General features: G+C 55.5%; 35 protein-coding genes and 4 pseudogenes. 27 read left to right on the top strand and 12 right to left on the bottom strand.

All coding sequences use genetic code 11. The annotated features are described in order from the left end of the window. Positions 1 to 263: 263 nt before the first annotated feature. Complete coding sequence (locus tag HHI26_RS24915; RefSeq protein WP_171149962.1) at positions 264 to 908, top strand: DNA-binding protein; 645 nt, start codon at positions 264 to 266, stop codon at positions 906 to 908. Positions 909 to 945: 37 nt separating this feature from the next. Here the strand turns inward: HHI26_RS24915 and HHI26_RS24910 are convergent, their stop codons facing one another. Both HHI26_RS24910 and HHI26_RS24905 read right to left on the bottom strand, forming a co-directional pair. After that, positions 946 to 1,656 (bottom strand): RES family NAD+ phosphorylase, encoded by a 711-nt coding sequence (locus tag HHI26_RS24910; protein ID WP_171149961.1) that lies wholly within the window; start codon positions 1,654 to 1,656, stop codon positions 946 to 948. 410 nt (positions 1,657 to 2,066) lie between these two features. Next, positions 2,067 to 2,261: pseudogene (locus HHI26_RS24905) on the bottom strand (transposase domain-containing protein); the annotation flags it as partial. Positions 2,262 to 2,520: 259 nt separating this feature from the next. Here HHI26_RS24905 and HHI26_RS24900 point away from each other — a divergent pair. Beyond that, complete coding sequence (locus tag HHI26_RS24900) at positions 2,521 to 3,078, top strand: OsmC family protein (RefSeq protein ID WP_171149960.1); 558 nt, start codon at positions 2,521 to 2,523, stop codon at positions 3,076 to 3,078. A gap of 255 nt (positions 3,079 to 3,333) precedes the next feature. On the opposite strand, the gene HHI26_RS24895 is transcribed toward HHI26_RS24900, so the two are convergent. After that, complete coding sequence (locus HHI26_RS24895) at positions 3,334 to 4,545, bottom strand: aminotransferase class I/II-fold pyridoxal phosphate-dependent enzyme (protein WP_171149959.1); 1,212 nt, start codon at positions 4,543 to 4,545, stop codon at positions 3,334 to 3,336. Positions 4,546 to 4,707: 162 nt separating this feature from the next. Continuing rightward, the gene (locus tag HHI26_RS24890; protein WP_171149958.1) at positions 4,708 to 5,550 is read right to left on the bottom strand and encodes a DMT family transporter; all 843 of its coding nucleotides are present in this window, start codon (positions 5,548 to 5,550) and stop codon (positions 4,708 to 4,710) included. A gap of 199 nt (positions 5,551 to 5,749) precedes the next feature. Between HHI26_RS24890 and HHI26_RS24885 the strand changes: the two genes are divergently transcribed. Both HHI26_RS24885 and HHI26_RS24880 read left to right on the top strand, forming a co-directional pair. Next, complete coding sequence (locus HHI26_RS24885) at positions 5,750 to 6,328, top strand: TetR/AcrR family transcriptional regulator (RefSeq protein WP_171149957.1); 579 nt, start codon at positions 5,750 to 5,752, stop codon at positions 6,326 to 6,328. A gap of 3 nt (positions 6,329 to 6,331) precedes the next feature. After that, positions 6,332 to 6,670 carry a carboxymuconolactone decarboxylase family protein gene (locus tag HHI26_RS24880; RefSeq protein ID WP_171149956.1) on the top strand — a complete coding sequence of 113 codons (339 nt, stop codon included), beginning with the start codon at positions 6,332 to 6,334 and terminating at the stop codon, positions 6,668 to 6,670. Between the two features lie 29 nt (positions 6,671 to 6,699). On the opposite strand, the gene HHI26_RS24875 is transcribed toward HHI26_RS24880, so the two are convergent. Next, positions 6,700 to 7,029, bottom strand: coding sequence for a thioredoxin family protein (locus tag HHI26_RS24875; protein ID WP_171149955.1), 330 nt, complete (start codon positions 7,027 to 7,029; stop codon positions 6,700 to 6,702). 235 nt (positions 7,030 to 7,264) lie between these two features. On the opposite strand from HHI26_RS24875, the gene HHI26_RS24870 reads away from it, so the two are divergent. The 3 genes from HHI26_RS24870 to HHI26_RS24860 all read left to right on the top strand — a co-directional run bounded on the left by HHI26_RS24870 (position 7,265) and on the right by HHI26_RS24860 (position 10,001). Next, entirely contained in the window at positions 7,265 to 8,371 is a 1,107-nt protein-coding gene (locus HHI26_RS24870; RefSeq protein WP_171149954.1) for an alkene reductase, read from the top strand. An 87-nt stretch (positions 8,372 to 8,458) separates the two neighbouring features. Beyond that, positions 8,459 to 9,160 carry a DsbA family oxidoreductase gene (locus tag HHI26_RS24865; RefSeq protein ID WP_171149953.1) on the top strand — a complete coding sequence of 234 codons (702 nt, stop codon included), beginning with the start codon at positions 8,459 to 8,461 and terminating at the stop codon, positions 9,158 to 9,160. Between the two features lie 61 nt (positions 9,161 to 9,221). After that, positions 9,222 to 10,001, top strand: a complete 780-nt coding sequence (locus tag HHI26_RS24860; protein ID WP_171149952.1) for an SDR family oxidoreductase — start codon at positions 9,222 to 9,224, stop codon at positions 9,999 to 10,001. A 449-nt stretch (positions 10,002 to 10,450) separates the two neighbouring features. Here HHI26_RS24860 and HHI26_RS24855 read toward each other — a convergent pair whose 3' ends face one another. After that, positions 10,451 to 11,341: a LysR substrate-binding domain-containing protein gene (locus HHI26_RS24855; protein ID WP_171149951.1), complete on the bottom strand. Its 891-nt coding sequence runs from the start codon at positions 11,339 to 11,341 to the stop codon at positions 10,451 to 10,453. A gap of 161 nt (positions 11,342 to 11,502) precedes the next feature. On the opposite strand from HHI26_RS24855, the gene HHI26_RS24850 reads away from it, so the two are divergent. Then, positions 11,503 to 12,333, top strand: a complete 831-nt coding sequence (locus HHI26_RS24850) for an MBL fold metallo-hydrolase (RefSeq protein ID WP_171149950.1) — start codon at positions 11,503 to 11,505, stop codon at positions 12,331 to 12,333. Positions 12,334 to 12,409: 76 nt separating this feature from the next. On the opposite strand, the pseudogene HHI26_RS24845 reads toward HHI26_RS24850, so the two are convergent. Continuing rightward, positions 12,410 to 12,681 (bottom strand): annotated as a pseudogene (locus HHI26_RS24845) (MFS transporter); the annotation flags it as partial. Positions 12,682 to 12,842: 161 nt separating this feature from the next. Between HHI26_RS24845 and HHI26_RS24840 the strand changes: the two are divergent. Next, the gene (locus HHI26_RS24840) at positions 12,843 to 14,174 is read left to right on the top strand and encodes a condensation domain-containing protein (RefSeq protein ID WP_171149949.1); all 1,332 of its coding nucleotides are present in this window, start codon (positions 12,843 to 12,845) and stop codon (positions 14,172 to 14,174) included. A 92-nt stretch (positions 14,175 to 14,266) separates the two neighbouring features. Here the strand turns inward: HHI26_RS24840 and HHI26_RS24835 are convergent, their stop codons facing one another. Beyond that, complete coding sequence (locus HHI26_RS24835; RefSeq protein WP_171149948.1) at positions 14,267 to 18,625, bottom strand: amino acid adenylation domain-containing protein; 4,359 nt, start codon at positions 18,623 to 18,625, stop codon at positions 14,267 to 14,269. Between the two features lie 101 nt (positions 18,626 to 18,726). After that, positions 18,727 to 20,031, bottom strand: a complete 1,305-nt coding sequence (locus HHI26_RS24830; RefSeq protein WP_171149947.1) for an NtaA/DmoA family FMN-dependent monooxygenase — start codon at positions 20,029 to 20,031, stop codon at positions 18,727 to 18,729. Positions 20,032 to 20,170: 139 nt separating this feature from the next. On the opposite strand from HHI26_RS24830, the gene fepB reads away from it, so the two are divergent. The 5 genes from fepB (at position 20,171) to HHI26_RS24805 (ending at position 27,946) form a co-directional block, all read left to right on the top strand. Beyond that, entirely contained in the window at positions 20,171 to 21,136 is a 966-nt protein-coding gene (gene fepB, locus HHI26_RS24825) for a Fe2+-enterobactin ABC transporter substrate-binding protein (protein WP_171149946.1), read from the top strand. Continuing rightward, positions 21,133 to 22,143, top strand: a complete 1,011-nt coding sequence (locus HHI26_RS24820) for an iron ABC transporter permease (protein ID WP_171149945.1) — start codon at positions 21,133 to 21,135, stop codon at positions 22,141 to 22,143. Before fepB ends, HHI26_RS24820 begins: the two co-directional genes overlap by 4 nt. Beyond that, a complete protein-coding gene (locus HHI26_RS24815) occupies positions 22,140 to 23,189 on the top strand; it encodes an iron chelate uptake ABC transporter family permease subunit (protein ID WP_171149944.1) in 1,050 nt (349 codons plus the stop codon). Before HHI26_RS24820 ends, HHI26_RS24815 begins: the two co-directional genes overlap by 4 nt. Positions 23,190 to 23,543: 354 nt before the next feature. Then, positions 23,544 to 25,631 (top strand): TonB-dependent receptor, encoded by a 2,088-nt coding sequence (locus tag HHI26_RS24810; RefSeq protein WP_171149943.1) that lies wholly within the window; start codon positions 23,544 to 23,546, stop codon positions 25,629 to 25,631. A gap of 71 nt (positions 25,632 to 25,702) precedes the next feature. Beyond that, positions 25,703 to 27,946 carry a condensation domain-containing protein gene (locus HHI26_RS24805; RefSeq protein ID WP_171149942.1) on the top strand — a complete coding sequence of 748 codons (2,244 nt, stop codon included), beginning with the start codon at positions 25,703 to 25,705 and terminating at the stop codon, positions 27,944 to 27,946. Between the two features lie 82 nt (positions 27,947 to 28,028). Here the strand turns inward: HHI26_RS24805 and HHI26_RS24800 are convergent. Beyond that, positions 28,029 to 28,946: pseudogene (locus tag HHI26_RS24800) on the bottom strand (LysR family transcriptional regulator). 103 nt (positions 28,947 to 29,049) lie between these two features. On the opposite strand from HHI26_RS24800, the gene HHI26_RS24795 reads away from it, so the two are divergent. Together HHI26_RS24795 and HHI26_RS24785 are read left to right on the top strand one after the other, a co-directional pair. Next, on the top strand, positions 29,050 to 29,817 hold the full coding sequence (locus HHI26_RS24795) for an MFS transporter (protein WP_346775719.1): 768 nt from the start codon (positions 29,050 to 29,052) through the stop codon (positions 29,815 to 29,817). Next, a pseudogene (locus HHI26_RS24785) lies at positions 29,730 to 30,790 on the top strand (IS3 family transposase); the annotation flags it as partial. The gene HHI26_RS24795 and the pseudogene HHI26_RS24785, both read left to right, overlap by 88 nt. A 50-nt stretch (positions 30,791 to 30,840) precedes the next feature. On the opposite strand, the gene HHI26_RS24780 reads toward HHI26_RS24785, so the two are convergent. Beyond that, positions 30,841 to 31,545 (bottom strand): IS6 family transposase, encoded by a 705-nt coding sequence (locus HHI26_RS24780; protein ID WP_171149940.1) that lies wholly within the window; start codon positions 31,543 to 31,545, stop codon positions 30,841 to 30,843. Between the two features lie 46 nt (positions 31,546 to 31,591). On the opposite strand from HHI26_RS24780, the gene HHI26_RS24775 reads away from it, so the two are divergent. From HHI26_RS24775 to HHI26_RS24730, 10 genes are all read left to right on the top strand, one after another. Continuing rightward, positions 31,592 to 32,008 (top strand): LysR substrate-binding domain-containing protein, encoded by a 417-nt coding sequence (locus HHI26_RS24775; protein ID WP_346775721.1) that lies wholly within the window; start codon positions 31,592 to 31,594, stop codon positions 32,006 to 32,008. 157 nt (positions 32,009 to 32,165) lie between these two features. Further along, positions 32,166 to 32,657, top strand: a complete 492-nt coding sequence (locus tag HHI26_RS24770) for a DUF2946 domain-containing protein (RefSeq protein WP_241008354.1) — start codon at positions 32,166 to 32,168, stop codon at positions 32,655 to 32,657. Between the two features lie 212 nt (positions 32,658 to 32,869). Then, entirely contained in the window at positions 32,870 to 34,915 is a 2,046-nt protein-coding gene (locus tag HHI26_RS24765) for a TonB-dependent copper receptor (protein ID WP_171149937.1), read from the top strand. 78 nt (positions 34,916 to 34,993) lie between these two features. Next, a complete protein-coding gene (locus HHI26_RS24760) occupies positions 34,994 to 36,625 on the top strand; it encodes a TonB-dependent receptor plug domain-containing protein (protein ID WP_346775718.1) in 1,632 nt (543 codons plus the stop codon). Between the two features lie 785 nt (positions 36,626 to 37,410). After that, positions 37,411 to 38,070 (top strand): LuxR C-terminal-related transcriptional regulator, encoded by a 660-nt coding sequence (locus HHI26_RS24755; protein ID WP_171149935.1) that lies wholly within the window; start codon positions 37,411 to 37,413, stop codon positions 38,068 to 38,070. Between the two features lie 106 nt (positions 38,071 to 38,176). Then, positions 38,177 to 38,869, top strand: coding sequence for a DUF1120 domain-containing protein (locus HHI26_RS24750; protein WP_171149934.1), 693 nt, complete (start codon positions 38,177 to 38,179; stop codon positions 38,867 to 38,869). Positions 38,870 to 38,960: 91 nt separating this feature from the next. Further along, positions 38,961 to 39,668 (top strand): fimbria/pilus chaperone family protein, encoded by a 708-nt coding sequence (locus tag HHI26_RS24745; RefSeq protein WP_171149933.1) that lies wholly within the window; start codon positions 38,961 to 38,963, stop codon positions 39,666 to 39,668. A 16-nt stretch (positions 39,669 to 39,684) separates the two neighbouring features. Beyond that, positions 39,685 to 42,120, top strand: a complete 2,436-nt coding sequence (locus tag HHI26_RS24740; protein WP_346775720.1) for a fimbria/pilus outer membrane usher protein — start codon at positions 39,685 to 39,687, stop codon at positions 42,118 to 42,120. A gap of 9 nt (positions 42,121 to 42,129) precedes the next feature. Beyond that, the gene (locus tag HHI26_RS24735) at positions 42,130 to 42,729 is read left to right on the top strand and encodes a fimbrial protein (protein ID WP_171149931.1); all 600 of its coding nucleotides are present in this window, start codon (positions 42,130 to 42,132) and stop codon (positions 42,727 to 42,729) included. A 688-nt stretch (positions 42,730 to 43,417) separates the two neighbouring features. Then, positions 43,418 to 43,948: a hypothetical protein gene (locus HHI26_RS24730; protein ID WP_171149930.1), complete on the top strand. Its 531-nt coding sequence runs from the start codon at positions 43,418 to 43,420 to the stop codon at positions 43,946 to 43,948. A 768-nt stretch (positions 43,949 to 44,716) separates the two neighbouring features. Here the strand turns inward: HHI26_RS24730 and HHI26_RS24725 are convergent. Next, positions 44,717 to 45,208: a DUF2938 domain-containing protein gene (locus tag HHI26_RS24725; RefSeq protein WP_205945788.1), complete on the bottom strand. Its 492-nt coding sequence runs from the start codon at positions 45,206 to 45,208 to the stop codon at positions 44,717 to 44,719. A 66-nt stretch (positions 45,209 to 45,274) separates the two neighbouring features. Between HHI26_RS24725 and HHI26_RS24720 the strand changes: the two genes are divergently transcribed. Next, positions 45,275 to 45,673 (top strand): helix-turn-helix domain-containing protein, encoded by a 399-nt coding sequence (locus HHI26_RS24720; protein ID WP_171149929.1) that lies wholly within the window; start codon positions 45,275 to 45,277, stop codon positions 45,671 to 45,673. Positions 45,674 to 45,809: the final 136 nt, after the last annotated feature.

Genomic DNA, 45,809 nt, shown 5'->3' with positions numbered 1-45,809 from the left:
TCTGTTCTGGCGTGTAGTAAATGCGCGTTCTTCGTTTCATAGCAACGTCCCCCTTGATTAAGGATAGCGTTGCATCGACCCGTTGAACTCACAGCGAACAGCGGACATCCATAATTGTGTGCATGCGGCCATCACGGTGTATGAATCGACCGGGAGCAGGTCAAAGTCTTACGCCTTGCTTGACCATAGATTGTTTGAAAAATACCCTTAATTTGACCATTCCTAAAAAATGAATTATGATAATCGTCAAATGGAGGTGCATAATGATTAAACACACCACAGCAGAAAGAGAAATCAACACTTCGGCTAAGCTGAATGAGTACCAGTTGAACCTTCTGAAAAGGATTAACAACCTCGCTATTTCCCTGATGCCTGAATTTGAAGACAAAAATCAGGCTATGAATGCTATCACGCTGGATGACGGTTCACTGATGCAATTGCTTTACACCGTTCAACTCGAGCAGAACACACGCGTCAACGACTACGAAATGCGTAAAGTGCGCCGTCGTCGCGAAAATCTGGAAAGATTTTATCGTGAGCTTCAGGAGTTGGGCGGTACGCTTAAGGTGAACGACGTGGTCGATATCCTTGGCATCACACGCCAGGCGATCAGCATTCGCGTTAAGAAGAACAAGCTTTTAGCATTCAAACAAAACGGTGATTTTATTTTCCCGAAATTTCAGTTCACTGATAATGGGCTAATTCCCGGCTTTGAAGACGTGATGGCGGCATTCGAAGAGGATACACATCCAATGTTGCGGTTGGGTGTGCTGAAATCACTGATAGAGGTTAATAGCGAAGGCCCGCAAAAGACGCCGATTCAAATCATGCTAGACGGTGCTAAAAAGTGTGAACTTAGTCTGGCCATACGTGCGGCTAAACAGTTCGGAAATCAAGTAGCCAGTTAACGGATTTAAAAGAGGGGCCAGCCAGCCCCTCTTTGATTTACATTGGTTCTGGCGTAATTTCGAATCCAAGCAATTCTTCGAACATCTCTTCACCTGACATCGTTCCTTTGTGCCACCCCTTAGGGAACATGCCTTCGTCAGTTTCGACGTAACTGGCATAAGGCCACATCCCCTGAGGGGTATCGGTAAAGGCTGGTGTACTACCCGGTCGTTCCCAAAAGGCATAACAACGCTTATAGCGCTTATGTCTTGAGGTATAGGCAATCCCGTCATAGTCACGCCCGAAATGCGTATAAAGATGTTCCATTAGCCACTGAGGAAAGGTGTAATCCTCGTTCTCTAAGCTATCCAAAGGGATATGTAACAACTCACAGAGTGCTACAACATCAATCACTTTCACCGTTCTCACGACATCCACAGAGCACATATAATGTTGTGAAAGTACCGATTCAGGATAAGAAATCGTTCCTTTGAGATGGAACAAACGCCCGTATGCTTCCGCTGCCGCCGTTAACGCAGAGTCAGAGGCATACCATACCGCTACACTTCCCCCAAGAGGGTTGTATCGCCCACAGTCGTCTTTCTCAATTGGCGCGCTGAAGTTGATTGCGCTTTTATACAACTTCCTTTGATGACGCTTCAAAAGACCAAGGCCTTGTTGAATGTCAATCGCCGGAATACGTCCAAAATTGTTTTGTGCAGCAATCCCTTGTGCAACAACAGTTTTATCAAATGTCCATTTGAGCATTTTTAATTCTCCTTCTATAAACAGATTAAGCCATAGGCTCGTCTCCATATTGATTGAAAAACAATCCCCGCTGTGCTTGCCCAGCAGGGTTCGCGAGACCACGTGCATCTCAATCTCGATTATACCAAGAAAATTTTCTATGTTTCAGAAATTTAAGAAGTTTTTTTCAAAATAATTCGTATACCTTCTCGATATATTGGTAGGTTTGAAAATAAGAAATAACGCAGAAAGTTTTACCGAAAGGAGGACCATACAGATCCTTATCAAGAGAATTAGAAATACAAACTTCACTGGATACTGTATTTTTCGTGAAGATAGTTTGAGTTTCTCAGTAAGCGTCTAGCGAGAGCCGTATTGGCAGCATTATCCAGAGATTATTCCCCGGGCAGGATGACGCGCCACGGCAGGAGTTATCTTACGCGACTGACCGGCCGGTTGGCGATTACCGACAGTACATGGCGTAGATAATGTTCGGGATCGATGCCGTTCAGGCGGCAGCTCCCGACCAACCCTTACCGCTACGCGCCACGATTGCCGCCGTGATCCGAGCCGAAGAACAGGTAATCTTATCGGCCCAGGCTCACCGTTCACAACGCGTTTTCCGCAGCCGTCGAAGGCATAATACTTCCGCTCCTAGCACGCAGCAGACAAACACCTGACGCTGAAGGTCTGCTGAGAGCGAACAACGGACATTCCATCTTATTACTCATTTGATTGCGGGACGGCCCACGCTCAGAAGTTGCCTGCGGCTACACATTCCTCAGAAAGCTGGACAAATCCAGTTTGTTCATCTAACCTATCTACTAGTAGGTAGTTTAGTGGTTAAGTATTCTACCCTTCGTTAATGAAAACACAGGAGCTCCAATGTCTAATTCAGTCAAACCTCATGCTTCCGCCGAAGATATCAGCAACGTTCGTGAAGCCGTACGCGCAGAGCCCGGTCTGGGCAATATGTCTTTCCAGGTGAAAGCCCATTCCCATGGTGGACTGGCGGTTCGCGTTGAAACCGGATCGTCGTTCCAGGATGGCAAGGAAGATCGCAGCCGCATTGGCAAGTTTTCTAATATCGGTGACGAACCGCCAGGCCTGTTAGGCACCGATTCAGGCATGAGCCCGACTGAGTACATTCTGCAGGCGCTGGCGGGTTGTTATACTGCGACTCTCACCCTGATGGCGGCTGAAAAAGGCGTGGAGCTCGAAAGCATCGATCTCGACCTCTATTTCGACATCGATATGAAGGGATTCCTTGGCCTGGATAAAAACGTACGCAAAGGTGCGAAGAGTATTCGTGTGGACGTTCGTCTGAACAGCAATACCGCCAGCCGTGAGCAGCTCGAAGAGCTGGTTCAGCTGTTGCCGGAAAGCTCACCGATCCATGACACGCTTGCAAACCCGGTGCCGGTTAACACCCGCCTGGTCTAATCATTGCCCAGAGCGTGATATCAGCGTGAAGCAGCCCCTGCATCAGTAAGATGCAGGGGCTGGAAGCCCCCACTGTCGTCCCTCCAAATATCTCTCATGACTGCCTGAACTCTTCGATACGGTATCCGCATTTTCGCTGAGCACGGCGCGCCACATCACCTTTTGCCCCGTTGCTTCTCCGCCAGTAGCAGCTCAAACACAGGCACTCTTCATACTTGCAGCTCCGGACAGCATATTGCACATATCTGAGCCGTTTCAGAAATGCGTGTTGAGCGATCGGGTCAGGCGGCGAAGACCTTCTTCCAGCATTGCGCGGGGGCAGGCAAGATTCAGCCGGATGTGCCCATCGCCGTTGCCAACGAACATTCCCGCATCCTCTACCAGAACTCCCGCCTGTTGAGCGAAGTACAGGGCGGTGTATTCTTTTCCGCTGACGGATGAAAGGGGGCTCAGGTCAAGCCAGGCAAGATAGGTGCCATCCGGAATATCAAAACGTACCTGTGGGTGATGTTCTTCAAGCCATGCGCGAAGAAATACAAAATTGCCGTCAATATATTGCCGGACCTGCGTCAGCCAGTTATCGCACTGTGACCAGGCGGCAAGGTTGGCGACAAGGCTAAGCGGTGAAAGCATGTCATCGTACAGCCTCAGCCACGACGTGCGGATAACCGGATCGGGGATCATGATATGCGCAAGCAGGTTGCCCGCCAGATTGAAGGTCTTACTTGAAGACATGCAGGTGATAATCTTATTACTGTCCGGAAAAAGAGAAGCCGCCGGCGTGTGTTTGATTCCCGTGCGGGATAAATCACAGTGTATTTCATCTGAGATGACCCATACGTCGTTTTGCAGGCAGATCTCTGCCATCCGGTGCAGCTCGTCCCGGCGCCATACGCGACCGGTTGGATTATGAGGATTGCACAGGAAGAAGACCTTTATGCCCAGTTGCGGATCCTTAACAAGCCGCTCCAGGTCGCTAAAGTCCACCGACATTTCTCCAGAGGCATGAACCATAGGACAGCTGACGACCCGGCGTCCGCTGTATTCTCCTGCTTTCTTGAACGACGCATAGGACGGGGTAAGGATCAGTACGCTTTCGTTCTCACGCGTCAGTAAAGGAACCAGGCGGTTGAGTGCCGGGATAATGCCCGGTGAGAGAACGATACTTTCGGGCGCAAAGCGGTATCCATAGTGTCGCTGGCACCAGCCGGCAAAAATCTCCAGATATTCGGGGTTATATGCCCGCGTATAACCGAGGATTTTTTTATTGAGCCGTTCATGAACAGCATCGAGTACGGGCTGGGGGGTGGCGAAAGCCATGTCCGCCACCCACAGGTTTATAAAACCGCCCTCAGGTGCCGATGGTAGGCCCCCGGTATGTCCGCCAAACATATATTCACGCCAGCCCTCAATGGTCAGGCTGTCCGTTCCCGATCTGTCGACAATCTCATCAAAGTCGTATCTCATCCAGGTATCCAGTTAAGTATTTTAACAATCTCGGCCCTGCGCGAGTCCTACGACGAGTAAGTCTGCAGGGGGATGGGCATGAGGTTATGCCCTGCCCTGAGATTGCCTACCTACTAGTTGGATTGTCAAGTCATAATCATTCCTGCGGCTGACGTCCCGGTGTTACCGTTTCCGGCGCGGGGCACCGATCACCAGAACAATACCGGCGAGCACGGCCACCGTGGACAGCAGCATCCTGAGACTCAGGGATTCCCCCAGAAACAACACGCCACCCAGCATGGCAAGACAGGGAACGCTCAGCTGAACCGTGCTGGCCGTTACCGAGTCAAGATGGGGCAAAAGGGAATACCAGAGAACGTAAGCACCGGCAGAGGCGGCCGCACCGGCAACCACGGCGAGGATAACTCCCTGAACGTCAGAATGTAGGCCGCTGCTGATAAACGGGGTGAGGATAAGCGCCAGCGGCACGGCAATAAGAAAATTTCCTGCGGTGGCAACGGCTCCCCCGGACTGGTTTCTTCCAGCAAGGGTGTAAGCCGCCCAGGCCAGTCCTGCAAGGCCCATTATTAACGCGCTGCAGACCGGAGGGGCCTTCGCACCAGGCAACAGAAGCGCACCAATGCCGCCTGCGGCCACGACCAGTCCCGTGGTCCTCAGCATGGTCAATCGTTCTCCTGCGAGTACGCCGTGCACGACCATTGTCAACTGCACCATGCCAAACAGCAGCAGCGCGCCTGTTCCGGTATCAAGGTGAATATAGGCAACCGAAAAGCACATCGCGTACGCCATCAGAAACAGCGCGTTTTTCAGGTTAAGCGAACCGCGTAGCTTCTCTTTATGCCGGATTAACAACGGCAGTAACACCAGCGCACCGCTTGTCAGACGCAGATCGGTGAATGTCACCGGATCGATATGCCCGCCCCTGAGGGCAACGCGGCAAATTATCGAATTCGCCGCAAAGGCGAGCATGGCAGTAACAATCTTGATAACAACGGAAAATCGCATGGTCGTGGGCTCTCAAAAAAGGCAGAGCGTAAACTACCAACTGGTAGGTAGTCAAATTTGACCCGCGAAACTCCCGTCATTCAGCAGAATTTATGCAGGCACGCGGTACCCACAAGGGTGAATGTTATTACTACAAGGCTTGTCACACACCCATGATGATAATATAATCTACCAACTAGTAGATTGAATGGGGTTAATTATGACAACGATGACGCGGGAACGACTCCTCGGCGAGGCCGAGCATCTCATGCGGGAAAAAGGCTATTCTGCCTTCAGCTATGCCGATCTGTCCAAAATTATCGGCATCACCAAGCCCAGCATACACCATCACTTTCCGACGAAAGACCTCCTTGGTGAGCAGGTGGTCAGGCAGGCGTTAGTCGATACCCGGGCAACCTTTGATGAAATCCTGGCGACAAAAAGCTCGCCGGCAGAGCAGATAGCCGCTTACGTGGACCTCTTCGTACAGAGTTACCGGGCCTCACTTCTGCCGCTGTGCTGCGCGCTGTCGGCCGAAACGGCCAACCTTCCCCAGAATATTATTGAGCAGACGTCGCTCTATTTCGATATGCAGATCAGCTGGCTGACAGGCATTGTTGAGCGCGGGATTGCTGCCGGTGAATTTTCTACAGGAATTGGCGCCACGGATGCCGCACTGATGATTATTAACCTCTGTGAGGGGGCGAGCGTCGTGGCACGGGCAACGGGCAGAGCTGAAGTCTTCAGCAACAGCCTCAAACATATACTGATGTTTCTGAATCTAAAAACCGGAGCTTAAAAAATGCAGGACTGGAACAATTACCGCACAGAACTGATGCAGCGCCTTGGCCAGCTTGGCAAGCTTGCCCCTGAGACCATGAAGGGCGTGATGACGCTCGGCAGCGCGGGTAACAAAACCGATCTGCTTGGCGCAAAGGTCCGCGAGCTTATCGCGCTCGCCTGTGCAGTCACCACCCGCTGCGACGGCTGTATTGCGTTTCACGCGGAGGCCGCCATCAAAGCCGGTGCCACCGATGACGAAATCGCAGAGGCGCTGGGCGTGGCCATCAACCTGAATGCCGGCGCGGCCGCAGTCTATTCTGCACGCACGCTGGATGCCGTCAGCCAGATGAGAGGCTGACAGTCGCTCAACGGTCGATAAAAAAGGGCTTACAGCCCTTTTTTTACCTCTTCAATCGCGCTGGCATAATAGGCCGCATGCTTTACGCCGGGTATGCGCCTCACCATCTGCCCCTCTTTGAATATCAGCACCGTTGGCAGGCCCCAGATTTCATATTTGGTCGTCAGCACGGGCGCCTGATCGACATTAACCCTACCCACCTGAACGTCGTCGTCAAGCTGGCGGACCAGGGCGTTAAAAAATACTTCACTGGTCTGACAGGGCGGACACCACGGAGCAGAAAAGCGCACCACTGACACCCCCTCATAGCGTTCAATATCGCGAAAATTATCTTCGTTGTAGCTGGTGATTTCACGCACTCTTTATCTATCCTCATGATTTTAAGTGATATGCCTGTAACGGAGCATCAGCTTTTCCTGAACATGAAAAACAGTATAAATAATTCCTGTTGACCTATCAACTAGTAGGTAGGTATAGTGACCTTCATCAGCTGACCGGCGAATGCTGCATACAGACATCACCAGGAGACTCCTGAACTGTCTGCAACCACTTCCCGATTCTGGCTCTTTCAATCAATGATTTACGAGGTATTCAATGAGCATGTTATTCACGTCATACAGCCTGTCCGGTCTCGAATTAAAAAACCGTGTGGTGATGGCCCCGATGACCCGCACCCGCACGATGAATGACGTTGCGGATGAGGTTATTGCGCTTTATTACGCTCAGCGTGCATCGGCAGGCCTTCTCATTACGGAAGGACTCCCGGTCTCAGAAGAAGCGCGTGGCTACCTTTATACCCCGGGCATTTACACCGACGCGCACGTTGATGGCTGGCGCAAGGTGACGGACGCCGTCCATGCAAAAGGCGGTCGTATTTTCGCCCAGCTGTGGCACGTTGGCCGCATGTCCCACGTTTCCCTGCTGCCGGGCCAGACGGCACCGGTCTCGTCAGGGACCGTGCAGGCAACCAACACCACTGTATTTGCATTTACTGACTCCGGAGAACCGGGTCCCGTAACGCCGAGCGTGCCGCGTGCGCTGGAAACGGATGAAGTCCGTCGCATTACCCAGGACTTCGTTAATTCAGCCCGTCTGGCAGTGGAAGCCGGCTTTGACGGCGTTGAAATCATGGCGGCTAACGGCTTTATTTTTGACCAGTTCCTCAGCAGCGCTCTGAACCAGCGTACGGACGGTTATGGCGGCACCGTTAAAAACCGCCAGCGCTTCCTGCTGGAAACCATCGACGCCGTCTCTTCGGCCGTTGGCAGCACGAAGGTCGCCGTAAGGCTCTCCCCATTCGGGCGTATTTACGATCTCGCGCCTTATGAAGGTGAAGAGGAAACCTGGCGTGAAATGGCAACGGCTCTGGGGCAGCGCGAGCTGGCTTACGTGCATCTTTACTACCAGCCCGTCTATACCCAGGCGCCGGTATCCGCAGGCTTCAAAGCGGCCTTCCGCAAGGCATTTGGCGGGACGCTTATCGCTGCCGGCGGATTCACCCGTGAGATCGCGGAAGACGTGCTGACAGAAAACGAAGCCGACCTGATCGCGTTTGGGGTCCCGTACATCGCTAACCCGGACCTGGTCGAAAGGATGCAGAACGGCTGGCCGCTGGCCGAAAGCGACCGCTCAACTTATTACGGCGTCAGCGGCAATCCGGAAAAAGGTTACACCGACTATCCGGTCTGGGCAGCTGAATAAGGTATGCCTTCCGGCGCGTTACCCGGCGGCATCGCCGGGTAACGGCATCCGGAATGACCAGTTTAACTATTTATCGGGAGTACAAAAATGCAAACCCTCAAGCCTGTTATCACCCTGGATATCTGGTCAGATTTAGTCTGTCCGTGGTGCTGGATCGCCAAAAAACGCTTTGAAAAAGGGCTGGCCGCCTTCGAACATCGCGACAGCGTCGTGATACGCCACCACGCGTTCCGTATTTCAGGCGATCGCCCGGCACTTCCCTTCCGGGAGGCGCTGTATAAAAAATTCGGCGGGCAGCAGGGCGCCGAACTGATGATGAATCAGGTGGCAACGGCCGGTAAGTCAGAAGGCCTTCAGTACAATTTTGACACCATGCTGTTTGGCGATACTGAAGATGCGCTGACGCTGCTGGCTGCTGCACGCCAGGCGGGCGTGGGTGATGCGGTTGCAGAGCGCCTGTACCTGGCCGGCACCACCGAAGGGCGTTCCATTTTTGACCCCTCGGAACTTATCAGACTGGCTGAAGAAGCCGGGATGCAGGCGGATGAAGCGCGCAGTGCGCTGGAGAGCGAGACCTTCCGGTCCTCCGTGGCGGAAGATGAGGCACACGCCCGTTCCATCGGCGTCAGCGGCGTTCCGATGTTCCTGCTGAACGAGAAATATGCCATCAGCGGTGCCCAGTCCGCCGAAAACTTCCTCAGCGCCCTGCGCCAGGTCTGGGATGAAAAACAAGATGAACTGTCCGGAACAGCCGGTCAGACCTGTGGCACCGGTGGCTGCAGTATCTGAGTACCCGACGCCGGCAGTCTGGCTGCCGGCAGAATAAAACCTGTAAACAGTGGAGTCAGAAATGAGCGATTTCTTTAAAGGTAAAAAGCTGCTGGTCGTTGGCGGCACGAGCGGTATGGGTCTGGAAACGGCGCGTATGGTGCTCAACGCCGGCGGCAGCGTGGTGCTGACGGGCAACAGGAAAGACAAAGCAGAAGCGGTAAAAACTGAGTTGAGCCAGTATGGCTCCGGTTCCGTCTCGGTGATTGCCGCAAACCTGATGACTGAAGAAGGCATGAACGCCATCCGTCAGGAAATCAATACGCATCACCGTGACATCAGCCTGATGGTGAACTCTGCGGGCATCTTCATACCCAAGAGCTTTACCGAGCACGATGCAGCAGACTATGACATGTATCTGTCGCTTAACCGCGCCACGTTCTTTATCACTCAGGACGTTGTCAAAAACATGCTGGCCGATAAGCGCGAAGGGGCGATTGTGAACGTGGGCTCCATTGGTGCTCAGGCCGCGCTGGGCGATTCTCCGGCGTCGGCTTACTCGATGGCCAAAGCCGGCCTGCATGCGCTGACCCGCAACCTGGCGACAGAGCTGGCCAGCGCAGGCATACGCGTGAACGCGGTTTCACCGGGGATTGTGCATACTCCAATCTACGAAGGCTTTATGGCCAAGGAAGATATTGCTGATGCCATGAAGGCCATGAACGATTTCCATCCGCTGGGCCGTGTCGGTACGCCGGAAGACGTGGCGAACACGATAGTGTTCCTGCTGTCGGATAAGGCATCCTGGGTGACCGGTGCTATCTGGGATGTGGACGCCGGGATAATGGCGGTACGTCGCTAAAAGGCGCTAAAACTTTCAAACAGCTATCTTAACCGCCCCTCTGCAGGCTAATTTTACAGCGAGCAGAAAGGGCGGTTTTATACCTTCTTCGCAGGATAACCTCCATTCACCGCACCACTGCTAATGAACTCTGGGATAAGGCAGAAGTGGGAGAGTTTATAGTTGAGTTCCAAAATCGTAACATCAACAACGCAGCAATATACGAAGTCGTACCAAAAGTTTATTTGTGATTACTAATCAGCACTTCAGTCACAGAAAGCCGCCTTGATTGGCGGTATTTTCGTACCTGCAGGCGACTCTAAACATAACACCTGAAGCCCCCTCTATCAGCGAACCCCTTATGGCCTGAATGCCTGTTAAACCCTGCCCGTAAGGTCTTGACATGCTACCCGCAGATCAGTACATGCCGGTGTTAGCAACGTCCGCTTTTGGCACAAAGCTGCCCACCATTATGTCATCAGCAATGATTCTGCCTGCAACCAGTGCTCAAAATCGTGCAATGCGGATTCATTGACTGCGGTTTCAACCGATTTGACTAAACAAAATGTCTTACTCAGTTGTTCTGATAGCGGCCAGGGCGCAACCAGCGACCCGCTGTTAAGCTCTTTTTCGATGTAGATGCGAGGCAGCATGGCGACCCCTTGTCCTGCTAATACAGCCGCTATCGCCATTTCATGAAGGTCATAGCGGACACCCTGCGCCGGGTTATCAAGGACGATCCCGCTTTGCCCGGCATAATGAGGCCACGCTTCCGGATTCTGCCGTCGGTGAATACGGGGCAGAGTATTCAACTGACTAAAGATATCCTCGTCTGTTAACAGGCCGGGATGGCACACCGGCACCAGTTTCTCCTCAAAGAGAACGTGCATACGCATGCCTGCCCATGCGGGATGCTCAAAATGAATGGCTGCGTCAAAGCCACTCCCGGTGAGAATGAAGGGATCGGTTCTGGCCGCGATATTCAAGGTGATGTCCGGGTATAAAGACTGGAAGCCACTGAGGCGGGGGATAAGCCAGCGGCTGCAAAACGTCGGCAGGACGGCAATTTCCAGCGTTCTGCTGCCTTCGGGCATTCCCATAACGTACTGAGTATCGCGTTCGAGCCGTTCCAGTATTTGCCGCACGTGATGGGCATAGCGCGTCCCCACTGGATTGATCTTTACCCGGGTTCCCGTACGGTCAAACAGTCTGCAATCAAGCAGAGACTCCAGGCGGGCAATCTGACGGCTGATGGCGCCTTCCGTTAATGACAATTCCTCTGCGGCCCGCGCAAAATTACCGTGCCTGGCGGCAGCCTCAAACGCCTGAAGTGAAGCACTGCTGGGAATTTTTCTGCGCATGAATATGACCTTATTCAAAAAGGGTAATGAGCGGTTAGTGACATAATGTCACTAATGGTTGAGTAAATATCAATTTATTACCGAAATGGCGGCCTGTAGGATGAGTAAAAGTCACTAAGCAGGCTATTGAGTACCTGTTATTTATTCATGCCGAGGTCACTATGAGCAATCCGTCATTACCAGGCCGTCAGATTGGGGATTTTTGGGTGACAGCCCTCAGCGATGGCACGATGTCAGCGAGCCTGGAGTTACTGTCAGGTATTGAGACCGCAGAAGCGGCGGCTATTCAGCATAACGCCCGGATCGCTGAACCCGGCAATATCCATATCAACGGGTATCTTATTCAGGGCAGGGGGCGGACCCTCCTGGTCGATGCTGGTGCGGGAGGTCTGAACAACGTCGGCGGGCAGCTCAAAGAGGCGCTTGCTACTGCTGGCGTCAGCCCGGATGACGTGGATACCGTATTACTGACGCACGGTCATCCTGACCATATTGGGGGGCTGCTGGATGCTGAAGGGCAACCGGTATTTAATCAGGCAGAACTTTATCTCCATCCGCTTGAAGCGAGATACTGGCAGGATGATGAACAACGAAAAATGGCGAATGAACGCGGGCAGCGCAATTTTGATCTGGCCCGCCGAACGTTAGACGCCTATGCCCGTAAAGTGCGCCTGATTGGTAAGGGCGAGGTGGCTGAGGGCATTCTCCCGGAATGGTTGCCGGGTCATACGCCAGGGCATACGGGTTTTCGCATCACTTCAGGCGATGAATGCTTATTGATTTGGGGAGACATCGTCCATTTCCCCCATATCCAGTCAGCACGCCCCGACGTTTCAATTGTCTTTGACTGTGACCCCCTTCAGGCCAGAGAAACACGGGAAAAAATCATGGCTCAGGCGGTAAGAGAAAATCTTCTCATCGCTGGAATGCACTTAGACAGTACAGGGTTTGCCAGGGTGTTTAAGGCGGGTGAGGGATACCGTATTGCCTGACCGGAAAATAAATGGGGGTTGATTTCATCAGTCCGACCGAAAGCCCACCGTAAGCCAGCCCCCAGAAGAGGAGGACACCGCTACCATCAACCACCTGACCCGCGAGGGCGGCGCCCAGCGCAACGCCTACATTCAGCCCGGCCAGCAGCCAGGTCATGCCTTCTGTTAACTGACGTTCAAAAACCTGACATTCAACGAGTGACATGGCCACTATCGGGGTTGGGGCGAAAAAGGGCCCGCTACCAGGACGGCGGCCGCCAGCGCGGTAAGATGGGTGACCAGTATCAGAGGGACAGTGGTTGTGGCAGTGGCCAGCCCGCCCAGCCCCAACAGCCGATGGAGTGGGGTTGCTCGCGGGGGTTAGGCGCGCCGGGATTGTCCGAAACTGCGCCGAATTTTCCGCCAATGCGCGCATTAGTGAGAATAGGTGTTATTATCATTTGGATCTTAAAGTGTAAGAAATATTTATATATCAATACAGTATTAAGGGCTTATTTAAGGGAGGGATTATGTCGCAAAACGCTTTAGCCAGTGACTGGCTGCCGTTGACCCCGGCTCAGCTCGACTTCTGGGAAGAATTTACCTGTCACCGCGACCGTGCGTTATCCACGGTGGCACATTTTGTGGAATTTGGCTGCGGGGTGGATAGCGGCGCGCTGCGCAAGGCCATCGAAGCCACCCTGGCGGAGACCGATGTCTTCGCCCTGCAACTAACGCTGCCTGCCGGGGCCAGCACGCCGTTGCAGCGCGTCGAGCCATCCCGCGTGCCGAAGCTGCAGCGGTTCGATCTGCAGGACTGTGACCATCCGCAGCACGCGGCGCGCCATATCATGCAGGCGGATATCGATAAGCCGCTAGACCTGCTGAACGATGCGCTGGCGGCAGCGTGGCTGATCCAGCTCGCCCCTGAGCGCTATATCTGGTACACCCGCGCCCACCATATGATTATTGACGGCTTCGGCATGGCGCTGATCGAGCATCGCTGCGCGGCGCTGTATCGCCATTTTCTCGGGCTGGCAGAGGCGGGCGAGCCGCTGAACCGCTTCCCGGCTTTCCTTGATGAAGAGATGTCGTGGCAGGCCAGCTCCCGCTACCTCAAAGACCGCCGCTACTGGCGGCAGTGGCTGGACAGCGATCCGCCGCTGGCGGTGTTAAGCGCCGGGCGTGAGGATTACTGTCTGGCGCCGCTGCACGCGGAGCAGGCGCTGACGGGCGCGCTCAACACCCGCCTGCTGCAGGTGGCGCAGCACAGCGAAACTGGCTGGCCGGACCTGCTGCTGGCGCTCTCCGCCGCCTGGCTGTGCTTCACCCTGCCGCTGCGGCGTGACAATCCGTATGCGCCGTTCCCGGTGTGGGTGCCGATGATGAACCGGCGCGGCAGCATTGCCGGTTACGTGCCCGCGCTGGCGGTGAATACGCTGCCGCTGATGATCGACATCAGGCCTGGCGAAACGCTGGCGCAGTTCCTGCCGCGCGTCACGGCGGACGTGCAGCGCCTGCGCAGCCACGGGCGTTACCGCGTTGAACAGCTGGCGGCCGACTATGGACTGTCGAGCGGCGAGCGCTTCTTTTATACGCCGTTGATTAATGTGATGCCGTTTGATCCGCCGGATTTTAGTGGCTGCGACAATACGCGCTATGTGATGGCCAGCGGCAATGTGGACAGTTTTAACGTCAGCTGGCGCGGGCGCAGCGATGGCAGCGAGCTGATACTGGATATCGATGCCGACCCGCAGGTGCATCAGACCGATTTTGCCGGGAAAGTCGCGCAGCTGCAGGCGTTTATGCAGCGCGCGCTGGCGACAGAGCAGTGGCATACGCCGATTGCGCAGTTGATTTAACCCTTCAGGGGCGACCAAAAAAGAAGGCCGCCCCCTACAGCATGGTGTTTGTAGTGGCTGACCCTCTTTTCCGGTCAGCCAGCTTTTTCCCGTTAGCCAGCAGCCAGCAGCGCCACCACCTCTTTCGCCGTGCGGCATTTAATCAGCGTAAACGCAGGAAGCTGCAGCCCGAAGGTCTGATTAATCTGGGTAGCAATCGCCTGCATCTGCGGCAGCTTTAACCCCAGGCTGATAAACACGCTGTCCTCGTCGAGCGGCGTGGCGGCGGCGATATGCTGCTGGTAGATGCTCAACACCTGCTGCAGCGGCGTGTCGCGCCGGGCCGGAGCGGCGGCGATGCACTGCTGGCGGATCAGGTGACGGTCGGTTTTGCCATTGCTCGACAGCGGCAGGGCCTGCGCGTGGATAAAGCGCGTCGGAATATGGCTGGCGGGCAGGTAGCGGCTGGCAAACTCGCGCAGCGCGGTCTGCGTCAGCGGGCGGCCATCATGGGTCAGATACAGCGCCCCCAGGCTGGCCTCGCTGCGCGCCTCGGCCATAAAGTCCACCACCACTATTTCACTGACGGCGCTGTGCTGGCGCAGGGCCTCTTCCACCTCCGGCAGCGAGACGCGGATGCCGCGGATCTTCACATAGCCGTTGACCCGGCTGGCAAACATGATGCTGCCGTCGGCGCGATAATAGCCTTCGTCGCCGGTTTTGAACGCGCGCAGCAGCTCGCCATTAATAGCGCGCAGGCTGACAAAATCGTGCTGCTTCAGCTCGCCCGCCTCCAGATATCCTAGCGCCAGTCCAACCCCGGCGGTGTGAATGCGCCCGGTCACGCCCGGCGGACAGTGCTCGCCCCGCTCGTTGCAGATGAAATACTGCGTGGCGGGCAGCGGGCGACCATACGGCACCTGCTGCACGTCATCGGCGGTAATCTCATGCCAGATGCTCCAGATGGTGGTTTCGGTCGGGCCACCGAGCGAGAACAGGCGCAGGCGTGGCGCCATGGCGCGCAGGGCCTTGACGGTCGCCGGTTTCACGTAGTCGCCCCCTTGCGCTATCAGCCGCAGCGAGCGCAGTCCGTCGGGCGCTTTGCAGGCCAGCAGCATGTCGAGGATCGCCGGGACCGAGCACCACAGGCTGACGCGATGCTGCTCAACCAGCCGGTTCCAGGCGATGGCGTCTTTTTCTTCGTGCGGCGCGGGCAGCACCAGCGTCGCCCCGGCACAGAGCGCGCCGAACAGGTCAAACAGCGACATATCGTGGTGCGGCGGCGTCACCGAAATCAGCACATCCTCGTGCGTCACCTGCCAGCGGCGCAGCGTCTGCCCCAGCACGTTGGCGGTGGCGCGGTTATTCAGCACCACGCACTTCGGCTTGCCGGTGGTGCCAGAAGTGTAGAGGTAATAGGCTGGGTCACTGCTCTGGCTGCGGGCCATCAACTGCTGCGCATCGGCGCAGGCACGGTGGCTGGTGACCGGGGCCAGCAGTTGCTCAGGGGTGACGCAGTGCGCACCGGTCGGCTCGCTGTGGCTGATCAGCAGGGCTGGCTGGCAGTTCTCCAGCAGGTATGCGCGGCGCTCCGGCGGAGAGTGAATGTCGATCGGTACCCACACCGCGCCAAGCAGGGCGCAGGCCAGCTGGCAGATCACCATCTGCGGGCTGCGCGGCAGATGCAGCGCCACCACCTGGCCGGGCTGCACGCCGCGCTGCTGCAGCTGGCTGAGGGTGGTGTGTACCGCCTCGCCCAGCTGTAGATAGCTCAGTTGATGTTCACCGCAGATCAGCGCGGTTTTCTCCCGCAGGCCGCCGAACAGGTTGGCCGCCAACTGCGCCAGGAACGGATAGGGTGCGGCGTCCTGCTCGCGCCCGTTGTGGCGATAGTGGTCATAGCTGAGGTACTGCGTGCTGAGGTCGGCGCTCTCCCCGCTGCACAGCCGCTGTATGCGTCGCTCGATAGCCGCCAGCAGCGTTGCAATCATCTCACCGTCCAGCGCCTGTTCGGCGTAGTCGATGCAGATCAGCAGGTTTTTGTCCTGGTCGAGATTGAGGCGGATATCCAGCGCCACCTGCGGCGTCTGGGTCAGGCCGTCGTGGAAGCGTACCGGCGCGCTGGCCGGCAGATTGGTCCAGCCAAGGCAGTTGGTGAGGATGATCGGCAGCCCGGGCGCGTTGCTCTCTTTATTCAGCAGCAGGCGCGACAGGTCAACGCCGGAGTAGGCCAGGTGGTCCAGCGAGGTCAGCAGATCCTCCTGGAAGCCCTGCGCCAGCGTCAGCAGTGGGGCATCCGCCCGCCGCCACGGGGCGACAATAAACGTCGAGGCGTTACCCAGGTTGCCTGCGGCGGCCGGGAACGCCACCGGGATACCGACGCAGATTTCACCATCCGGGGTCCACAGCGCCAGCGTATCGAGGATCACCGCCGACAGCGTGGCATTGCGGAACAGGTTACTGGCCGAGCCGACTTTGGTCAGCTTTTTCAGCGAGTCGCGGGTAATGCACAGCGTCTGGCGACGATAGCGGGCGCGCGTGATCGACTCCAGCGGCGCCCGCCAGGGCAGGCGTGACGGTGAGCCGATCTGCTGCAGTTTTTGCTGCCAGTAGCGCGCATCATTCTGGCGTTTCTCCGGGGCGACGGGCGTCTGCTCAAGCGCCGCGGCAGAAGCTGGCTGCCCCAGCGGGGCGTCATCAAACAGCCGGGTAATAATGCTGGAGATGCCTTCGCCGTCGAGGATCAGCGCGTCGAAGCTGGTGAAGACCAGCGTATCAAACTCACCGGCTGACAGCTGTATCAGTACGATGCCCCACGGCGGGCTGCTCAGAGAGTGGCGGTTGTGCGAGTGCGTCTCGCGGATGGCGTCAATTTCCTGCATCGCCGCCGCACGCGGCAGCGAACGCAGGTCGATCACCTGCAAAGGGGCGTCGTACTGCGGCAGTACGTACTGGGTCAGGCGTTCGGCGTCAATACAGGTACGCAGCGCCGCGTGGTGCGCCACCAGTTCGTCGAGCCGGGCACGGAAGGGCGCCAGCTCTACGTGCCCGCGATATTCGCGGAAATCGTGCATCGCGACGCCCCCCAGCGGCCACTGTTCGCTGCGGCCCATCAGGTACGCCTGCTGCAGTGGGGTCAGCGGGGTGGTGACGAGCGCAGCACGCTTCAGCCCCGGCAGCAGTTCGGCCAGCGGCTGATGCATGACGTGCGGGCTGGTCGCCAGCTGGCTTAACAGCTGGTGATAGCGGCTGAACATCTGCTCCACTTTTTGCGGCGGGAAGGCGTCACGGCGCAGATCCCAGTTAATCAGAATGCCGCCGTCGCAGTTCGCCACCTGGGCATCCAGCGCCACCTGTGGCCCCTGTGAAATCACCCAGTTCATGCTGCCCAACGTGCGGCTGACCTGCGGCGACCACAGCTCATCGCCGTCGATGCCAAACCCGGCGGTGAATACCACCGGTGAGAACTGCATCCCGCCGTGATGGCGCGACAAATCGCGCATCACGCTGATGCCGGACCACGTGGCATGGCTCAGCAGCTCGGCCAGCTGAACGCTGACCCGCTGGCTGTACTGCACGACGCTTTCATCCGCTTGTGGATCGGCGCTGAACAGCAATAAACGGGTGAAATCGCCGATGATGTCATCATTTTTACGCCCGTGGTCTTCCCGATGGAACAGCGGTACGTTGAGGCGGAACTGTGGCTGGATCCCTTCGGCGATAGTGGCGGCGAAGGTGGCAAGAAACAAGGCGCTGAGGGTGAGGTGGTGCTGGCGCGCCAGCTGCTGCAATGCCTGTTTTTGCTGTGCGTTGAGCTGCACCGCCAGACGATCGCTGTCGCACTCGGCGTTGAGGATCGGGATTTCCGGCGCAGCAGGAATCGACGGCAGGCGTTCCCGCCACCAGTCGCGGTCGCGTTCGCGCTGGGCGTTGAGTAAGGGGTCAGCCTGATGGCTGTCCAGCCAGTGGAAAAAGCGGTTTTCCGTGGCGGCGACGGCAAGCTGTGGTTGATGGTAGAAGCGCGCCAGGTCCTCAACCAGCTGGCGGAAACTCTGCGCATCCCCGGCAATCATATCGAGGTCGACATGCAGGCGATGGCGTCCGTAAGGAAGCTGAGTCAGGCTGATATCACAGGGTTCACCGGCCGCCAGGTCCGGCATGCGCGTGTTGCCCAGCAGGCGGCGCCTGGCAAGAAATGCCTCGCACTGCGCGGCATCCGCCGTGCTCAGGTCGTCGATGCGCAGGCGATCGGCACGCGGTGCGCCGTCGGTATGCTGCTGGCCGTCGGCCGTCACGCGCAGGCGCAGCATCGGGTGAACCTGGTACAGCGCGTCCACCGCCTGACTGAGTCGTTCGGCATCCAGACCGTTGCCGTCAAACTCAGCGTACAGATGGGCGGCGACGCCCCCGAGATGTGATTCAGATTGCCGGCCAACCCAGGAGGCGGCTTGCATGGCAGTCAGCGCTTTCATCAGTTTCCCTCATGATTTAAGTGACGAGACTGCCAGAATATAGGGTAATGCGAACCTAAATGAAAATGATTCCTATTACATAGTAAAAATTAAGCAAAACCTCATTCAATGCCGAGGTGCCCCGCCAGGGTGGTGCTGGTGTACTCCGATCGCAGCAGTCCTTCCTCGCTGAGGCGCGGCATCAGCTGGCCGAGCGTCAGATCCATGCAGCCGGGTGAGCCGCCCGGAATGGCGATAATGCCGTCCAGCGCACCCGCTTCGAAACGTTGACGAATTTCGCTGACCGCATCTTCCACGGTGCCGATCACCTGCCAGTAGGCGGCACCGACCACTTCCGGGCGCGTCATCAGGTCACGCAGCAGCGGGCGCTCACGTTCGATCAGGCGGCGCAGCAGCATGGCGTGGGTCTGGCTGTAAACTTTGCCAACCGGCGGCAGCATTTCCGGGGTGATGCGCGTGTCCGGCGACAGCTCACGCAGGTCAATACCCAGCAGCTCGTTGGCGCGCGCCAGCTTGCGTTCCGGGTCCAGCCCTTCCTGGGTGGCGCGGTACAGCTCCTGCGCTTCGGCGCGGGTCGCGCCCAGATACAGGCTGATGCCCGGCAGCAGGCGGATGTCGTCAGCGCGGCGACCGTGGGCGACGGCGCGACGGCGCAGATCGTTACGCAGCTCGATCCCGGCGGCCGCGTCCGGCGTGGCGGCAAAAATCGCGTCGGCGGTGCGGGCAGCAAAATCGCGCCCGGCGTCGGACGCCCCCGCCTGGAACAGCGGAATGCGCGGGCCATTCCACGCCGGAACATTGAGCGGGCCCTGCACGCTGTAGTGTTCACCCTGGTGGTCGATGGTCAGCACTTTGTCGGTGTCGGCATAGACGCCTGCGGCGCGGTCAATGCGCAGACCGTCGTGCGGGTAGCTGGCCCACAGTTTGCGCACCACCTCGGTGAATTCGCGCGCGCGGGCATAGCGCTGTTCGGAAGGCGGCATCTCGCTGAGGCCGAAGTTCATATTGCCCGCCAGTGAAGTGACGACATTCCATCCGGCGCGGCCCCGGCTAATCTGATTCAGCGATTGGAACTGGCGCGCCACCACAAACGGCGGCATAAACGTGGTGGAGGCGGTAGACACCAGGCCAATGTGGCGGGTCTGGCTGGCAATCGAGGCCATCAGCAGGGTCGGGTCAATGCTGCTGAACGCCGGGGATTCCACCACCGCCTGGCGTGACAGGAACATCGCGTCCGGGCGAAACAGGAAATCGAGCTTCGCCTGTTCCGCACGGCGTGCTAAGTCCAGATAAAATTCGCTTGAGTATATGGCCTCAACGTTGCTGTCTTCACGCCGCCAGCCGTTGCCGGTCAGCCAGGTGACGGCTATCGATAATCCTACGCATAACTGCCTGTTGTTACTCATCGCACTCTCCTTATATCCTTGCATTTATTGATGTTGTTGTGGCGTTGTTCGCGGAATATACTGCCCGTCGTTTGATGATTACGCAATGGAGTAGCGCCTCGTGTGCTGCATGGAATAACCATGGGAAGCGAATGGAAATATGAAGATTACTAATGTTTTAACGCGGATTTTAGTGCCACTGACGCAGCTGCTGCTGGCGTTTAATGGCCATGCAGAGACGGCAAAAAACTGGCCGCGTCAGTTCCACAACGCCGATGGCACCACCACCACGATCCCGGCCCCCCCAAAACGTATCCTCTCTACCTCGGTGACGGTCACCGGCACGCTGCTGGCGCTTGATGCGCCGCTGGCGGGCAGCGCAGTCGGAGTCAACGGCGACTGGTATGCCCAGTGGGCGGACGTGGCCCGCCAGCGCAAGCTGGAGAAACTGTGGTCGGCGGGCAGCGTTGATCTGGAGCAGGCCTATGCCGTCGCGCCGGACCTGATTGTGGTCTCGACCGGTGGCGCGGATTCCGCGAAAGCGCAGCTGGCCGAATTCCGTAAAATTGCCCCGACCATCGTCGTCGACTACGGCGGGCAGACGTGGCAGGCGCTGGCGCGCCAGCTGGGGGAAGCCAGCGGACGGGAAGCCGCAGCGGAGAAACGCATCGCCGAGTTTGACCACAGCGTGCAGCAGGCGCGGGCGCAGATCGCCATCCCCGCAGGGCAGGCGAACATCATCAGCTTCAACGGTCCAGGCATCCCTAACCCGATAGCCACCGAACGCGGGGTGCACAGCCGCCTGCTGGCTTCGCTCGGTTTCCGCATGGAGGACCCGAACCCGGCCTGGCAGACCACCATCAAAGCGCAGAACGATTTTGTCTGGGCGACCTATGAAAATCTTACCCAGCTGACGGCGGCCACCACCTTCCTGCTGCGCGCCCCCGAAGAGCGGGTCACGGCGTTCCTGCACGACCCGATGCTGGCCAACCTGCCGTCGGTAAAAAGCAGCCGCGTTTACAGCCTCGGCATCAACTCGTTCCGCGTTGATTACTACAGCGCCAGTGAGATCGTGCGCGACGTGGTGAAAAACTTTGCGAAAACCCCGGCGGCTGGCGGGCAATGAACCAGCTTTCTCAGCGCGTTTTTCGTCGACAGGGCCTGCTATGGGGGCTGATCCTGCTGCTGTTGCTGGCGGCGAGCAGCGTATTTACCGGCACCCGTACCATTACCCCGGCGACCACCTGGCAGGCGCTGGTGCAGTTCGATGCGCACAACAGCGAGCACCTGCTGGTGCGTTATCTGCGCGTGCCGCGTACCCTGCTAGCGCTGGTCGTCGGCGTGGCGCTGGGGGCGGCGGGTGCGGTGATGCAGGCGCTGACGCGCAATCCGCTGGCCGACCCCGGCATCCTTGGCGTTAACGCCGGGGCGGCATTTTTCAGCGTGCTGGCGATCGCCTTTTTCGGCCTGACGGATATTAATCAGTACATCTGGTTTGCGCTGGCGGGGGCGGCGCTGACCGGCGGGGCAGTCTGCGTGCTGGGCGGGCTGCGCGGCAATAATCCGGTGCGCATGGTGCTGGCGGGGGCGGCGTTGTCGATTGTGCTGCTGGCGCTGACCTCGCTGATTACCGTCAACAGCGATGAGGCGATTTTCGATCAGTTCCGCCACTGGGCCGTTGGCTCCTTGCAGGGGCGCGGTTATGCGGTGCTGCTTCCGGTCTCGCTGCTGGTGCTGGCGGGTGTGGCGCTGGCCATGGCGCTGGCCACGGCGCTCGATACGCTGGCGCTCGGCGTCGACCTCGGCCAGTCGCTCGGCGTTAACGCGCTGCGCACCTGGCTGCTGGCGGCGTTGGCGATTGTACTGCTGGCTGGCTCGGCGACCGCCGCAGCGGGGCCAGTCGGCTTTATCGGCCTGACCGCGCCGCATTTTGCCCGTGCGCTGGCGGGGCACGATCACCGCTGGCTGCTGCCCTGGTCGATGCTGATTTCGGCGATTCTGATCGTCGCCGCTGATGTGCTTGGGCGGCTGGTGGGTTACCCCGGTGAAGTAAGCGTCGGGATTATGGTGGCGCTGATTGGTGGCCCGATGTTTATCTGGCTGGTGCGGCGCTGGCAGAGGGTACAGGGATGAAACAAAACGCTTTTCCGCTTTCGGGGTGCGTCTGGCAATGGCGCGCATTTTCACTGCGTTATCATCCGCGTAACGTGGTGGTGTGCCTGCTGCTGCTGGCCATAGCGCTGCTGCTGGGCTGCTTTGCGATGACGCTTGGGCGGCTGCCGATCGGCGTGGCGCAGGTGTTGAGTGCGCTGTCTGGCCGCGATGATGACGGGATGACGGGGCATGTAGTGCGTAATATCCGCCTGCCTCGCGTGCTGGTGGCGCTGTTTGTCGGCGCGGCGCTCGGCACCTCCGGCGCGCTGTTTCAGTCCATTTCGCGCAATGTGCTCGGCTCGCCCGATATCATCGGTTTCACTACCGGAGCGGCCAGCGGCGCCATTATGCAAATCGTCCTGTTTGATGCCAGCACGCTGGAAGTGGTGCTGGCGGCTATGGGCGGCGGGCTGCTGACCGCGCTGGTGGTGTACCTGCTGGCCCGTCAGGGCGGGGCGGTGCGCGGCTACCGGCTAATCCTTACCGGCATTGGCGTCGGCGCTATCCTCAGCGCCTTTAACGGCCTGCTGCTGGTAAAGGGCGATCTGGATAACTCGCTGATGGCAAATCTGTGGCTGGCGGGCACCACGGCCGGCCGCAGCTGGGATCATGCCGTTCCGGTGATGCTTGGTGTGGCGCTGCTGCTGCCGCCAATCCTGCTGGGTGCGCAGCGGCTGAAGATGATGGAGATGGGCGATGACCTCGCGCGCCAGCTGGGGATCCCGGTTGAGCGCACGCGGCTGCTGATGCTGTTTGCCGGGGTACTGCTGGCGGCGGTGGCGACCAGTGCGACCGGGCCGATTGCGTTTATCGCGCTGGCAGCGCCGCAGCTGGTGGTGCAGCTCACCCGCGGGCGCGGGATCCCGGTGATTGGCGCGGCACTGATGGGCGCCTGTTTGCTGATGCTTGCCGACCTGCTGATTCAACTTTTACCCGTGGGCTTGACCGTACCAGTAGGAAGGATGACCGGCATTATCGGTGGTCTTTATCTGCTGTGGTTGCTGACCCGTTCTCGTCAGCTTTAGCTGGCGCTATTTCCACCGATTGTTGCCGGGTATTCCGGCAATCTCTTCTTGCATTGTTTGATAATGATTTGCATTCCCAAATATGAATCATTATTATTCCTAACAAATTTTTACATCCTGTTGCCACAGCGCTCATATTTACCCGGCCCCATTGGGGGCGAAAGGGCGCGCTAACCCCACGTTATAAAAGGTTTTTCAGCGGGATTGACAGGTAAGTTATCGGCTGCCGAGCAGGGATAATGCATAACTGCAGATCAGGACGATCGAAAAAGCCATCAGTAATGTGAATGTAAATTCGTTTACCCCTTGGAAAAACAACAAAAAGTAGTGCGCATCTGGGAAGGAGAAAGACACATGGCTGAGCGCTTAAAAGCTCATCAACATCCGGCTACAGGACGGATGGGTAAGGGAACATTTTCATCGCTGTTACTGAGTTTATGCGTATTAGGTGCAGGGAATGCCAGCGCAGCGGAAGAGAACACCACCGACAGCAAAGAGAACCCGTCCCCGGTCGATAACACCCTGGTGGTGACCGGGGAAAAAGTGACTCGCTCGATTTATGACACCGGCTCCAGCGTGAAGGTGTACGACAAAGACGCCATCGATGCGCTGCCGCACGCGGTGGACATCCGCGACATCATGCAGATGATCCCCAACATTACCGATACCGGAATGGGCAATGACCTGCCGACGATCCGTGGTCTGGACGGCTCCGGCCCGGCGACCGGTGCCACCGCGTTCTTCACCGGCTCGCGCCCGCGCATCAACATGTCGGTGGATGGCCGCTCGTTGAGCTACAACGAAATGGCGTTTGGCAGCCAGTCGCTGTGGGATATCGATCGTACCGAAGTGTTCCTCGGCCCGCAGAGCTACGTGCAGGGGCGTAACGCCATTGCCGGTGCGGTGGTGATGACGACCCGCGACCCGACTTTTGAGTGGGAAAGCGCGGTGAAGGGCGGTTTTGGCACGCAAAATTCCACGCAGACCGCCGCCATGCTCTCCGGCCCGCTGATCGAAGATGAGCTGGCCTTCCGTCTGAGCGTTGACCGCCAGCGCCGTAAAAGCTATGTCGATTTGATTAACTACGACCCGTATGACGGCGACGTTCGCCAGATTGAGACCAATACCGCACGTATGAAGCTGCTGTATAACCCGTCTAATCTGCGCGAGCTCTCCACCAAACTGACGGTGAACCACTTCGACAGTATTGCGCCGCAAAACGAAGCGCTCAGCCCGGAAACCAACACCACCGCGCGTTACGATCGCCGCCGCCCGGTGTTCCAGAATCAGTACAACAGCACCATCTGGGATATCTCCTGGGATCAGTCAGAGCAGTTCAGCCTGTCGAACAAGATGATCTACACCGGCTTTAATCAGCATCGCCATGCCTACACGGCCGGCCCGAGTGCCAATGTTGGCGGTCATGAATTCCAGACTTCGCCGCTGGTGCACTTTGCCACCGATGACAACGTCTGGCACGGCCTGGCCGGGATTAACTACTTCCGCGCCAGCCAGGATGAGGACATTTACCTGTTCGGCGGCAGCTATTTCAAGGATGAAACCCAGACCGCCTCGGCCTTTGCCGAGCTGACCTATGCGCTGACCGAGCAGGTTGATGTCACCGCCTCCAGCCGTGTTGAGCGTGAACATCGTCGCCGCGTCGGCAGCGGTGGCGCCTCTGCCGTTGACTTCGATGAAACCTGGGACGTGTTCCTGCCAAAACTCGACGTGGCGTGGAAGCCAATGGAAAGCCAGACCTACGGTGCCAAGGTGTCACGCGGCTATAACGGCGGTGGAGCAGGGATCACCTTCTCCGCGCCTTTAGTGACCTACACCTACGACCCGGAGTACGTCTGGAACTACGAGCTGTATTCCCGCCACCATATCGATGCGGCCAATCTTGACCTGACCAGTAACATTTTCTACAACGATTACAAAAACATGCAGCTGCCGTACAGTCTGGCGTCAGGCTCCACGGTGATCAGCAATGCGGATAAGGTGGAAACCTACGGTGCGGAACTCGGTGCGATCTGGAAACCGACGCTCGACTTTGAACTGAACAGCTCCGTTGGCCTGCTGAAAACCAAGATCAAAGAGTTCGGTGGCAGCACTAACGAAGGCAATGCCCTGCCGCGTGCGCCGGGCTACACCGCCAACGTTGGCGCGAAATATATGCTGCTGCCGGGCGTGGAACTGAGCGGCAACGTTAAGTTCAGCGGCTCCTACTATTCCGCTTATGACAATGATTCTGAAGGGCGTATTTCGCCTTACTGGATCTCTAACGTGCAGCTGGCTTACACCTTCCAGTATGGCCGCGCCACGCTGTATGCACAGAACCTGTTTGATTCCGACCACAGCCTGAGCATCAGTGCGAATGACCGCACCACCGCGATCACCCAGCGTGAGCGCCTGGTTGGCACCTCGCTCGAACTGAACTTCTGATCCTTACAGAAGTTGTCCTGACAACGGGGAGCCTGGCGCTCCCCGCTTCATCTCTGAAACAGGAGAAAAACGTGAACGGCGCATTAATTCAACCCAGTGATTTCGAACAGCAGGAATGGTTTGTTCATCAGCAGCAGGTTCCACCGGTTCAGCACGCGCTGGCATGGCGGTTCAGCTGCACGCTGGATACCGATCGTCTTGAACGCGTGCTGAACGAGTTGGCCGCTGAGACGCCCTGCCTGACGCTGCGTTTTCGCTATGACGATCACAGCGGTCTGATCAAAACCTATGATGCTGAAGCACTGCCGCCGGTTTCCCGCCACCGTGCCAGCAGCCAAAACCAGGCCCTGGATGCGCTGGCGCTGCAACAGGCAACGCCTTTTGATTTACACCGCACGGCTCCCGCGCGCTTTATGCTGTTCAGCCTGCCGACGGGGGAAACGCTGTTCGCGCTGATCGTCCACCAGATTGTCGCCGAACAGTTGAGCTGGGAAGCGCTGCTGACGGCGATTTCACAGCGTTATCAGGGGGAGGCGGCCGCCGTCACGCTGGGTGCGACCCGCGACAGTGACCTGACCCTCACAGGCAACGCCTTTACCTTGCCGCTGGGAGAAGCGATCAGTGAACCGCTGAAGCTGGTGCCGCTGGCAGCGGCCGCAACCCCGGCGACTACAGCCTCAATATCTGCCAGCAGTGGTCCTGACCGCAGCACGCTGGCAGCGCTGATCCTTGGCGAGTTCCGCGAGGCGCTGGCGGCTCCGGCCATGCGCGCGGAAGATGATTTCTTCGACCTGGGCGGCCACTCGCTGATCGCTACCAGGGTGATCGGTCGTTTGTTGAGCCTGCATCAGGTTGAGGTGCATATCAATGACCTGTTCAGCTACCCAAGCGCCCAGGCACTGGCGGCCCATGCGCGTCAGATGGCTGCCCCGCTCAGCGGCGACGAGCGGTATGCCGTGGCGGAAGGTGATTTGGCTCCGCTGTCCCTCGCGCAGCAGTCGCTGTGGAAAATTTACGCGGCGATGGGCTGTAGCGACATTTTCAACCTGCCGTTTGTACTGCGCTTTATTGATGAAGTTGATGAGCAGGTGTTCCAGCAGGCTCTACATGATGTGCTGGTGCGCCATGCCGGGCTGCGCACGCTGTTTATTGCCGATGGCGGAGAGGTGCGTCAGCAGGTGGTGCCTGCCGACGGACTGGCGCAGTATCGCTGGTTCTGGCCCACGGAGAGTGGTAATAAAGAGTCCGGCGCGCTGCTGAAACAGGAAGCGGGCTATCTGTTTGACCTGGCGCAGGAACTCCCGCTGCGCGTGCGCTTTGTGCGCGAAGACGCCAGCGGGCAGCAGCTGCTCTCGCTGTTGTTCCACCATATCGTGCTGGATGAGTGGTCGGTCAACCTGCTGATGGATGACCTGCAGCAGGCTTACCAGGCGCGTGCCGCGGACCGCCTTCCGACATGGAAAGAGCAGCCCGCACCGTTCCCGGAGTTTGCTATCGGCCAGCACAATGCCGGGCTGAATCAGCAGCACCTCGACTACTGGCTGGATCAGCTGCGCGGTGTCGAACCGGGCAAACCGATCTTCCAGACGCAGGCGGCACAGCCCGGCGGCCCGGCGGATGTGGCGGGCGGCAACGTCGAATTCCTGTTCGACCAGACCGTTGCCGATGGCCTGTATAGCCTGACCAAACAGCACAGCGCCTCGCTGTTCAATGTGGTATACGCCGGTATTGCCACGGCGCTGCATCTGCTCGGCGCGCCGCAGGATATGGTGATCGGCACTTCCGCTTCCGGGCGCAATGATGCGCGCTTCTTTGACACTATTGGTTACTTCACGACCGTGGTAGCGCACCGGCTGCGCTTCGATCGCGCCCCGACGCTGGCCACGCTGATCCGCCAGGTGAAGGCCACGATTAATGACTCGATGCCGCACACCGATATCCCTATCGATAGAGTGGAAGAGGCGCTGCTGGGGGCGGACGCGCGTGAAGATGCGCATATTTTCGAGGTCTTTATCCAGATCCACTCGAAAATCAAGCTTAATGGAGTCCTTAAGCTGGATGATGGCCGCCAGATAGCCTTCCGGCAGGTCAACGGCGAGAAGAGTGAATCGATTCTTGGCCTGCAGTTCGAGATCATGGAAGAGTGGGAAGCGGGGATCAAATCGATCCGTATTATGCTGACCTACCGCGATCACTATTCGCCTGAGCAGATTGCGTTAATTACCGATACCACGCAGGCGGTACTGGCGGAGTTTACCCGTCACCCCTGTAGCGATCTGTCGCTGGATACGCTGCGCAACACCCTCGGTTTGTAATCTGACAACACGGAGTTGCGGCTCCGTGTTGCAATAATGATTCGCGAGGGTCATCAACATATTGACCTGGTAAGTTACTGCCTTAGGTTTCGACGGAGATCTCACTCAATTTTTGATGCATGTAATCAATGAGCGCGCGTGTTTTAGCGGGCAAGTAACGCCGATCTGAATAAAGTGCGAATAATTGCAATGGGGCTGCCGATTGTTCAAACGCAATCTCAATTAACCGTCCATCGTTAATGTAGGGCTGGCAGGCTTGTTTCGATAGAATGGCAAAACCGACACCTGATACCGCCGCTCGTCCTGCCATCTCTCCACTGTTTACCCGATAATGCGCTTTAACCTTGATTGTCTCGAATCCCCCCTTTTTATTGACAAACTGCCAGGGTGCACCCTTCAGTGCACTTACTGTTGTAATACAGGGTAAGTCTTCAAATTGTTGGATCTGGGTAGGGGTGCCATAACGCTGAATGACGGAGGGGGCTGCGACAATGGTGCAAGGGATAGTCACCAGATGACGGGCTATGTAGTCACTGTCATCCATCTGACCACGGGTAATAATGATCGCTAAATCCAGATCATCTCGCAGGGATTCGAAACCTGACAAATTTGTGACGCAGCTGATCTCCAGGTCCGGATACTGGCAGGCAAAATCGGCAATAACAGAACCCAGTAATGCAGGACCGACTTCATTGGGGATACAGAGACGTAGTGGGCCCTTGAATTGCATCTGCCTCAAGGTTAATTCTGTCTCAGTTTACTCCAGGGCCTCCAGTAATGGTTTCGCCCGGATATAGAGTAAGTGCCCCGCCTGGGTGAGTTTCATATGTCGGGTACTGCGTTCAATGAGCTGAAGATTCAGTTTTTCTTCTAACTGAGAAATACAACGACTTACATTTGATGTCGGCATTTCAAGGAGTTTTGCTGCCCCAACAAAACTTTCTCTTTCAACCACAGCAACGAACATTTTCAGGGTATTAAAATCAAGAGCCGGACGCATCAACTATCCTATATTTGATAACAATAAATGCCATTTTTACCATCTAATGAACAACAATGATAGCAGTTAAACTCGGATATCTTTCATCTACAGGTTGCTTGCTATGCCACTACTCACACAGACGTTTAATCATAAAGCCCTTATGCGGATAGCCTTTGTCATGGCTTTTATCCAGTTCACTAATGCGCTGGAATATATGATGTTCAACCCTGTTTTTGCTTTTATGGCGGCAGATTTCGCCGTTCCCGTATCATCCTCAGGTTATGTATCCGGTATGTACACATCGGGCGCGGTCCTTTCGGGAATTATCGCTTTCTACTGGATTGGTCGTTTCAATAAGAAACGTTTTTTAATCGCCAATATGGCACTCTTAGGCCTGTTGACGCTTTTTACGACATTGACCTCCAGTTTTAGTCTTCTGCTTACGCTACGATTCTGTGCAGGACTGGTTGGCGGTACGACAATGGGGGTGGGTATCAGTATCCTGATAAATAACGCCCCGACTAACGTGCGCGGAAAAGTGTTGGCGACGGTAATTGCGTCATTTTCGATGGTCAGCATTGTAGGAATGCCCACTATATTATTTTTGTGTACGCATTATGGTTGGCATGTCGCTTTGTGGTTAATAAGCATTCTGTGTTTGTTGGCGTTGCCACTGATTGTATCCATCATCTGGAGTGCCCCCGAGCCCGTAGACAAATCTGGCCTATATTTTGAGCATAGGAGGAGTCTATGGGCACACAACGATTTACCCCTGAATTTAAGGAAGAAGCTGTCCGCCAGATCACTGAGCGGGGCTATTCCGTTGCCGACGTTTCAGAACGACTTGGTGTTTCAGCACACAGTCTTTATAAATGGCTGCGTTCAGTAAAACCTGATAACAGCGGGCATCAGGCCCAGGATTTACTGGATGCCAGGACGGAGATCCTCAGGTTGAAAGCGCAGCTTAAACGTACTGAGGAAGAACGGGATATCCTGAAAAAGGCAGCGCGGTACTTTGCAAGAGAGCCCGACTAAAGTACCGCTTCATCAACGATCACCGTGATATCTGGTCGATCGCAGCCATGTGTCGGGTCTTGAAAGTTGCCCGTGCCGGATTTTACGTCTGGCTTCATTGTCCTGTCTCTGCAGGAGAAAAGGATAACCAGCGCTTATTGGAATTAATCCGCGACTCTTATGCACTGAGCGGTGGTGTTTACGGCTATCGCAGGGTTCACTGCGACCTCCGTGAAGTCGGTGAAGCATGCAGCAGAAACCGGGTAGCCAAGATCATGAAACAAAACAGGATACGCGCCGTACATGGTTACAAGATACCCCGTGGAACCAGAGGACGTCCGTCACTGATAGCACCTAACCGCCTGCAGCGGGAGTTCACGGTGGTGAAACCCAATCAGGTCTGGGTAACGGATATTACCTATATACGTACCTGGCAAGGCTGGCTCTATCTGGCCGTGGTCATCGATCTGTTTGCCCGTAATGTGGTGGGCTGGTCAATGAAATCGACGCTGTCGCGTGAACTTGCACTAGATGCATTGCTGATGGCCGTCTGGCGGCGTAAACCTGCCGAAAGCGTGATGGTGCACAGCGATCAGGGCAGCCAGTACGGCAGTGATGACTGGCAACGGTTCTGCCGGGCCAATAACCTGACCCCGAGTATGAGTCGCCGTGGCAACTGCTGGGATAATGCTGTGGCAGAATCGTTCTTCAGTTCGCTAAAAAAAGAACGTGTCAGAAAGCGAATATATAAAACCCGGGACATGGCCCGGGCGGATATCTTCGATTACATTGAAGTGTTCTACAACCGTACCCGGCGCCACAGCCATCTCGGTGGCGTAAGTCCTGAGGGCACTGTTGCAAATATAAGAATGGCTGGCCTTTTTCCGGTGATGGCGTCTTACATTGCAAAGACTCTGCTCACCAGGCGCATCTCGCCCAGGGGATGGCCAAAGTAAAAGTTTTCCGCCTGTCCTTTACGCAGCGCCCGCATCACCTCAATCCCTTTGATAGTGGCGTAAGCGGTCTTCATTGATTTAAATCCCAGCGTGGCGTTGATTATCCGTTTCAACTTGCCATGATCACATTCAATGACGTTATTTCGGTACTTAATCTGTCGGTGTTCAACGTCAGGCGGACACCGACCCTCGCGTTTCAGCAACGCCAGCGCGCGCCCATAGGTGGGCGCTTTATCCGTGTTGATGAGACGGGGAATTTGCCAGCCTTTCACGTTGTTTAAAATTTTCCCCAGAAACCGATATGCCGCTTTACTGTTACGGCGCGATGAGAGATAAAAATCGATGGTGCGACCTCTGCTGTCAACGGCACGGCACAGGTAAGCCCACCGGCCATTAACTTTGATATAAGTTTCATCGAGATGCCAGGAGCAGAACCCGGAAGGGTTTCGCCAGTACCAGCGCAGTCGTTTTTCCATTTCGGGGGCATAGCGCTGAACCCAACGATAAATCGTGGTGTGATCGACATTCACACCACGTTCGGCCAGCATCTCCTGCAGCTCACGGTAGCTGATGCCGTATTTACAGTACCAGCGTACCGCCCAGAGGATGATGTCGTGTTGAAAATGCCGGCCTTTGAATGGATTCATATGCTGCTCCGTCAGCAAAAGGTGTCGATGAGTCTATCACCTCCGGATTTTTGCAACAGTGCCAAAATTACATCCGCTTTCCCGTCATAACATCATTCATCCGCATGATCTGGCTGAAGTGGATTTTCTCGCGCTCAGTCCAGAAGACACCAGCCGACAGCAGCTGGACAGCCTGATGCATCACCTGAATATCCCTCTTGCGGTACGGGTGGAAACGCCTTATTCACTGAGTATCTGTGAAATGGCCCGCCAGGGAATTGGTGTGGGGTTGGTGAACCCAATCGTTGCCTTTGACTTTATGCATCAGGACCTGGTCATCAGACCATTCAGTAGCCCGGTTAATTTCTCTGGTTTATTAATTTTCAGACCAGGAAAACCTTTGTCTGAAAACGCCAAAGAATTTATGCGGACGTTGCGTATCCAGCTGGATAAAGATTTAAGGGCGATGCGGGAGAGAATGTAGCTTACCTATGGAATGTATTTATGTATAAGTCGTTTATAATCATACAATGCCGTTTTGATGCATAAACAGGGTGTTTCTCTAAATAATCTTTTAACATTCCTACAAAAAATAGTTAAACTTGCCACCAACCTGACGTCCATATACTGGAATGCCTGACTTGCTCACACTGTATCGCCTGTCTCAACGCCGGATACCAGCACTGATTGCCCTGATGGCAATCCTGATGCTGTTTATCGCTCCAGAGGTTTCAAAAACTCTTGAACACCGGCGCATGCAGTCTGACAGTGAGGTAATGACTGAGACGTCAACTGAAGCGATGGATGAGATGGATATGGGGATGATGCCGATGGATCATGCCATGGATCACCCGATGGCTACCGCAGGTCACCATGTCATGGCTGATCAGGCCGGTCAAAGTACTTCAAAAACCGCTACGCATGTTATGAACGATGGCATGGGCATGATGGACGATTTTGCCTGCGGTTACTGCCAGCTTCTGGCGCATTTCCCCGTGCTGGCCTGGGTTTTAATCCCACTCATTTCTCTCCTGCTATTGAGTTCCCGTGCCTCTCCATCACTTATTTCCCCAGCAACACCTGTCACTTTGTTTCCCGGCAGATCTCAACCGAGAGCTCCTCCTGCGTTTTAATCTTCATTTCAAGTAAAACTGAATGCTTATTTCGATTTATTTTGAAGTAAAGCAATTGAAATTTTAAATGTGCTCTGCGCAGAGTCTGTTACTCCTTAAATAAATCAATACTACATATCACTATCGTAAATTTTTGCGCAGGCACAAATAATTAATGACTCTGCAACCTGATGTTGCCGGGAAGTTTTTATTTATTTCGTCAGGAACGAAGAATGGAACGTCGCGTATCACGCCTGTCCCTTTTAGGCGCATCACTGGTAGTGAGCTGCAATGTTGTGGCAACTGAAAATAAAGGTTCTCTTCAAGCTGAAGCCGTGCAGGATCAGCCTGTAATGACGGTCACTGCCCCCGGGGTGTCACCTCTGACGCTCGTCACCAACCTGAAAACGCCACGTCAGCCCGTTCCGGCCAGTGACGGTTCAGATTATCTGAAAACTATTCCGGGGTTTTCGCAGATCCGTAATGGCGGAACCAATGGCGATCCCGTTTTTCGCGGCATGTTTGGCTCCCGCCTGCGGATTTTGACCAATAACAGCGAGATGCTGGGTGCCTGCCCTGCACGTATGGATGCACCAAGCTCCTACATTTCACCAGAAAGTTTTGATGTGCTGACCCTGGTAAAAGGCCCCGAAACCGTGCTGTGGGGTCCGGGAAATTCAGCAGGAACCCTTCGTTTTGACCGCGAGCCGCCGCAATTTGATAAGTCCGGGATAACAGGCAGCGTCAGCGTGCTGGCAGCATCGAACAGCCGCTTTGATGAGAATGCAGACGTCAGCCTTGGCAGCGAGGATGGATATATCCGCCTGACGGGTAATAAATCCCGTTCCGGTGATTATAAAGATGGCAATGGCGATCGCGTGGCATCGAAATGGGACAAGTGGAATACCGATATTGCAGTTGGCTGGACGCCCGATACAGACACGCTGCTCGAACTGAGCGCCGGTAAAGGCGACGGTGAAGCGCGTTACGCCGGTCGCAGCATGGATGGCTCGCAGTTTAAGCGTGAAAGCCTGGGCATGCGTTTTGAGAAATCAAACATTGGCGAGGTGTTCGATAAGTTCGAGGCCAGTGCCTACTACAACTATGCCAACCACATTATGGATAACTACTCGCTGCGATCGCCCGGCAGTTCGTCAATGGGCGGCATGAGTTCCGGGATGGGTATGGGGTCATCCATGAATATGTCCGATTCATCATCAATGGCCATGCAACTGGATCGCCGTACGGTAGGCGGCCGCATGATGGGGACCTGGCTGTGGCAGGAATTTCAGCTCCAGAGCGGCGCGGATTTGCAGACCAATACTCACCGAAGCAAAGATGACAGCGGTTGGGTAAAAGATGCGCGCTTTCATGACTACGGCGTTTTCAGCGAGCTGACCTGGTACGCTACCACTAAAAGCAAGGTGATTGGCGGCGCACGCCTGGACAGGGCCCTTGTCGATAACTACTCCGATACCGGAGCTGGCAGCCGCAGTGATACGTTGCCTGCAGGATTTATTCGCGTCGAACACACCCTAAACACAATGCCATTGATGCTGTATGCCGGAGTCGGATATACCGAACGTTTCCCGGATTACTGGGAGCTGTTCTCTCCTACTTATGGCCCTGGCGGCAGTGCGAGCGCGTTTGATCACGTTAAGACGGAAAAAACCACGCAGCTGGATATCGGCGCACAGTACAGCGGTGAACGTTTTACCGGCTGGGTTTCCGCTTACTTTGGGCGCGTAAATGACTACATCCTGTTCCGTTACGATCCAAACGACGCCTATGTCAGTGAAGCTGACAACGTGGATGCCAATATCATGGGCGGTGAGACGGGCTTCAGCTACCAGCTCAGCGATCACTGGAAAACCGATACCAGCCTGGCCTGGTCATGGGCCGAAAACAGTTCAGACCATCAGGCATTGCCACAAATTCCGCCGCTTGAGGCGCGGTTGGGACTGAACTGGGAATCCGGCAACTGGAGCAGCGGTGGCCTGGTGCGTCTGGTGAGCAGCCAGAATCGTATCGCGGAAAACGAAGGTAACGTGGTTGGCAAAGACTTTGAGAAAAGTGCGGGGTTCGCCATCGTTTCGGCCAACCTGGCTTACAAAATAACCCAAAATGTAAAGCTCAGCAGCGGCGTTGATAACCTGTTCAACACGACTTACAGCGAGCATCTCAACCTGGCCGGTAACAGTACGTTTGGCTACTCCGCCAACACGCCGGTGAATGAACCGGGACGCACCTGGTGGGCCAGGGCCAACGTGAAGTTTTGATCAGTATTCGCCGGCCTGAGCGCGCGTGATTATCACTGTGTACTTCACGTAGTCATCAGCCGGTCGGAAAATGCGTTTATGGGATGGGATAAGCAAATGAGTCAGTACAGAATAAATCGCCGCTGCCAGCTGGCAATTGCAATCAGCAGTTGTTTTGCAGGATCTGTCTGGGCAACGGGCACGACTGCAGATATCACAAATTCAGCACCGGACACTATAACGGTAACAGGCCATCCAAGCAGTTATGCAGAGGAAAACTCTGTATCTGCCACCCGCACCAACACACCAATATCTGAGATCCCGCAGTCGGTGCAGGTGATTAACCGTAAAGTCATGGATGAACAAAACAGTCAAAACCTCAGCAATGTGCTGGTTAATGTTTCGGGCGTGCGGCCAATCCGGCAGGATGAAGTGTTATTCGCGCAGCCATTAGTGCGCGGGTTTCCGGCTGAAATCTATCTTGACGGTTTACCGGCATTTGGGGGTACCGCAGCAAGTATTGATCCTTCCAGCCTGACGGGTGCAGAGCGTATCGAAGTGCTGAAAGGACCGACTTCCGCACTGTATGGTGGGGGTATTGGTGCCCCGTTAGGCGGGCTGATCAATGTGGTATCTAAACGGCCTGAAGCGGCAACTGAAGGCAGGGTCGGCATCCGCACAGGAAGCTATTCCACCGTCAATCCCTGGGCTGATGTGAACGTGCCGTTGGGTGAAAGGGTCGCTGCACGAGTTTCAGGTTCGTACGAAAAAAGTAACAGCTGGATTGATAACGTTAAGAGCCGCAACTGGTTCCTGCAACCCAGCGTGTCATTCGAACTTTCACCGCAAACCGAGTTGATTTTTACCGGGCAGTATAACCGGCGCAGTCAGATTGAGTACTCAGGATTGCCCGCGGCACTGGCGATCAACGGTGATATCGACCGCCATGCATACCCCGGGGCAACCCACGGGCAGCCCAGGACGTCCATTGAAAACCAGGTCAGTACGCTGGCACTTAAACACTGGTTTAATGATGACACAACCCTGAATGTAACGGGGCGCTATTTTGACAGTAAAGTAAGCGACTTCGACTGGCTGACTCCACAGGTGAGTACCGTGCTGAGTGGCACTGCCCCAGACAAGACAGCAGATCCCCATGCCGAACATAAAGGGGCGATGGACGGCATGGATATGTCCGGCATGACAATGCCTGTGATGGCCTTATCCCCGCTCAAGACAGCTACGATAAACCGCCCAAATGCTGACTGGGATAGCGTACTAAATGCAGCCAGGTCAGCCGGGATCAGCGCATCGAAAATTGAGCTGCGCCAGCCTAAAGCAGTCGATAAAGCCTGGACAGTGACGGAAGTGGATCGTAGCTGGCCGAGCCAGGTTGACTCAGTTTCAGTCAACCCTAATAACTTCAGCATTGTCGACCACGTCTGGTTCGATAAATTCCCGCTGGTTGCCAAACTGACCCGCTGGGGCGTCGATGCGCATATGGGAGTGCTGTTCGGCCTGCCTAACCAGCTGATACTGGCTGCGTTTGGCCTGGGGCTATGTGTGATGATTGTACTGGGATACCGCATGTGGTGGATACGTCGTCCGAAGGTCGCTGAAACTCACTCCGCACAAACGTTGCCAATCAGCGATCTGGCGGAACTATTTTCTGTTTCACGCCCAACGGTTTACCGAACACTTTCGCGGCATAAGCCAATTTTGGAAATTTAAAACCGAAGAAAGCAGCCCCGTCAGCTGGCTGCTTTATCAGATTATTTATTATCGTCGGACAGCTTTGAGGGTGACATCCTTCTTAAAAGAAAACACAGCGAATTCCTTAACCGGTTTACCTTCTTTCAGGAAACCAAAGATTAAAACCTTATCAACAGTAGGGAACAAATCCCTAATGTTTTACCGGCGTATGTTCTGATATTTAATGCATACTGGCTAGACTCATTTATAGAAAGGTAAAAAACAACCATTAACCGTGATAGGGGAATAGCTGAAAATCTCATAACCTGGAGAATTTTCGTATAGAGGTTATGCCACATGACTCAACACAATCATTTTCAGAGATACTTTTTTATTTTACTAAAAGATAACGAAAGACGCGTGAAGTATCTTTCCACAGACGAAAATGAAAAAAAGTAACGTCAAAAACCATTACCTTGTTAACGACTTGTCGCGCTCCCCATATTATAAATAAGAAACCGCGTTTAAAATTCGTTTACCAATAAATGACTGTAAAATATGAGAATATCGTTATTTAACGATCTGATATTGTGTAATTTAGAGTTTAACAGAATTTTATTCTAAATAAACAAAAGTAACGATCTGAAATATCGAGATAACTAGACATAATTTAGAGTTTAACAGAATTTTATTCTAAATAAACAAAAATAACGATCTGAAATATCGAGATAACTAGACAGAATAGTGCATTGATCTGTATTATACGTGTCGAACACAACGCTTCTCCTGTGATGGTGGAGGTATAAACCGCATTGGAAATCCCAATGAAAGCCAGAGAGACATGTAAGTCAGTTACGAGGAGAGTTGCAATCTCTAGCCCTTGCAATTTCACCCTTCACGGGATGACTTATGTTACACACAAGCATGTGACGTGCTTATTTAAAAATCATGACTACCTGGCAATTTATTCAAACTTTGACAGCAATGTTGAGTTTGATGATGTATTTATCCATGTACGCACGAATGCAAGTGCGGAGTTGGGATTAATACAAAAATTTATAACGTTACGCTCGCCGCCACGAATCATTGTCTTGGTGGATAATGCACATGTACCTACTCTGAAATTGCTTCGTGCTATGGGTCTTTTTTTTATTGTTTCACTGCGTGACTCATTGAGTAATATTGATAAGCTTCTTCAGGATTCTTCGATAGTGCGTTATATGAGCGCGGACTTGCATGCTGTTATCAAGGCGATTCAGCCAGCTCCCGTCTGGGCTGCGGAATGGGACGCTTTCGTTGGTGTTCAATATTTAACACCAACGGAAACGGAAATTATCCTGGATTTACTTCAGGGCATATCACCCTGGCAGATAGCTAGAAAGCGGTTTGTCTCGGTCAAGACCGTCAGTACACACAAGCTCAATGCCCTAAGAAAAATGGAACTCCGGGGACTCAATGATTTTTTTATCACGCCTCGCCGTTAAATAACGCGAGATCGCTGACTGCGGAAGAAAACGCTTCTTACCGCACATTGCCGGCCAGAAATGTTCTGCCGGTTTTATCCATAAATCCACATGAAAGGGATACATCATGATGAATGCAGTCAAGAAAACCGCCTGTGCCCTCGCGGTGCTGGCCACCTCAACCGCCGTCATGGCCGAGAGCATTGATGTGAAGGTCATCGGTACCATCACCCCGACGGCCTGTAAGCCCACCCTGACCGGGGGCGGCACCATTGATTACGGCACCATTAATCCTAATACACTGAAAAAGGATGAGTTTACCATTCTGGCAGAAAAAAAAATTGACTTCGCCATCACCTGTGATGCGCCGGCTAAAGTGGCGATTGCTGCAAAGTCTGGCCGCGGGGAGAGTGCAGTTAATAAAGATGGTAAACTAACTGTTATTTCTACGCATATTCCGCTTTTCGGCGCCCCAAACGCACACGCTGTCGGCCTGGGTCTGGATGGCACTAAGGGGGTGGGCGGCTACAGTCTTCGCCTGCAGGCCGGCACCATGCAAGCCGATGGTAAAAATGTCGATAGCATCCAGTCTAATGGCAATCCCACTGCTTGGGGTAAAACTGAATACGGGGCCCTGTTTAACCTATCAGGTCAGCGCTACGCATCCTGGGCCGCGACGGGTACGCTGACGCCGATTGCCTTTACCACCTTGTCAGGCAAACTTGGCGCCCAGGCTTACATCAACAAGGCTTCCGAGCTTGACCTCACCAAACCCGTCAAACTGGACGGCCTGACCACCCTGGAGCTGGTCTACCTGTAATTAACCTGTTGACCGGGCCTCGCGCCCGGTCTTTTTTCGGTCGTGACCGGCCATTTTTTCTTTTCGCTTACCGACACGGATGATTTCTCGCATGAACCTCTCTGCTTTTTGTGCGGCCTCCGCGGCCGCCCTGTGGCTGTTCTCGGCCTGCGCCCAGGCGACGGGCGTGCTGCCCGAGTCGTCGGTGGTTATCGTTGAGGAAGGCGATGGTGAAGGTGCCATCAACCTGCAAAACACCGACAGTTTTCCCGTTCTGCTGCTGACCACCCTGCAGGATATCGAACAGGACACCGAAAAATTGCTGCTCGTGACGCCACCGGCGGCCCGCGTTGAACCCGGCAAGACCCAGCGCGTCCGCTTCATGCTGACCGCCAAAACGCCGCTCAAAACAGAGCGTCTCAAGCGCGTGGTGTTTGAAGGCGTGCCCCCACAGGAAAAAGATAAGAACGTGGTACGCATGACGGTGCGCCAGAACCTGCCGGTCATCATTCGCCCTGCCGGCCTCGCGCGGGATGAAGCGCCCTGGAAACGTCTGATATGGTCACTCAAGGGCGGGGTCCTGAGCGTCAACAACCCGTCTGCGTATGTCGTGCGCCTGGGCCAGGCGGTGACCACGCTACCTGACCAGGCGACCTGGATGCTGCCGCACACCTATGTATTGCCGGGCCAGCAACTGACGCTGACTCGCCAGGCGAAACGCGGTGAAGCCAACACCGGCGCGGCCGGTAAAGTACGTATCTCGCCGGCCACAACCTGGGGCTTTACCGTCGACAGTTATGAAGCGCCACTGGCGCCGTAAAAAGAGGGGTGACAGGATATTGCACGCGATACACTACTCTCGTTGCCGGCCGCTTCGACGTCTGCTTCCGCTGTTGATTGCCGCACTCTGCGCCGGCCATGTCGAGGCAGCAGATGAGCTTCAGAACCACGATAACCTGACCTTCGATACCGGCGTGCTGAGCGGTCGCGGTATTGACCCTGCCATTGCCGCCCTGTTTGGTCAGGCTCCGCGCTTTCTGCCCGGTGAAAACACCGTGTCACTCTCCGTCAACGGCAATGCTCGCGGGCGGGTGCGGGTGAAATTTGATGAGGCGGGTGTGCTTTGCGCCGACCGCGCCTTTCAGCGTGCCGCGGGGCTGGTATCCCCCCCAGGTTATGCTGACGGCGCGGCCTGCTTTGACCTGCACCGCGCCTGGCCGCAGGCCGATATACAACCCGAACCGGGTGAAGGTAAGGTTATTCTGGTTGTCCCGTCTGAAGCGCTCAGTGCACCCGATACAGGAGACGGTAACTGGCAGCACGGCGGCGTGGCCGGCATGGTCAACTATGACGCGCAGTATCTGAGTTCCTCCGGCGGCGCCGGCGGGCTCAACTTCGGCCAGCTGGGTACCGAAGCCGGATTCAACGCCGGTGACTGGATAGTCCGCAGCCGCCAGACCTTTACCCGCTTCAACGGTGATGACCGCATCAATCATCAGGCCGCCTATGCGCAGCGCAGCTTCGTCGGCATTAAAAAGGTGCTGCAGGCCGGTCAGGTCAGTCTCTCCAACTCGCTGTTCGGCACCGGCCAGGTACTGGGCTTTCAGCTGTTTCCCGAGTCGGCGCTGACATCGGGTCAGGGTGGGGCCGGACTGGTAGAGGGAGTCGCACAGACGCAGTCCGTGGTCGAGGTGCGTCAGTCCGGCGTGCTGGTTTACAGCACCGCCGTGCCGGCCGGACCTTTCCGGTTACAGGGGTTCTCCCTGCTGAACACCCGCACCGACCTGGAGGTTACCCTGACCGGCAGCAACGGCGAGATACGAAAGTTCATCGTACCGGCCGCCACCTTGCTGGCGCGTGCGCCGCTGGTCTCTCCGGGGCTGTCGTTCGGCGCCGGCCGACTCGAGCAGCAGGACGGCAAGGCGCCACTGCTGGGCACGGTGGCCTCCGGCTGGCAGCTTACGCCATTTACCAGCCTGAATGCCGGCGTACTGGGGTCAGCGCCTTACCGAGCCGGTTCGCTGAACCTGGATACCCAGCTGTGGGAACCGACCCGCCTCAGTCTGCAAAGCACCCTGGCACAGGATGCGGACCACGGCAATACCGGCACCCTGCTGTCTGCTCTGCTCAGCCACAGCCTGAGTGAGCGCCTGAGCGTCAACGTCAACGGGCGCCAGCAAACCACGGGCTATCGTGAGCTGAGTGATGCGCTGCAACGGGCCGACCAGGACAACCCCAACAGCCAAAGCCGCAGCCGGTATCAGTGGGGCAGCGGCGTCAACTGGTCGGCAGAGAGGCTGGGTAACCTGTCGCTCTCGTGGGCACGCAGTACCACCTTTGCCGGCAACAACACCGATTACCTGCGCGGCGGCTGGAGTCGGCAGTTTGGGCGCACCTACCTGGGCGTCAGCCTCGAACACAACACCGGAACCCTTAATGGCCAGGCGGATGACCGTCTGTATGTGTCATTCAGCATGCCACTGGGCGAAGGGCGTGATATCAACAGTTACCTGAACACCGCCAAGCGCAGCGCCCGCACCGGCGTTCGCTACAGCGACCGCACCAGTCAGGACCGGGGCTGGAGCATTGCCACCGACCGTGACCTGCGCAACAACCGTACGTCGGTCAGCGGCAACCTGGACTTCGTGACGCCGGTTAGCCAGTTGAACGCCAGCGTCAGTCATGACAGCGATAACTATACCAGCTGGTCGACGCGTGCCGGCGGTGCCATTGTATTGCATGAAAACGGTATCACCCTGTCTCCCTACCGCGTGGCTGACACCTTTGGGATTGCGCGAGTGGGGAAAGAGTCCGGCGTTCGGCTGGATACGCCGGCGGGGCCGGTATGGACCGACTGGCGGGGATATGCAGTGATACCGACGCTGAACGGTTACCGGCGGTCGGCCATTCAGGTTGATACCCGCAGCCTGGCGAAAAATGTCGATATCGATAACGCCTGGCAGGAGAGCGAAATGGCCCGGGGCGCCATCGGGCGGGTGGACTTCGATGTGCTTCGTACCCGGCGCGTGCTGGTCGGCACGGCAATGGCTGATAACAAGCGTCTGCCGCATGGCGCCAGCGTGTTCAGCGCTACGGGTGAACTGGTGACGGTGGTGGGCGACGATGGCACGGTCTTCGTGCCGGATGCGGCGCCGGGGATGCGCCTGGAGGTGCAGAGTTCCGGCAAGACGGTGTGCACGATGCAACTCGACCTGCCGGAGAAGGCAGACACCACAGGCCTTTATGAAAATGCCACGGCGACCTGCCGGTAAGGAGAAACGATGAACATGTTTTGGAGGCGGTGGCTGCTGGCCCTGTTGATGGGCGTCACGGGTGCCAGTGCGGCCGACCCCATCATACCCCCTGGTCTGGAAGCAAGCCCGATGCCGACATTACCGCCGGATACGCGCTGCAGACTGTCGGTCAGCAATCCGGTGGTCGATTACGGAATGATGTCACGCTGGCAATTGGAAGATATCGGGGTCGGCCGCGTCTCGCCGGGGATACGCTCGCTGACCGTGATCGTGGTCTGCCCCTACTCGCGAACATTGAGCCTGCGGGTCGAGGGCGAGGACCATGACGGCGGATTGCGCTACGGTGAGCATGGCACCACACGCATACGCCTGTTGGATGCGCAGCTGGACGGCAATGCGGTGGAGCTGCGCACGATAACGCCGGCCGGTGTTATCACGGAGAGCGGCGGGCAAAGACTAGAGCTGAATGCGGGACAGCGGTTGGCGCCCGTGATGCAGGGAAGACTGGCGGAAGGTAAGATGTTGACTGCCCGGCTGGAGATACAGCCGGTACTGGCGGAAGGCGATGCGCGCGTCAGCAGTCGGCAGCGCAGCGAAACGATGCTGACGCTGACACTGGACGACTAGTATAAGTAAAGGCCCGGCAGTCAAAGTAATGTTCTTGTCAAGGCAGGTATCGCAAGATACCTGCCTTTCCTTTATGCATGCATCGGCCGATTACAGGTGAGACGGTTAAGGTACATGACATTACCTGTGAGATATGGCTTTGGAGGATTGCCCCTCCCCGTCTATAAAACTGGGGTAACGGAAATTTCGCCGGAACCCCAGAACACCCCCTTCTGTATCTTATTACTCCAGCACTTACATGCAGCATGTGACGTAGCGTTTTTCTGCCAGTTCAGAGTGTCCGGATTTTTATGTACAGGCAGATGAAATTCCGCTTCCTCGAACGGACAGACTCGCGGCGATGCCGCTCCCTAATCCGTTCTTGCGGCGAGCGTTACCAGCGTTCTCAAAAACGATATTTTTGCCTGGTTTCGTCAAGGGCGAGCGGAGCGAGTACAGTTCACCCTTGACGACTCACGGATAAAACAAGCTGGTCAGGGTGGAGGGGTTCACGCAGTGAGGCCATCCACCTGAAGACGCTGTTGCTGTTGCTTTTGACCTTGTGAGCGCAGCGAACCGAGACCCCGCTGGAGGTGCAGGGGCGAGCAAAGCGAGCTGGCAAACAGGTACAAAATGCGAGCGAATGCGACCATTTTGGGCTAGATTGCCTATCCTGCATCATGCGTAAAATATCGGAGGATGTGACACCATGAAAAACATCAGCTTCAGGGTGCGGGATGAGGATTACGCGCGGCTTGTCGAGATACTGGACTGCAAGCCCACGCAGTATTTTTCGCAGCGAGTGAGACTGCTGGTTGGTTCAGAAAACACGACGAATACGGGAGTGGATTCTGACACGCTCAAAACGACGCGGCCTGTTAAGTCGTTTGTGACGCAGGCGCAGTACGAGGAACTGACGGAAGCTGCAAAACAAAATGGCTGGCCACTTTCGAAAGAAATCCGTCACCGTCTGGCTATTGCCACACCTGACAGAATTATCGCGCATACGGAGTTACTGCACCTGCTCCAGCGACTTGACGACCTGGCAATGCAAACGTGGATGGATAATCTGTTGAGAGTTAGTAACAGCCTGAAATGGGGCTATACGTTCAGGTCTGAAAACACGGAACGGACAGACGAAATTGACGAACTCAAAGCGGAATTTAAACGCCTCCGGCGCGAGGTTTCAGACTTTAAACGGCAACTCAAAGACCTGAAAGTCATCTCAGAACGTGTCTAAAACGCTCTGTAAGCGTTTATAAGCTGTTTTTTTAGGATCTGGCTGAATTGCCAGTGTCTCACTTGGTGCTTTCCTGGTTTGTCCTAGGGGCCTTTTTAGCGTCTTCAGGTCCCGGATTACACCTAACACCATCTGGCGTATAGAATCGCCCATCAGCAGCAGGATCTGTACCTCCGTCACATCCAGGGATGCCGTCATTACCTCCAGACCCTCCACTGTGACCATCATCGGCAGCAAAAGAACAAGCAGGAAGAATAAAACATAAAAGCATCAAAGTATTACGAAATATACCCATAATTAAACTTTCCCTCCCTGAATGAGGGGTCCGCTTGGAAAAGGGAAAACATCCTACGCCAAGGCTATTTATTAACCAGTAAGGTGTCTGCAACTACGTTAATTGCAGCTGCTGTGGTGTTTCTGCGTCCGAAACCGAACGATTACGTACACCATTCTGTCTGCATGTCCGAAAGTGAGCAAAACCATAAACGGACAGACTGAACGTACCGTACATCACTTACGGTCAGGGGTTTCCGCTCAATGGAACGAAATCACCCGTTAAGCTTAAAACGCTTAACGTAGGATAATTTCCGAATTCCAAGCGGACCCCTGGTAGAGCTTGACCATGTTGACAGGCAGCTTTGAGCGAAGCGGACAATGACATTGTCCGCCAATTAATAACTTTCTGTTCATCCGCCTTATCAAAACAGCGATAGGGTCAGTGCAAGGCCATAAAAGTGGGTGTTCTGACACTTGAACTGCTCAATGTCGCTATGATGATGACGTCATAACAGCGGTAATGCCATATAACCCAATACCATACGCAAGGTGCGTAATCAGGCTTAACAAACGCGCCACCCATGGACGAGGTGTAAGGGAGGCAGCGATACCAAAGCCAAACGCGGGTTGCAAAATCAAGAACGGAGCAATCAAAGTTAACAAACCTGTCAACACACCCGTGGAGAGAGAAGGCTCATGGAGCCAACCCCTTCCGTTAAGCAAAAGCGGGATAACAGCAAAAATTATCCCGGTCAGATAATGGAATACCCAGCCAGTAAGATTCTCCCCACGTATCTGTGACGCTGAAAGAATGGTGTGATGCCTGAATTTTCCTTGTGGAAGCCATAAAATCCAGCGGCCTACCAGCGCATAATTCAATGGTGGAATTTTTAAAATGAGCTTTTGACATAACGACCACAGATCCATGACCAGTGTTGCGCCAATGCCCGTGATGACAGTTTTGAAAAAAATAATGATATCCAATGCTTACTCCTTCTTTTAAATGACATAATGATCAGTGTGCAACTTAAAGTGAGGTTTAAGTCAACAATGAAAGAACTGGATATCAGGGAAATCGCTGACCTTACCGGAGTTACCCCGTCAGCGTTGCGATATTACGAAAAGAAAAAACTAATCAAACCTGTTGGCCGTAACGGGCTAAGAAGGCAATACAATGAAAATGTTATCAATAAACTGCAATTAATCGCGCTTGGGCAGGCTGCGGGGTTTTCTCTTGATGAAATAGGCGCAATGTTTAGTGCAGAGAACAAACTCGCATTAGACAGCGTTCAGCTTCTTCAGCGAGCAACGGAGATCGATGGAACTATCCGCAAACTCCAGTTGTTAAGCCGGGGGCTGAAACATGTCGCATGTTGTACAAAGACTGAGCACTCCGAATGTGAAGAATTCAAAAAAATCGTATTCAGAGGGCTGCGACTCATCAGATAGATTATTTTAAAGTTCCCGGACATGCCCTACGTCCGCTTCTGGCTGTGAGTTCAACGGGTCGATGCAACGCTATCCTTAATCAAGGGGGACGTTGCTATGAAACGAAGAACGCGCATTTACTACACGCCAGAACAGA

The organism is Erwinia sp. JH02 (assembly GCF_013074405.1).
GTDB lineage: Bacteria > Pseudomonadota > Gammaproteobacteria > Enterobacterales > Enterobacteriaceae > Erwinia > Erwinia rhapontici.
Note: the sequence above shows the minus strand (reverse complement) of the source record. Positions and strands in the feature narration are given on the sequence as shown.

Excerpts from the sequence above, each read along its gene's own strand:
- HHI26_RS24750 (WP_171149934.1), top strand. The coding sequence starts at position 38,177 with ATGATGAATGCAGTCAAGAAAACCGCCTGTGCCCTCGCGGTGCTGGCC.
- HHI26_RS24795 (WP_346775719.1), top strand. The coding sequence starts at position 29,050 with ATGCCACTACTCACACAGACGTTTAATCATAAAGCCCTTATGCGGATA.
- HHI26_RS24815 (WP_171149944.1), top strand. The coding sequence starts at position 22,140 with ATGAAACAAAACGCTTTTCCGCTTTCGGGGTGCGTCTGGCAATGGCGC.
- HHI26_RS24900 (WP_171149960.1), top strand. The coding sequence starts at position 2,521 with ATGTCTAATTCAGTCAAACCTCATGCTTCCGCCGAAGATATCAGCAAC.
- HHI26_RS24720 (WP_171149929.1), top strand. The coding sequence starts at position 45,275 with ATGAAAGAACTGGATATCAGGGAAATCGCTGACCTTACCGGAGTTACC.
- HHI26_RS24895 (WP_171149959.1), bottom strand. The coding sequence starts at position 4,545 with ATGAGATACGACTTTGATGAGATTGTCGACAGATCGGGAACGGACAGC.
- HHI26_RS24760 (WP_346775718.1), top strand. The coding sequence starts at position 34,994 with ATGGGATGGGATAAGCAAATGAGTCAGTACAGAATAAATCGCCGCTGC.
- HHI26_RS24810 (WP_171149943.1), top strand. The coding sequence starts at position 23,544 with ATGGCTGAGCGCTTAAAAGCTCATCAACATCCGGCTACAGGACGGATG.
- HHI26_RS24870 (WP_171149954.1), top strand. The coding sequence starts at position 7,265 with ATGAGCATGTTATTCACGTCATACAGCCTGTCCGGTCTCGAATTAAAA.
- HHI26_RS24755 (WP_171149935.1), top strand. The coding sequence starts at position 37,411 with ATGAAAGCCAGAGAGACATGTAAGTCAGTTACGAGGAGAGTTGCAATC.
- fepB (WP_171149946.1), top strand. The coding sequence starts at position 20,171 with ATGAAGATTACTAATGTTTTAACGCGGATTTTAGTGCCACTGACGCAG.
- HHI26_RS24840 (WP_171149949.1), top strand. The coding sequence starts at position 12,843 with ATGTCGCAAAACGCTTTAGCCAGTGACTGGCTGCCGTTGACCCCGGCT.
- HHI26_RS24865 (WP_171149953.1), top strand. The coding sequence starts at position 8,459 with ATGCAAACCCTCAAGCCTGTTATCACCCTGGATATCTGGTCAGATTTA.
- HHI26_RS24735 (WP_171149931.1), top strand. The coding sequence starts at position 42,130 with ATGAACATGTTTTGGAGGCGGTGGCTGCTGGCCCTGTTGATGGGCGTC.
- HHI26_RS24780 (WP_171149940.1), bottom strand. The coding sequence starts at position 31,545 with ATGAATCCATTCAAAGGCCGGCATTTTCAACACGACATCATCCTCTGG.
- HHI26_RS24730 (WP_171149930.1), top strand. The coding sequence starts at position 43,418 with ATGAAAAACATCAGCTTCAGGGTGCGGGATGAGGATTACGCGCGGCTT.
- HHI26_RS24855 (WP_171149951.1), bottom strand. The coding sequence starts at position 11,341 with ATGCGCAGAAAAATTCCCAGCAGTGCTTCACTTCAGGCGTTTGAGGCT.
- HHI26_RS24745 (WP_171149933.1), top strand. The coding sequence starts at position 38,961 with ATGAACCTCTCTGCTTTTTGTGCGGCCTCCGCGGCCGCCCTGTGGCTG.
- HHI26_RS24765 (WP_171149937.1), top strand. The coding sequence starts at position 32,870 with ATGGAACGTCGCGTATCACGCCTGTCCCTTTTAGGCGCATCACTGGTA.
- HHI26_RS24890 (WP_171149958.1), bottom strand. The coding sequence starts at position 5,550 with ATGCGATTTTCCGTTGTTATCAAGATTGTTACTGCCATGCTCGCCTTT.
- HHI26_RS24860 (WP_171149952.1), top strand. The coding sequence starts at position 9,222 with ATGAGCGATTTCTTTAAAGGTAAAAAGCTGCTGGTCGTTGGCGGCACG.
- HHI26_RS24835 (WP_171149948.1), bottom strand. The coding sequence starts at position 18,625 with ATGAAAGCGCTGACTGCCATGCAAGCCGCCTCCTGGGTTGGCCGGCAA.
- HHI26_RS24885 (WP_171149957.1), top strand. The coding sequence starts at position 5,750 with ATGACAACGATGACGCGGGAACGACTCCTCGGCGAGGCCGAGCATCTC.
- HHI26_RS24915 (WP_171149962.1), top strand. The coding sequence starts at position 264 with ATGATTAAACACACCACAGCAGAAAGAGAAATCAACACTTCGGCTAAG.
- HHI26_RS24820 (WP_171149945.1), top strand. The coding sequence starts at position 21,133 with ATGAACCAGCTTTCTCAGCGCGTTTTTCGTCGACAGGGCCTGCTATGG.
- HHI26_RS24880 (WP_171149956.1), top strand. The coding sequence starts at position 6,332 with ATGCAGGACTGGAACAATTACCGCACAGAACTGATGCAGCGCCTTGGC.
- HHI26_RS24910 (WP_171149961.1), bottom strand. The coding sequence starts at position 1,656 with ATGCTCAAATGGACATTTGATAAAACTGTTGTTGCACAAGGGATTGCT.
- HHI26_RS24830 (WP_171149947.1), bottom strand. The coding sequence starts at position 20,031 with ATGAGTAACAACAGGCAGTTATGCGTAGGATTATCGATAGCCGTCACC.
- HHI26_RS24850 (WP_171149950.1), top strand. The coding sequence starts at position 11,503 with ATGAGCAATCCGTCATTACCAGGCCGTCAGATTGGGGATTTTTGGGTG.